At 43.7% G+C, this 57,671-nt stretch carries 48 protein-coding genes, 1 tRNA gene and 2 pseudogenes (1 of these 51 running past the window's edge); 42 read left to right on the top strand and 9 right to left on the bottom strand.

The genetic code is table 11. From position 1 onward, the window contains the following. The 3 genes in view from I4V84_RS04245 to I4V84_RS04235 are tightly spaced (at most 14 nt apart) and all read left to right on the top strand, a layout consistent with a single transcriptional unit that may run on beyond the window. Window positions 1–286, top strand: partial view of a phage replisome organizer N-terminal domain-containing protein gene (locus I4V84_RS04245; protein WP_195991318.1) — the end only. It extends 473 nt beyond the left edge of the window; the window shows 286 of its 759 coding nt (coding positions 474–759); its start codon lies off the left edge, out of view; its stop codon occupies window positions 284–286. Next, window positions 283–1,125 carry an ATP-binding protein gene (locus I4V84_RS04240; RefSeq protein WP_195991317.1) on the top strand — a complete coding sequence of 281 codons (843 nt, stop codon included), beginning with the start codon at window positions 283–285 and terminating at the stop codon, window positions 1,123–1,125. Before I4V84_RS04245 ends, I4V84_RS04240 begins: the two co-directional genes overlap by 4 nt. 14 nt (window positions 1,126–1,139) lie before the next feature. Continuing rightward, a complete protein-coding gene (locus I4V84_RS04235) occupies window positions 1,140–1,334 on the top strand; it encodes a transposon-encoded TnpW family protein (protein ID WP_087182583.1) in 195 nt (64 codons plus the stop codon). A gap of 60 nt (window positions 1,335–1,394) precedes the next feature. Here the strand turns inward: I4V84_RS04235 and I4V84_RS04230 are convergent, their stop codons facing one another. Then, the gene (locus I4V84_RS04230; RefSeq protein WP_087182582.1) at window positions 1,395–2,159 is read right to left on the bottom strand and encodes an MBL fold metallo-hydrolase; all 765 of its coding nucleotides are present in this window, start codon (window positions 2,157–2,159) and stop codon (window positions 1,395–1,397) included. Window positions 2,160–2,383: 224 nt separating this feature from the next. Here I4V84_RS04230 and I4V84_RS04225 point away from each other — a divergent pair, with 224 nt between their 5' ends. From I4V84_RS04225 to I4V84_RS04210, 4 genes are all read left to right on the top strand, one after another. After that, window positions 2,384–4,003, top strand: a complete 1,620-nt coding sequence (locus tag I4V84_RS04225; RefSeq protein WP_195991316.1) for a recombinase family protein — start codon at window positions 2,384–2,386, stop codon at window positions 4,001–4,003. 20 nt (window positions 4,004–4,023) lie between these two features. Further along, on the top strand, window positions 4,024–4,182 hold the full coding sequence (locus I4V84_RS04220) for a Maff2 family mobile element protein (protein WP_195991348.1): 159 nt from the start codon (window positions 4,024–4,026) through the stop codon (window positions 4,180–4,182). 148 nt (window positions 4,183–4,330) lie between these two features. Then, window positions 4,331–5,542: an ATP-binding protein gene (locus tag I4V84_RS04215; protein ID WP_195991315.1), complete on the top strand. Its 1,212-nt coding sequence runs from the start codon at window positions 4,331–4,333 to the stop codon at window positions 5,540–5,542. Window positions 5,543–5,710: 168 nt separating this feature from the next. Then, window positions 5,711–6,127: a hypothetical protein gene (locus I4V84_RS04210; protein WP_207748620.1), complete on the top strand. Its 417-nt coding sequence runs from the start codon at window positions 5,711–5,713 to the stop codon at window positions 6,125–6,127. Window positions 6,128–6,348: 221 nt separating this feature from the next. Here the strand turns inward: I4V84_RS04210 and I4V84_RS04205 are convergent, their stop codons facing one another. Both I4V84_RS04205 and I4V84_RS04200 read right to left on the bottom strand, forming a co-directional pair. Further along, window positions 6,349–7,728 (bottom strand): aldehyde dehydrogenase, encoded by a 1,380-nt coding sequence (locus tag I4V84_RS04205; RefSeq protein WP_195991313.1) that lies wholly within the window; start codon window positions 7,726–7,728, stop codon window positions 6,349–6,351. A gap of 171 nt (window positions 7,729–7,899) precedes the next feature. Further along, on the bottom strand, window positions 7,900–9,120 hold the full coding sequence (locus I4V84_RS04200) for an iron-containing alcohol dehydrogenase (protein WP_195991312.1): 1,221 nt from the start codon (window positions 9,118–9,120) through the stop codon (window positions 7,900–7,902). A gap of 500 nt (window positions 9,121–9,620) precedes the next feature. Between I4V84_RS04200 and I4V84_RS04195 the strand changes: the two genes are divergently transcribed. From I4V84_RS04195 to I4V84_RS04175, 5 genes are all read left to right on the top strand, one after another. Next, the gene (locus tag I4V84_RS04195; protein WP_195991347.1) at window positions 9,621–12,500 is read left to right on the top strand and encodes a TetM/TetW/TetO/TetS family tetracycline resistance ribosomal protection protein; all 2,880 of its coding nucleotides are present in this window, start codon (window positions 9,621–9,623) and stop codon (window positions 12,498–12,500) included. Window positions 12,501–12,552: 52 nt separating this feature from the next. Beyond that, window positions 12,553–13,053, top strand: a complete 501-nt coding sequence (gene greA, locus I4V84_RS04190; protein ID WP_173718207.1) for a transcription elongation factor GreA — start codon at window positions 12,553–12,555, stop codon at window positions 13,051–13,053. 408 nt (window positions 13,054–13,461) lie between these two features. Next, on the top strand, window positions 13,462–15,231 hold the full coding sequence (locus I4V84_RS04185) for a Na/Pi cotransporter family protein (RefSeq protein ID WP_195991311.1): 1,770 nt from the start codon (window positions 13,462–13,464) through the stop codon (window positions 15,229–15,231). Window positions 15,232–15,527: 296 nt separating this feature from the next. Next, window positions 15,528–16,214, top strand: a complete 687-nt coding sequence (locus I4V84_RS04180; protein WP_195991310.1) for a response regulator transcription factor — start codon at window positions 15,528–15,530, stop codon at window positions 16,212–16,214. After that, on the top strand, window positions 16,211–17,548 hold the full coding sequence (locus I4V84_RS04175) for an ATP-binding protein (protein WP_173735102.1): 1,338 nt from the start codon (window positions 16,211–16,213) through the stop codon (window positions 17,546–17,548). The genes I4V84_RS04180 and I4V84_RS04175 overlap by 4 nt, the downstream gene beginning before the upstream one ends. 59 nt (window positions 17,549–17,607) lie before the next feature. Here the strand turns inward: I4V84_RS04175 and nagB are convergent, their stop codons facing one another. Beyond that, on the bottom strand, window positions 17,608–18,333 hold the full coding sequence (gene nagB / locus I4V84_RS04170; RefSeq protein ID WP_173735101.1) for a glucosamine-6-phosphate deaminase: 726 nt from the start codon (window positions 18,331–18,333) through the stop codon (window positions 17,608–17,610). A gap of 258 nt (window positions 18,334–18,591) precedes the next feature. On the opposite strand from nagB, the gene I4V84_RS04165 reads away from it, so the two are divergent. From I4V84_RS04165 to I4V84_RS04105, 13 genes are all read left to right on the top strand, one after another. After that, window positions 18,592–20,331, top strand: coding sequence for a histidine kinase (locus I4V84_RS04165; protein WP_195991309.1), 1,740 nt, complete (start codon window positions 18,592–18,594; stop codon window positions 20,329–20,331). Beyond that, window positions 20,309–21,064, top strand: a complete 756-nt coding sequence (locus tag I4V84_RS04160) for a response regulator (protein ID WP_173716899.1) — start codon at window positions 20,309–20,311, stop codon at window positions 21,062–21,064. The genes I4V84_RS04165 and I4V84_RS04160 overlap by 23 nt, the downstream gene beginning before the upstream one ends. Next, window positions 21,048–22,307, top strand: a complete 1,260-nt coding sequence (locus I4V84_RS04155; protein ID WP_173773689.1) for an ABC transporter substrate-binding protein — start codon at window positions 21,048–21,050, stop codon at window positions 22,305–22,307. Before I4V84_RS04160 ends, I4V84_RS04155 begins: the two co-directional genes overlap by 17 nt. 178 nt (window positions 22,308–22,485) lie before the next feature. Further along, complete coding sequence (locus I4V84_RS04150; protein WP_195991308.1) at window positions 22,486–23,763, top strand: ABC transporter substrate-binding protein; 1,278 nt, start codon at window positions 22,486–22,488, stop codon at window positions 23,761–23,763. 83 nt (window positions 23,764–23,846) lie between these two features. Continuing rightward, the gene (locus tag I4V84_RS04145; protein ID WP_226815371.1) at window positions 23,847–24,782 is read left to right on the top strand and encodes a sugar ABC transporter permease; all 936 of its coding nucleotides are present in this window, start codon (window positions 23,847–23,849) and stop codon (window positions 24,780–24,782) included. Window positions 24,783–24,801: 19 nt separating this feature from the next. Then, window positions 24,802–25,656: a carbohydrate ABC transporter permease gene (locus I4V84_RS04140; protein WP_148461675.1), complete on the top strand. Its 855-nt coding sequence runs from the start codon at window positions 24,802–24,804 to the stop codon at window positions 25,654–25,656. Window positions 25,657–25,738: 82 nt separating this feature from the next. Continuing rightward, window positions 25,739–27,049 (top strand): alpha-L-fucosidase, encoded by a 1,311-nt coding sequence (locus I4V84_RS04135; protein WP_118582300.1) that lies wholly within the window; start codon window positions 25,739–25,741, stop codon window positions 27,047–27,049. 6 nt (window positions 27,050–27,055) lie between these two features. Then, window positions 27,056–28,306, top strand: a complete 1,251-nt coding sequence (locus I4V84_RS04130; RefSeq protein WP_195991307.1) for a Gfo/Idh/MocA family oxidoreductase — start codon at window positions 27,056–27,058, stop codon at window positions 28,304–28,306. Continuing rightward, window positions 28,293–29,120: an acyltransferase domain-containing protein gene (locus I4V84_RS04125; protein ID WP_195991306.1), complete on the top strand. Its 828-nt coding sequence runs from the start codon at window positions 28,293–28,295 to the stop codon at window positions 29,118–29,120. Before I4V84_RS04130 ends, I4V84_RS04125 begins: the two co-directional genes overlap by 14 nt. A 147-nt stretch (window positions 29,121–29,267) precedes the next feature. Beyond that, window positions 29,268–30,197, top strand: a complete 930-nt coding sequence (locus I4V84_RS04120) for a sugar phosphate nucleotidyltransferase (protein ID WP_195409690.1) — start codon at window positions 29,268–29,270, stop codon at window positions 30,195–30,197. A gap of 36 nt (window positions 30,198–30,233) precedes the next feature. Further along, a complete protein-coding gene (locus I4V84_RS04115) occupies window positions 30,234–31,316 on the top strand; it encodes an aminoglycoside phosphotransferase family protein (RefSeq protein WP_148461808.1) in 1,083 nt (360 codons plus the stop codon). 202 nt (window positions 31,317–31,518) lie between these two features. After that, entirely contained in the window at window positions 31,519–32,535 is a 1,017-nt protein-coding gene (galE, locus tag I4V84_RS04110; protein ID WP_118582312.1) for a UDP-glucose 4-epimerase GalE, read from the top strand. Then, a complete protein-coding gene (locus I4V84_RS04105; protein ID WP_195991305.1) occupies window positions 32,535–33,143 on the top strand; it encodes an HAD family phosphatase in 609 nt (202 codons plus the stop codon). Before galE ends, I4V84_RS04105 begins: the two co-directional genes overlap by 1 nt. A gap of 57 nt (window positions 33,144–33,200) precedes the next feature. Here the strand turns inward: I4V84_RS04105 and I4V84_RS04100 are convergent. After that, window positions 33,201–33,273, bottom strand: a tRNA-Phe gene (locus I4V84_RS04100). 175 nt (window positions 33,274–33,448) lie between these two features. Between I4V84_RS04100 and I4V84_RS04095 the strand changes: the two genes are divergently transcribed. The 6 genes from I4V84_RS04095 (at window position 33,449) to I4V84_RS04070 (ending at window position 39,917) form a co-directional block, all read left to right on the top strand. Beyond that, window positions 33,449–35,305 carry a DUF6020 family protein gene (locus tag I4V84_RS04095; protein WP_195991304.1) on the top strand — a complete coding sequence of 619 codons (1,857 nt, stop codon included), beginning with the start codon at window positions 33,449–33,451 and terminating at the stop codon, window positions 35,303–35,305. Between the two features lie 166 nt (window positions 35,306–35,471). Continuing rightward, window positions 35,472–36,470, top strand: coding sequence for an FAD-dependent oxidoreductase (locus I4V84_RS04090; RefSeq protein WP_118582345.1), 999 nt, complete (start codon window positions 35,472–35,474; stop codon window positions 36,468–36,470). A 55-nt stretch (window positions 36,471–36,525) separates the two neighbouring features. Further along, the gene (gene trxA, locus I4V84_RS04085; RefSeq protein WP_118582321.1) at window positions 36,526–36,828 is read left to right on the top strand and encodes a thioredoxin; all 303 of its coding nucleotides are present in this window, start codon (window positions 36,526–36,528) and stop codon (window positions 36,826–36,828) included. A gap of 5 nt (window positions 36,829–36,833) precedes the next feature. Beyond that, complete coding sequence (locus tag I4V84_RS04080) at window positions 36,834–38,573, top strand: B12-binding domain-containing radical SAM protein (RefSeq protein ID WP_195991303.1); 1,740 nt, start codon at window positions 36,834–36,836, stop codon at window positions 38,571–38,573. A 211-nt stretch (window positions 38,574–38,784) separates the two neighbouring features. Beyond that, entirely contained in the window at window positions 38,785–39,372 is a 588-nt protein-coding gene (locus I4V84_RS04075; protein WP_195991302.1) for an AIR synthase-related protein, read from the top strand. A 44-nt stretch (window positions 39,373–39,416) separates the two neighbouring features. After that, window positions 39,417–39,917, top strand: coding sequence for a tRNA (cytidine(34)-2'-O)-methyltransferase (locus I4V84_RS04070; RefSeq protein WP_173718216.1), 501 nt, complete (start codon window positions 39,417–39,419; stop codon window positions 39,915–39,917). Between the two features lie 67 nt (window positions 39,918–39,984). On the opposite strand, the gene I4V84_RS04065 is transcribed toward I4V84_RS04070, so the two are convergent. The 3 genes from I4V84_RS04065 to I4V84_RS04055 are packed head-to-tail and all read right to left on the bottom strand — an operon-like array spanning window position 39,985 to window position 44,592. Beyond that, window positions 39,985–41,490 (bottom strand): HAMP domain-containing sensor histidine kinase, encoded by a 1,506-nt coding sequence (locus tag I4V84_RS04065; protein ID WP_173771763.1) that lies wholly within the window; start codon window positions 41,488–41,490, stop codon window positions 39,985–39,987. Then, a complete protein-coding gene (locus tag I4V84_RS04060) occupies window positions 41,487–42,188 on the bottom strand; it encodes a response regulator transcription factor (protein ID WP_118582333.1) in 702 nt (233 codons plus the stop codon). Before I4V84_RS04060 ends, I4V84_RS04065 begins: the two co-directional genes overlap by 4 nt. Window positions 42,189–42,210: 22 nt before the next feature. After that, window positions 42,211–44,592 carry an endonuclease MutS2 gene (locus I4V84_RS04055; RefSeq protein ID WP_195991301.1) on the bottom strand — a complete coding sequence of 794 codons (2,382 nt, stop codon included), beginning with the start codon at window positions 44,590–44,592 and terminating at the stop codon, window positions 42,211–42,213. Window positions 44,593–45,392: 800 nt separating this feature from the next. Here I4V84_RS04055 and I4V84_RS04050 point away from each other — a divergent pair. The 9 genes from I4V84_RS04050 to I4V84_RS04010 all read left to right on the top strand — a co-directional run bounded on the left by I4V84_RS04050 (window position 45,393) and on the right by I4V84_RS04010 (window position 54,744). Next, the gene (locus I4V84_RS04050) at window positions 45,393–46,340 is read left to right on the top strand and encodes an HD domain-containing protein (protein ID WP_195699064.1); all 948 of its coding nucleotides are present in this window, start codon (window positions 45,393–45,395) and stop codon (window positions 46,338–46,340) included. Continuing rightward, window positions 46,334–47,725, top strand: a complete 1,392-nt coding sequence (gene rlmD, locus I4V84_RS04045) for a 23S rRNA (uracil(1939)-C(5))-methyltransferase RlmD (RefSeq protein WP_334286010.1) — start codon at window positions 46,334–46,336, stop codon at window positions 47,723–47,725. The genes I4V84_RS04050 and rlmD overlap by 7 nt, the downstream gene beginning before the upstream one ends. 80 nt (window positions 47,726–47,805) lie before the next feature. Further along, window positions 47,806–47,994 carry a tRNA (uracil-5-)-methyltransferase gene (locus I4V84_RS04040; protein WP_202030777.1) on the top strand — a complete coding sequence of 63 codons (189 nt, stop codon included), beginning with the start codon at window positions 47,806–47,808 and terminating at the stop codon, window positions 47,992–47,994. A gap of 20 nt (window positions 47,995–48,014) precedes the next feature. Continuing rightward, window positions 48,015–48,704, top strand: a complete 690-nt coding sequence (locus tag I4V84_RS04035) for a response regulator transcription factor (protein WP_147604802.1) — start codon at window positions 48,015–48,017, stop codon at window positions 48,702–48,704. After that, window positions 48,680–49,945 (top strand): HAMP domain-containing sensor histidine kinase, encoded by a 1,266-nt coding sequence (locus tag I4V84_RS04030; RefSeq protein WP_195991299.1) that lies wholly within the window; start codon window positions 48,680–48,682, stop codon window positions 49,943–49,945. Before I4V84_RS04035 ends, I4V84_RS04030 begins: the two co-directional genes overlap by 25 nt. A gap of 113 nt (window positions 49,946–50,058) precedes the next feature. Next, window positions 50,059–50,733, top strand: coding sequence for an ABC transporter ATP-binding protein (locus I4V84_RS04025; protein WP_006426335.1), 675 nt, complete (start codon window positions 50,059–50,061; stop codon window positions 50,731–50,733). After that, on the top strand, window positions 50,730–53,159 hold the full coding sequence (locus tag I4V84_RS04020) for an ABC transporter permease (protein ID WP_195991298.1): 2,430 nt from the start codon (window positions 50,730–50,732) through the stop codon (window positions 53,157–53,159). The genes I4V84_RS04025 and I4V84_RS04020 overlap by 4 nt, the downstream gene beginning before the upstream one ends. A 133-nt stretch (window positions 53,160–53,292) precedes the next feature. After that, window positions 53,293–53,664, top strand: a complete 372-nt coding sequence (locus I4V84_RS04015) for a TnpV protein (protein WP_195991297.1) — start codon at window positions 53,293–53,295, stop codon at window positions 53,662–53,664. Window positions 53,665–53,982: 318 nt separating this feature from the next. After that, entirely contained in the window at window positions 53,983–54,744 is a 762-nt protein-coding gene (locus tag I4V84_RS04010; protein WP_118581329.1) for a helix-turn-helix transcriptional regulator, read from the top strand. A 71-nt stretch (window positions 54,745–54,815) separates the two neighbouring features. Here I4V84_RS04010 and I4V84_RS19815 read toward each other — a convergent pair. Further along, window positions 54,816–55,097 (bottom strand): annotated as a pseudogene (locus I4V84_RS19815) (plasmid segregation actin-type ATPase ParM); the annotation flags it as partial. A gap of 11 nt (window positions 55,098–55,108) precedes the next feature. Here I4V84_RS19815 and I4V84_RS04000 point away from each other — a divergent pair. Then, window positions 55,109–56,242, top strand: a complete 1,134-nt coding sequence (locus I4V84_RS04000; protein ID WP_334286017.1) for an ROK family transcriptional regulator — start codon at window positions 55,109–55,111, stop codon at window positions 56,240–56,242. 636 nt (window positions 56,243–56,878) lie between these two features. After that, window positions 56,879–57,574 (top strand): annotated as a pseudogene (locus I4V84_RS03995) (reverse transcriptase domain-containing protein); the annotation flags it as partial. Window positions 57,575–57,671: the final 97 nt, after the last annotated feature.

The following is a 57,671-nucleotide window of genomic DNA, read 5'->3' as shown; positions in this document are numbered from 1 at the left end:
AAAAGAGAGAGAGCGAGAGTTAGATACGGGACAGCCCGCCCGCGCTGCCTATGGCCGGTATGAAAATGTCTTTCTTTCGCAATCAGAACTGGACGGGCTGAAAGCAGACCTGCCCGACAAATGGAACTACTACATTGACCGGCTATCCTGCCATATCGCGTCCAGCGGCAAGCGATACCGCAGCCATGCCGCCACAATCTACAAATGGGCGCAGGAGGACGCAGCCAAGAAAGCCCCGAAAAAGGGCATACCAGACTACTCATGCAAGGAGGGCGAGAGTTTATGAAGAACGAAATCAACGCTGTTTTGGAGAATATGACGACCACCACCCCGGAGCCGGAGGACTACACCGGCGAGGACGGTTTACTGTACTGCGGCAAGTGCCGCAAGCCGAAAGAAGCCTATTTTGCGCCGGATAAGGCCGCTATCTTTGGCCGCGACCGCCACCCGGCAGAGTGTGACTGCCAGAGAGCCGCCCGCGAGGAACGGGAGGCCGCCGAGAAGCGGCGCAGGCACCTTGACACCGTGGAGGAACTGAAACGCCGGGGCTTTACCGACCCCACCATGCGGGACTGGACTTTTGAGAACGACAACGGCAGGAACCCGCAGGCCGGGATTGCCCGCCGGTATGTGGAACACTGGGAGGATATGCGAGCCGACAATATCGGCTGCCTGTTCTGGGGCGGCGTAGGAACCGGGAAAAGCTACCTTGCGGGCTGTATCGCAAACGCCCTCATGGAGAAAGAAATCCCCGTCCTCATGACGAACTTTGCCCTTATCCTCAACGACCTTGCCGCCAGCTTTGAGAACCGCAACGAGTACATTTCCCGCCTTTGCCGCTATCCGCTGCTTATCATTGACGACTTCGGCATGGAGCGCGGCACCGAGTACGGATTGGAACAGGTTTTCAATGTGATTGACAGCCGTTACCGCAGCGGCAAACCGCTGATCGTCACGACCAACCTCACGCTGGACAACCTGCGGAACCCGGAGGACACCGCCCATTCCCGGATTTATGACCGCCTGCTTTCCATGTGCGTCCCGGTACGCTTTACCGGCGACAATTTCCGGCAGGAAGCCGCGCAGCGGAAAATGGAGAGCATGAAGAAACTGATTACCGACTGAAAGGAGTATTGCCTATGGCAGATAACAAGCAGCACGACACCCGCACAGCCCGCCGCCCCGACTGCGTGACGGAAATCCGCATGGGCAATTCCGTCCTTGTCGTGTCCGGCTATTTCAAGAAAGACACTACCACCACCGCCGCCGACAAAATGGCGCGGGTACTGGAAGCGGAAGCCGCTGCTACACAGGAGCCGACTTGTCCGGCGTGAACCGGGGCATGAGGAAAGCGGCCATGCCGGGGAGCATGGCCGCTGGAATGTGAGTAAAGGTCATACATGGATTTGAAAATCACCAAAATCAAATACACCGCAGCCTTGCTTTAAATTACCCTCTTTTGCTAATTGGCAAAAGGCTTTTTCAATCCGGCTAATTATATCGGCGGGAATAGCAAGTTGATGATGTGCAGGTAAAATTCGCTGTACTTCTAAAGACTGCAATTTTCTTATGGACTGAAAGAAAAGTTGTGGGTCTGTTGTTGGATAAAAAGCGTCAAGACACCCTTTGTATATTAAATCACCGGAATACAAGTATTTTCTTTCCGGTTCATAGAAGCAGCAATGCCCCGGAGAATGCCCGGGCGTATGAAGAACTATCAATTTCCTATTCCCCAAATCAATGCAATCGTTATCATGTAAAATTATTTGCGGGACTCCTTGAAAAATCTGATATTCCTCTATTTTGAAGTCAGAGGGAAAATCGCATGGTTTTCTCATAAGATTGCTTTTTACCACTTGCAAAGGTATAGGAAATTTACCAGATAACCAATCTTTTTCTGCTTCGTGGACTGCGATAATATCAAAATATTTGTGCCCGCCGATATGATCCCAGTGTATATGTGTTGTTATGGCTGTAACTGGAAGTGATGTCAAACTATCAACTACTTTTTTGATATTTGCCACCCCTAACCCCGTATCAATCAATATGGCTTTCTTAGTGCCACAAAGTAAATAGCAATGCGTTTCTTCCCAATGCCGATACTCACTGATTGCAAAAGTATCTTTGTCGATTATTTCCGTTGTAAACCAACTACTCATGTTTTATCACCCGCTCTATCGAAATCGCTTTTGAAAATAAGTATAGCACACAGATATAAACTTTTCTACTGAAAGCAACTCTACAAAACGCTACACAAAAATCAGCAATTTGACAAATCATAAAGAAGCAGATTTTACACTTTTGCAGCTATACAGCCCGCCCTATTCCGTGGTACAATGAAACCACGGAATAGTGGGGCTGGCTGTCGGAAACGGAGGATTTTATGTTAAGACAAGCCACCCAAAACCTCATTACCGCCCTTTATCCGAGATTGTCCCATGAGGACGAGTTGCAAGGCGAGAGCAATTCCATTTCCAACCAAAAGCGGATTTTGGAAACCTACGCCAAGCAGAACGGCTTTACCAATCTGCGCTGGTACACCGACGACGGCTTTTCCGGCGCGAACTTTCAAAGACCCGGTTTTCAAGCCATGCTTGCAGACATTGAAGCCGGGAAAGTGGGTACGGTCATCGTCAAGGACATGAGCCGGTTAGGGCGAAACTACTTGCAGGTAGGGTTTTACACGGAAATGCTGTTCCCTCAAAAGGGAGTGCGTTTTATCGCTGTCAACGACAATGTAGACAGCGCAAACGGCGGCATGGACAACGATTTTACCCCTCTGCGAAATCTGTTCAACGAATGGCTGGTGAGAGATACGAGCAAGAAAATCAAAGCAGTAAAACGAGCAAAAGGCATGAGTGGAAAGCCTGTTACCAGCAAGCCGGTATATGGCTACCTCATGGACGAGGACGAGAACTATCTCGTTGACGAGGAAACCGCGCCGGTTGTCCGGCAGATATACCAGCTTTGCCTTGCCGGAAATGGCCCGACCAAGATTGCCCGTATGCTTACGGAGCAGCAAATCCCCACGCCGGGGACGCTGGAATACCGCAGGACGGGCAGCACACGCCGCTACCACCCCGGCTATGAGTGCAAATGGGCGACGAACACCGTCGTTCATATCCTCGAAAACCGGGAGTACACCGGCTGTCTGGTAAACTTCAAGACGGAGAAGCCCTCTTACAAGGTCAAGCACAGTGTAGAGAACCCCGTGGAGAAGCAGGCTGTTTTTGAGAACCACCATGAGCCTATCATAGACCGGGAAACATGGGAGCGCGTGCAGGAGTTACGCAAGCAGCGCAAACGCCCGAACCGCTATGATGAAGTGGGACTGTTCTCCGGTATGCTGTTCTGCGCCGACTGCGGCCATGTGATGTACCAGCAGCGGTATCAGAACAAGAACCGCAAGCAGGACTGTTACATCTGCGGCAGCTACAAGAAGCGAACCCGCGACTGTACGGCGCACTTTATCCGCACCGACCTGTTGACCGCCGGTGTCCTCTCCAATCTCCGGCAAGTGACCGAGTATGCCGCCAAGCATGAGAGCCGCTTTGTGAAGCTGCTTATCCAGCAGAACGAGATCGGCGGCAAGAGAAAGACCGCCGCAGCCACCAAGCAGCTTGAACAGGCACAGGAGCGCATTGCCGAAGTGAGCCGCATTATCAAGCGGCTGTATGAGGACAATGTGAACGGCAAAATCAGCGACGAGCGTTTCATGGAACTGTCGGCAGACTATGAGCAGGAGCAGCGGGAACTGAAAGACCGCGCCGCCGCTTTGCAGGAGGAACTTTCCAAGTCGCAGGCCGCCACCGTCAACGCGGAAAAGTTTATGGGTATCGTCCGAAAGCACCTTGCCTTTGAGGAATTGACCCCCACCCTTTTGCGGGAAATGATTGAGAAAATCGTCGTGCATGAGTGCAGTTATGACGAGAACGGCACCCGCAGGCAGGACATTGAGATTTATTACAGCTTTGTCGGCAAGATTGACTTGCCCGAAGCCTAATGCCCGACCTATCCGACACAATGGCCAAGTGCCGGATAGGAACGGCAAAATTTTTTACACTTCTATTACTTCTTTATCGCACATCAGTAAAGTCTCAGGGCATGAAACTGCTGATGGCTGGCGGCGTGGCACTGATCGGCACGACTCTGGTGCCGCTGCTTTCTGGACTTTTTGGTTAAACTACGATATTCTGAAACTGCAAAGAAACAGAATTCGACACAATCCGAAAAGGTCAATGAAAAACAATATGAGCTGCGGTTTATAATCGCAAAACCTATTGATTTTTTTATGTGCTTGCGGTATTATGGAACCATGGAGGTGGTTCCTATGATAGACAGACCGCTTTACGTCGATAAGATTATGGCATACACCGACACACCTTTTGTAAAAGTGTTGACGGGGGTTCGCCGCTGCGGAAAATCCACAGTTCTAAAAATGATCATGGAGAAGCTGCAACAGGAGCATGGCATTCCGTCTGAGCGGATTGTCAGTATGCGTTTCGATTCCATGGATTATGAGGATATGACAGCGAAGGATATGTTCAAAGCTGTCAAAGAAAAACTCGATCCAACTGGGAGAACGTATCTCTTTCTGGATGAGGTTCAGGAAATTGAAGGCTGGGAGAAAGTGGTAAACTCCCTGGCAACGGATTATGATGTTGACCTTTATGTGACAGGCTCCAATTCCAGAATGATGTCTTCGGAAATAGCGACTTACCTGACCGGACGATATGTTTCCTTCCGTATCTATACGCTTTCTTTTCAGGAATATCTGGAATTCAAAAAGCAGTATACACAGGTAAAGGATATCCATGCTGAACTGGCAGACTATATCCGCTTGGGAGGCTTCCCTGCAACGCACCTGCGAGAGTATTCACAGGATGAGGTTTATACGATTGTCCGGGATATCTATAATTCCACGATTTTCTCGGATATCGTAAAGAGAAACCAGATTCGCAAGATCGACCAGCTGGAACGGGTGGTTCGGTACACATTTGCGAATGTGGGAAATTCATTCTCAGCAAAATCAATTTCTGATTATCTGAAATCAGAGCATCATTCTATCGACAATGAAACGGTGTACAGCTATCTGGAAAAGCTGGAGAAAACATATCTCCTTCATCGCTGTTCTCGATACGACCTGCGCGGGAAGGAGATTCTGAAAACGCAAGAGAAGTTTTATCTTGCCGATACCGCTTTACGTTACAGCGTGCTGGGCTATACACCAGACAGCGTTGCTTCCAGTCTGGAAAATGTGGTGTATCTGGAACTTTGCAGACGAGGATATACCGTGACGATTGGAAAAACGCCGGATGGTGAGGTCGATTTTGTGGCGCAGAAGCAGAATGACCGGTTGTATGTGCAGGTCACACAGGAGATTAAATCCGAAAAAACAGAAAAGCGCGAATATGAACGGCTGCTGGAAATCCGGGATAACTATCCGAAGTATGTTTTAAGAGCCGATGAATTTGCCGGAGGCAATTACCAGGGCATTAAGAGTATGCACATTGCAGATTTTCTATTGAGCACAGAATATTAACGATGAGGGCGGCGGTGAGCCGCCCTTTTACATACTGAAAATAAGGTATGTAGAGAGGAAAAAATAGGCCAGAAGAAACTGCGATTATAAAATTTAACTGAAATTTTTGCAAAAATTCTACAAAAAAAGAAGCAAATATTGGCCGAGACATTTTTAACTGTTATAATAGTGACTGAAAATACGAATACTGAGAATGGAGAGGTTTGTTTTCACCCGATGGTACTGGTGGTAACCATTTTGCTGGTTGGAATTACCATCTTTCTTGCCAGCCGGAAACCTGCAAAAATGGCAGCTGCTGTTTCGCCTATCGAGGCATTTGGCTATCGTCCTTCTCATAACGCATCAAAAACAAGAAAAGCAGGAGAGGGAAATTTGCTCACAAGACTTTCCAGGGAACAGTTCACAAAAGATAAGAAGAGGACTTTTATGGTACTGTTGTCTCTGGCTGCCAGTTTGTCTGTGTACCTTTGTGTTGTGACCATGCTGGACAGCCAGGCTGCAAGAACCATTGTATCCAATTTTATGGACAGTGATCTCACAGGTTGGAATGGAAGTATTGTGGAAAGGATTAAGGGAGTAGAATAATTGTTATTGAGCCGCATTTTTACGAAAGGGACATTTCAACTTTGGACTTGGAACTTTCATAGTAAAAATGCGGCTCTTTTGTCATATTAATTAACAACCAATGTTAAACATTTTGCAAATCGCATTAAATAATTCGGTGCAGCTATTGAAATTATAACACATAGTTTCGACTTCTTTATTTTTTATTTACGCGAGCAACGAGCCAAAGTAATAGTAACACTTTATTTCAAGAAAATATGGATCAGCTTATCATAAATCCGTCTATAAGGCTGATACCTCATCGGCAGGTCAATCCAGGTTTTTTTGTCTACAATGCTCTTATAATGGGAAAAGGTTTCGAAGCCTTTCTGGCCGTGATAGCTTCCCATACCGCTTTCTCCGAAGCCACCGAATGGCATTTCGCTGGTGGCGAGGTGAATGATCACATCATTGATACAGCCACCGCCGAAGCCACATTCAGAGGTAACTTTTTCACAGATGGCTTTGTCCTGGGCGAAAATGTAAAGGGCAAGAGGATGTGCCATGGAATTTACCTTTCGGATTACTTCTTCTATAGAATCAAAAGTAAGGACAGGCATTACCGGTCCGAAGATTTCTTCCTGCATTACGGCATCTTCGAAGGTTACCGGATTCATGACTGTAGGTTCAATCTGTAAAGTTTCGGGACAGGCATTTCCGCCGCAGATGACTTTCGCAGGATCAATCAGGTTCTGAATGCGGTTGAAATGCTTTTCGTTGATGATCTTTCCGTAATTTTTGTTATCCAGAGGGGATTTGCCAAACTGCTTACGGATCTGTTTCTGGATCTGTTTCAGAAGCGTATCCTTCACTTCTCGGTGACAGTAAATGTAGTCAGGTGCTACGCAAGTCTGTCCGCAGTTCAGATATTTGCCGAATACAATACGTTTGGCGGCAAGCTTGATATTTGCAGATTTATCTACAATGCATGGGCTTTTTCCCCCAAGCTCCAGGGTGACTGGAGTGAGGTGCTCGCTGGCATGGCGCATGACCTCTTTTCCAACAGCCTGGCTGCCGGTGAAAAAGATGTAGTCAAAGTGCTCTTGGAGAAGGCAGGAGTTTTCCTGGCGTCCACCCATAACAACGGCCACATACTCTTCCGGAAAACATTCACGGACGATCTCGCAGATGATATTGCTGGTGGCAGGAGAGTAGGCGCTGGGTTTTAATACTGCAGTGTTTCCGGCGGCGATGGCGTCTACCAGCGGATCGAAGGTAAGCAGGAAGGGATAGTTCCACGGGCTCATGATCAGGGTGACACCGTATGGGGACGGCTTCCTGTAACTTCTGGAATGGAACTGGGCAAGTGGGGTGTGCACGTTTTTTTCTCTGGAAAGGGAGCGGATGTGCTTCAGCATATAGGTAATCTCGCTGAGAACGAGACCGGATTCGCACATGTAGCTCTCGAAGCTGCTTTTTCCCAGGTCTGACTTCAAGGCAGCATTGATCTGCTCCTGGTGGGACTGGATGGAGGTTTGCAGCTTTTTTAAGGCAGTGATGCGAAAGTCAATGTTTAAGGTAGCGCCTGTATAAAAATAGTTCCGCTGCTTGCGGATGATTTCCTGGATTGCTTCCTGGGTCATGGGAAAGTCCTTTCTGATTATTTATAATGTATTTGATGTTTTGAAATATAGTTTACATAATGTAAAAGGCTATAAAGGGGGTAATTCAAAACTATCTTATTTAAATTGAGATTACCGAATGTAATGTTATAAAGGTGACAATATGGTATTTTTCAAACACGCTTTAGCTTTTTATTGCACTGTGTTTTCTTTAGCCGGCATCAGCATATAATAAAATTTCTCCAGCTCCTGTGCATCCATCAGTATCGGTACCGGATACAGCGGATTCGCCTCTTTGTCCGCATAGTGTGACAGCTTCGGAATGTCTTCTTCCTGGATTTCCGGGATGGTATCGCCGATTCCGAAGCGGGCCTTCATGTCTTTGACCGCCTGGATAAAGTTTAATGCGGCCTCTTCTTCCGGTGTTTCTTTGGAGGCAACCCCGGCAGCAACAGCAAGGGCTGCCAGCTTCTTATAAATTGTTTTTCCGTAAGCTTCCAGAACATAAGGGAGAAGTACAGCGTTGGCAAGTCCATGTGGAACATTGTATTGTCCTCCCAGAGAATGGGCAACTGCATGTACATAGCCTACATAGGATTTTGTAAAAGCGCAGCCAGCGAAATAAGAGGCGCGGAGCATATTCCGGCGCGCTTCTTTATTGCTTCCGTCGGTGTAAGCAGTGTCCAGATTTTCGAAAATCAGCTGCACTGCATCCCGGGCATTTTTACGAGTGCCTGGTGTAGTGGAATTACCAATATAAGCTTCCACTGCGTGGGTGAGTGCGTCCATACCTGTAGTAGCGGTGATGAATGGTGGAAGGCTTAATGTGACCTTGGGGTCAAGCACAGCGTATCGGGGAATCAGCGGGAAGTCATTGATGGCATATTTATGCCGGGTTTCGGCGTCCACAATTACCGCTGCCAGTGTAGTTTCGCTTCCGGTTCCTGCAGTGGTTGGAACAGCGATAAGAAGTGGAAGCTTTTTGTGCACTTTCAGGATTCCTTTCATCTTTGCAAGAGACTGATGAGGTTTGGCGACTCTGGCACCTACTGCCTTGGCGCAGTCCATACTGGAGCCTCCGCCGAAGCCTATAATGGCCTGACAGTTATTTTCATGATAAAGTTCAAGTGCCTCAGCCACATTCACAGTGGTAGGATTTGCTACTGTTTTGTCATAAAGGATATAGGGAATGCTGCTGTCTGTCAACACTTTTTCAAGGCGGTCTGTAAGACCAAGCTTATGGATTCCTGCATCTGTAATAATCAGCACATTTTTACATTTTTTCTTTTTCAGCACATCGGGAACGGCTTTCAGACTGCTGATGATCTCAGGATTTCGGTATGGAAGGAATGGAAGGGCAAATTTGAATACATTCTGAAAAATCCGACAGTATATTTTTTTTAAGGGATTCATATGGAAGTTCTCACTTTCTGTTGATACACGCTCTAAAATATAACGTTGCATCAATCGGTTCTATTGTGTAATTGTTCAGTACCTTCACAGCTACATGCTTTGTGGAATAATTACTTTATTATTGTACTTTTTTTATCACGTATGAATTATACCATGTTATCAAATATTGTAAAGATAAAACAATTTTATTATAAAACAAATTGCAACATATATCTTGCAGAAAGTCTTTTTCAAACATGCTCTGGCCCGAACCCCTATCCATGAATTCAATCAAGCAGGCATGGTTTATTCATTGCTGCTGTCCGGGACTTGCATAGTAAAAACACCTGGCGGAATATTGCCAGTGGACAGTAACCATAAGGTGATTTATTGAAAATAATGAAATAAACACCTGTGTCTCGACTGGCGCCTTCTGTTGTGATATACTGAAACAAGAGATTTTTACAGCAGGAGGCGTTTTCGTGGGTGAACAGTCAGAGAAAATAAAGAAAAATATTTGTATGGGGCTGCTGGCTCATGTAGATGCAGGAAAAACTACATTGTCAGAAGCACTTTTATATTTAAGCGGCAAGATACGAAAGCTTGGAAGAGTGGATCACAAGGATGCATATCTGGATACCTCTCCCCTTGAGCGCGAGCGGGGAATCACGATTTTTTCCAAGCAGGCAGTGCTGGAATTCCCGGAAACAAGAGTTACCATTCTGGATACGCCTGGGCATGTGGATTTTTCTGCAGAGATGGAACGTACCTTGCAGGTCCTGGACTATGCAGTGCTTTTGATTAACGGTGCAGATGGTGTGCAGGGACATACGGTGACTTTATGGAAATTGCTTGAGCGGTACCAGATCCCCACATTTATTTTTGTGAACAAAATGGATCAGGATGGAACGGACCACGATGCTCTTTTGACTGAATTGAAAAAAAGGCTGAATGAGAACTGCATGGATTTTTCAGAAAATGAAAATGCTGATGGAGATTTGGAACCGGAATTACCGGCAGGTGAAAAAGAACAGCAGAATTTGATGGAAAATAAATTTTCTGAAGAATTTCTGGAGAGCCTTGCCATGTGTGACGAGGAACTGCTGGAAAAATATCTGGAAACAGGAGAAGTATCCAGGAGAGAGATTACCGGTCTGATCGCAGATCGAAAGGTTTTTCCATGCTATTTTGGCTCTGCCTTGAAAATGGAAGGAGTAGAGAAGCTGATCCACGGACTGGACAGGTACACCAGATGTCCGGTATATCCTGAGGCTTTTGGTGCGAAGGTTTATAAGATCGCCAGAGACGATCAGGGAAACCGTCTTTCCTATATGAAGATTACAGGCGGGACACTGAAAGTAAAAGAACTTCTTATTACCAGCAAGGGAAATGTGGCTGCAGGAGAGGAAGTATGGGAGGAAAAGGCAGACCAGATCCGGATTTACTCCGGCGCCAGATTTGAATTGGTGAAAGAAGTGCCCGCGGGAACCGTGTGCGCAGTGACAGGTCTTTCCCATACTTTTCCAGGACAGGGACTTGGCGTGACGGAGAATTCCAATATGCCAGTACTGGAGCCGGTACTGAACTATCAGATTATTTTGTCGGAAGGCTGCGATGTGCACCAGATGCTGAAGAAGCTGAGAGAACTGGAAGAGGAAGATCCTCAGCTTCATATTGTATGGGACGAGCAGCTGGGAGAAATCCACGCCATGCTCATGGGAGACGTGCAGATCGAGATCCTGAAAAGGCTGATCTGGGAGCGGTTCCATGTGGCTGTGGATTTTGGAACGGGAAATATTGTATATAAAGAGACCATTGCGGCACCTGTGGAAGGTGTGGGACATTTTGAGCCTTTGCGCCATTATGCGGAAGTTCACCTTCTTCTGGAACCAGGGGAGCAAGGAAGCGGAATGCAGTTTTTTACCGCCTGCAGTGAGGATGTGCTGGACCGGAACTGGCAGAGACTGATCCTCACCCATCTGGAAGAAAAGGAACACAGAGGAGTGCTGACTGGTGCACCGATCACAGATATGCAGATTACTCTGCTTACCGGACGGGCCCACCAGAAACACACGGAAGGCGGAGATTTCCGTCAGGCTACTTATCGGGCTATCCGTCAGGGGCTTAAGAAAGCACAGAATGTTCTGCTGGAGCCTTACTATGAATTTCGGCTGGAAGTGCCGGTGGAGGTTGTTGGCCGTGCAATGAATGATATCCAGAAAATGCAGGGAACTCTTCTTCCTATGGAGACAGAGGAAAATACCGCTATTTTGAAGGGAAAAGCGCCTGTTTCGACTATGCGCGATTACCAGAAAGAAGTAGTTTCTTATACAAGGGGAATGGGAAGACTGTTCTGCAGTTTAAAAGGATATGAGCCTTGTAAAAATCAAGATGAGATCGTGGAACAGATCGGCTACGATTCTGAGCGGGATCTAGATAATCCTACCGGGTCTGTATTTTGTGCCCATGGAGCCGGATTTGTGGTGCCATGGTATGAAGTGGAAGAGTATATGCACCTGGATACTGGGATTATGGCAGAGTTTGAGGATGATCTCAGCGAGGAAGACTGGGAGGATGCTGCGTCAGGTTCTGGAAATCCTGCAAGTGGAGACGATACTGCTCAAAGTGCCAGAAATTCAGCATGCAGTGGAGCTGGCAGTACAGGAACTGCCAGAAATACATCTGGAAGTGGAAGCCGTGCGGGAAGTGGTTACCAGCCGCCGGAATCTGCCTACCGTGGAAGCTATGAGGATGACAAAGAACTTCAGGCCATTTTTGAGCGTACCTTTGGTCCGGTGAAAAGAGACCGCGTGTCTTCTTATAAAAAAGTGGTAAGTGCCCTATCTTATTCTGGCAGCAGTTCTTCTGCAAAAAAAGACCAGGAAGAATACCTTCTTGTGGATGGTTATAACATTATTTTTGCCTGGCCGGAGCTGAAAGAACTGGCAGATGCGGATGTCCGTGCAGCACAGACGAAGCTGATGGATATTTTAAGTAATTATCAGGGATATAAGAAATGTACTTTGATTCTTGTATTTGATGCCTACAAGGTGGAGGGACACCAGGAGGAAGTGCTTACTTATCACAATATTCATGTGGTTTATACAAAAGAAGCGGAGACTGCCGATCAATATATTGAAAAAACAGTTCACAAAATCGGCAGACAGCATCAGGTAACGGTTGCTACTTCAGACGGACTGGAACAGATTATCATTATGGGGCAGGGCGCCAGTCGTATTTCCGCAAGAGGTCTGAAAGAAGAAATCGAAGAGACCAGAAAGCAGCTCCGCCAGGAATGGCATCAGCACCGCCAGTCCAGTCATACCTATCTTTTTGATCATGCAGATGCTGAGACTGCGAAGCTGATGGAAGAAGTCCGACTGGGAAAGAAGAAATTGTAAAATATTGAGATGAGCTGCTGAATGCAGCGATGATGATAAAGGAGATATAAAAATGAGAGAGAAGCTCACCAAAAAAGACGTAGAGAAAATTGAACAGGAGATTGAGCACCGTAAGCTGGTTGTCCGCAAAGAGGCAATTGAGGCAGTAAAGGAAGCACGTGCCCAGGGCGATTTAAGTGAGAATTTTGAATACTACGCTGCCAAGCGTCATAAGAACCAGAATGAGAGTCGTATCCGCTATCTGGAGAATATGTTAAAAACAGCAACTATCGTTTCTGATAAATCCAGCAGTGACGAGGTTGGAATGGATGACATTGTAGAAGTTTATTTTGAGGAAGATGACGAGATTGAGAAATATAAGCTTGTTACTTCCATCCGGGGAAATTCCATGGAGAACAGAATCAGTATTGACTCTCCGATTGGCATGGCACTGAAAGGTCATAAGATTGGCGACAGAGTGGAAGTAAAGGTAAATGACAATTACAGTTATTTTCTGGAAATCCGCTCCATCGATAAAACCCATTCAGAGGAAGAGGAAATCCGAGGATTTTAAAGGTATCAGAGCCTTGTTCAAACATGCTCTAGAACGAGTCTGATGATGTTATTCCGCGAAGTGTGTAACAGTGAAGATACTGAATCATTACACGTATTATATAAAAATCCCTCATGAGATATGCAGCGATAATTGTAAAATTATTCTTCATGTTTCCTGGGGGATTTTTTTGAATGTAAAATTTGGAAAATACAGCAAAATCAACTATCAAACAAAGATTTTACATTTTCAACAGCCTGGCTTTACATTTTTCCTGTATAAGAAAATCCAAGATTGTAAAGTATTTTACATATATTTAACATTCTTCTCACCCGAAACTTTACATAGCCCACTTATATTGGTTTTGTAAACAAAAGAAATTAAGAACCCAATAAACTTTTAAAAGGATAAAAAAGGAGAGGAAACGTAATGGATTTTTTTAGCATTCTGACATTGGTCGGCGGACTGGCGATGTTCCTTTATGGAATGCAGGTAATGGGAGACGGTCTGGAAAAGCTTTCCGGCGGTAAACTGGAAAAGATTCTGGAAAACCTTTCATCTAACCGTGTGAAAGCAGTTTTGGTTGGTGCAGCAGTTACTGCAATCATTCAGTCTTCATCGGCAACCACAGTTATGGTAGTCGGCTTCGTAAACTCGGGAATCATGCATCTGTCTCAGGCTGTTGGCTTTATTATGGGCGCAAATATCGGTACTACTGTTACCGCATGGATCCTCAGCCTGGCAGGAATTGAAAGCTCCAATTTCTTTGTAAGACTTTTGAACCCAAACTCATTTTCACCGATTCTGGCATTGATCGGAGTTGTTTTTATTGTCTTCCTTCATGATGAAAAGAAGAAAGATATTGGAAACATTCTGGTTGGTTTCGCAGTGCTGATGTTCGGTATGAATACCATGAGCGGTGCCGTAAAACCTCTGGCAGAGGTACCGGAATTTACGAACATCCTTCTGAAATTCTCCAACCCTGTTTTAGGCGTGTTGGCCGGTGCACTTCTGACTGCTGTTATTCAGTCTTCATCTGCTTCCGTTGGTATTCTCCAGGCGCTTTGTGTAACTGGTGCAGTCCGTTACGGAGCAGCGCTTCCGATTATCATGGGACAGAATATTGGAACCTGTATTACAGCAATGCTTTCTTCAATCGGTGCTACTAAGAATGCAAAACGTGCAGCAATCGTTCATCTGTACTTCAATATTGTAGGAACTGTTACATTTATGGTTGTATTCTATGTGCTGAATGGATTTTTACATTTCTCTTTCATTGAAGAAGTGGCAGGTCCTGCCGGCATCGCAGTGATCCACAGTGCCTTTAACATCATTGCAACACTTGTACTTCTTCCATTTGGAGATATGCTTGTAAAAATGGCATGTGCAACTGTCCGTGATACAAAAGAGGAGAAAGTTATTTCCGCAGAAGATCAGGAGTTTATGATCCTGGAGTCCCGTTTTCTCAGCAATCCTGGTATTGCTATTGAGCAGAGCAAAACAGCTGCCAGGAAAATGGCAGAGCAGTCAAAAACTGCTTTGAACCTTTCCTTTGGCTTGTTAGATAATTTCCAGGAGGAGACAGCTTTACGTGTGGAAAAAATTGAAGCAAAGGTCGACCGCTATGAGGACGAACTGGGAACCTATCTGATCAAGTTAAATCAGAAGGATCTTTCTCTGGAAGACAGCCACAGCTTGTCCATTATGCTTCACTGTATCGGAGATTTTGAGCGCATCTCCGACCACGCCCTTAGTATTATGAAATCTGCAAAGGAAATTTCAGAGAAAAATGTCCGCTTTTCAGACAAGGCAGTGCAGGAACTTCACATTATGGAAAAAGCCGTGTCTGATATTGTGGAAAAAGCGTATAGCGTTTTTGCAAACCAGGACATGAGAGCAGCCGAAGAAATTGAGCCTCTGGAAGAAGTGATTGATGAGCTTAGCCGTGAGCTGAAAAGACGCCATGTAAATCGTCTTCGCGCCGGAGAATGTACAATCGAGATGGGCTTTGTGCTTTCTGATATTACAACCAGCCTGGAGAGAATTGCAGATCATTGTTCCAATATCGGCGTCTGTGTGACTCAGGTGCATGAGGATCTCTATGATACCCACAGTCATCTTGACACTGTAAAAAATGCACCGGGAGAACATTTCCATCACGAACTGGAGGTTGTCCGTGTGAATTATATGCTTCCGTAACCGGGAGAGCAGATGTTGCCAGTTGCTGCTCTGGAAAAATTCCTGTGAGAATCATTTCCGGAGGCAGCGACTGGTAATATAATTTTTGCGGCGCAAAATCATGCAAACGCATGATTTCTGTGCATCGCGAAGCGTGTTACTGGTCAGGTCGTGAACGGTAACCTGTTTTCCTGCTTTTTACCGTGACTTTACAGTTGTGCACTTGTATAAGGGGAAAAAAGTACGTATACTAAGAAATAATGATAATTTACGGGTAATGTAAAAAATAGGTAAGACATGGGAGGAGAATACTAAAAATGATTTTTTGTGTTGAAGATGATAACAACATCCGTGATCTTTTAGTATATACATTAGAGACGACCGGATTTCATGCAAGGGGGTTAGAAGACTCCCAGGAATTGTGGAAAGCCCTCGCAGAAGAGGAACCAGAGCTGATTCTTCTTGATATTATGCTTCCTGGAGAGGACGGATATTTCATTCTGGAAAAATTGAAGAAATCCTCTGGAACAAGAGATATTCCGATCATTATGGTAACTGCCAAGGAAGCAGAATTTGATAAGGTCCGTGCCCTGGAAGCCGGAGCAGACGATTACATCACCAAGCCATTTGGCATGATGGAATTTATTGCAAGGGTAAAGGCGGTGCTTCGCCGCAGCAGCCGCCACGGAGATGACAGGGAGCTTCGATGTGAGGAACTGAGCATTTTTCCGGGACGTCATCAGGTTTACTGTGGCAATCAGCAGGTAGAGCTGACAAGGAAGGAATTTGAGCTTCTTCTTTATCTGATGGAAAATAGAGGAATCGTTATGACACGTGACCAGATACTGTGTCATATATGGGGCTATGATTTTGACGGAGAGACCAGAACTGTGGATGTGCATGTGCGGACACTTAGGCAGAAGCTGGGAGAAACCGGCAGACTGGTGGAAACTGTCCGTGGCGTAGGATACCGAATGGCAGATAAGGGAGGCAGTCAGGGATGAAAAAGAAAATCCTCAGCCACACCGGTTTTATGATTGTTCTTACAGCAATTCTTACCTTCATAGCAGCCAGCTTTTTAATGTACGAAAAGTTTGATGATGTTATGAAGAGGACTGTCAGAGATGAAACGGAATACGTAAAAGCAGGAATGGAGAAAGCAGGAGAAGACTATTTAAGCAAGCGTGTGGGAGATAATACAGGAACGCGAATTACTTTGACGGATGAGAATGGAAAGGTTCTCTATGACAGTGAGGCAGATGCTTCCAAACTTCCCAATCACAGCAATCGTCCTGAATTTGTCCAGGCCATGGAAGAAGGCCATGGGGAAGTAGTACGCTATTCGGAAACCCTTGCACAGCAGACCTTTTATTATGCAGTGAAGCTGGATGATGGGAAAATTCTTCGTCTGGCAAAAACCACAGACAGTGTTTTTCATACATTAATGGGCAGTCTTATCTGGCTTGGACTTTTGATGATCGTAATCATCCTGATAGAAATCATTTTGGTACAGAGGCAGACAAAAAAGCTGATCAAACCCATAAACAGCCTGGATCTGGAGCATCCTCTTGATAATGTGTGTTATGAGGAACTTAAGCCCCTTCTTACCCGTGTAGACCAGCAGAACCTGCAGATTGCATGTCAGCTTGAAGAACTGAAAAAAACGGAGGCTGTGCGAAGAGAGTTTTCTGCAAATGTTTCCCATGAGCTGAAAACCCCGCTGATGTCGATTTCCGGTTATGCAGAGCTGATGATGAATGGAATGGTGCGTCCGGAAAATATTGCGGATTTTTCAGGGAGAATTTACAAAGAAGCCAATCGTCTTGGTAATCTGGTGGCAGATATTATCCAGCTGTCCCGGCTGGATGAACAGCAGGATGAAGTGGTTTCCATGGAAAGTGTGGAACTGAATGAGCTTGCAGAAGATGTAGTAAACAATCTCCAGGATCAGGCCCAGAAGAAGAATATTTCCCTGAGATATTACGGTCATCCGGTTACAATTCAGGGAGTGCGTCATGTGCTTTATGAAATGCTGTACAATATAGCGGACAATGCGGTTCGTTATACGAATCCAGGTGGACATATTTATATTTACGTAGGAAAAAACAGAGAGGGAAAAGCTTATTACCGTGTGGAGGATGACGGAATCGGAATACCGAAATCTGAACAAAAAAGAATATTCGAAAGATTTTACCGTGTTGACAAAAGTCATTCACGTCAGACCGGAGGCACCGGTCTTGGACTGTCCATTGTAAAACATGGGGCGACCTTGCATCATGCCCAGATTCACGTGGACAGTGATCTTGGAAAAGGTACAAAAATGGAGCTGCGTTTCTAAGCAGCTCCATTTTTGTATAAACATAAATTTAACCGAATCAAGTAAGTCCTCTTGACAAATTACAGCTCACTCAGTGCATCCTCATCTGCTACAATAATTGCATTGGGATGGAACTGAAGGATGGAAGCCGGGCACTGTGGGGTAACAGGTCCTTTGATCGCAGCGGCGAGAGCCGTGGCTTTGTTTTTGCCGTTAGCTACAAGAAGAATGGTCTTTGCGCTCATAATATTGCCGGTTCCCATAGAAATTGCCTTGCGCGGTACATCCTCCTCGCTTGCAAAAAAGCGCTTATTCGCCTGGATGGTAGCCTCTGTAAGATCTACACAGTGTGTGCCAGCCTGGAAATGGTCGTCTGGTTCATTAAATCCGATGTGACCATTAGGTCCTATTCCAAGAAGCTGAAGGTCTGCAGCTCCCATATTCTTAAGCAGTGTATTGTAAGCTTCGCAGCAGGCCTCTGTATCCGGATTGGTTCCGTCCGGAACATAGGTATTCTTAATATCTATATTGACTCTGCTGAACAGGTTCTTGTTCATGAAGTAACGGTAGCTTTGGTCATTGGATCCGTCCAGTCCTACATATTCGTCCAGGTTCACAGATTTTACATGGGAAAAATCCAGTATTCCCTCTTCATACATAGCAGCCAGCTGATCGTAGGTACCTACCGGGGAAGAACCGGTAGCAAGTCCAAGGATACAATCCGGTTTGGACAAAATAACACCGGCGATAATGGTAGCTGCAGTACGGCTCAGCTCTTCATAATTCTTAACTTTAATTACTTTCATTTTACCTCTCCTTCTTTGTCCATAAGTGAGTATGATCACTTTAACAAGGTGCAAAAAAATAACGGCATTATCAGAATGCTGTCATATAAAAACCCTGCCCTTGTTCTTTCAGACAATAACAGTATACCCTATATTTAGGTGAAATGCTATAAATATTTCTGCTTTTTATTTTTTTTTTGGTGAAAACTGATTGCAAGTTTCGAAAGCTTTTCCTATAATGAATTTATAATATAGAAATTTACCCTGGGGATAAATAAAATGAAAAAAAACTACACTCTGAAAAGGGAACTTACATTTCTGATGATACTGACCTCTGTATGTACTTTACTGTCTGTATGTGCAGCTGTTTTCTATGTCTTTTTCTCTTTCTTCTTTCAGAAAACACAGGAAGATATTGAATATGTACTTCGATATACCAGTCAGCAGTATGAGGCTCATATGCAGTTTATTGAGGATAGTGTGATCGCCATACGTCATAATACGGTACTGGATGACTTTTTTCAGAAAGAAGAATACGACCTGGAGGAAATAGAACCACAGCTTTCTTACAGCATGGAGCTTTTTTCAGAGCGGAATATGGTGGAACGTCAGCTTCCTTTTGTTACTGGAATTTATCTGTTTAATAATGGGAATGAATGTATTTATGAGCACTATTATGCCACCACACTGGCTGCCGGGAGAGAACAGAAGCGAAAATACGAAAACATGCAGCAGGAATTTAAAAGTACCAGTGACCAGTACGCCTGTTTGTCTGATAAAGATGAATTAAATATTTTTTTTAGAATTTATGATGAAAATATGAGGGAAAAAGGAATCGGAGTCGTGCAGATCAGTCAGAGTGCGGTAGCGAAAGTTCTGGAAACGGTACAGCTGTATCATAATGGAGGATGGGCTGTCCTGGATAAAAACGATCAGCTGCTTGCCTCGGAAGGAGCTCAGGAGCTGGTGAAAAAGCTGCAGACCTCTGAGAATTCATGGAATGGAACAAAAGACCTGGCGGGTACGAAGGTGATTGGTTATGGAAATTCCTGTGGATTTGGAGTACGTACAGTGATCTCAGTAGGGTATGGGAATATTTTTTCTATTTTGAAGCCCACTCTTTTTATCGTTCTTGTGGGCCTTATTGTGGTACTGGGAATTGCATTTCTGGTTGCATATGCTATCAGTTACCGTTTCACCAAACCGGTTACCAGGATGATCCAAAGTATACAGGCTTTTGGAAAACCGGATCTGAATGCCAGAATGGAAGATTCCTCTATTCAGGAATTTCATGACATGGGAATCGTGTTTAATGAGATGGCAGACAGGATTGAATATCTGATCACTCAGGTTTACGAAAAAGAAATTGTGGCAGCCAGGTCTCAGGTAAAATATCTGCAGTCCCAGATAAATCCGCATTTCCAGTTTAATATTCTGGCCATGCTGAGTCTGAAAGCGAAAATGGCTGGAAACGAAGAAGTTTACGATGGACTGAATGCTTTTTCCAGACTGATGCAGGGTAAGATATTCCGGGAAAAAGAGATTAAGATAAAGGTAAAAGAGGAACTGGAAATAGTTCAGTTTTATTTATATCTGCAGAAAAGCCGTTACCAGGATAAACTGTCTTATGAGGTGAAGCTTGAAGATGAAAAAATCGGCGAAGATCTGATTCCCCGTCTTCTTATTGAGCCACTGGTGGAAAATGCAGTTTCGCATGGTTTGGAACCAAAGCGTGGAAAAGGAAATCTGCAGGTCCTTTTATATGAAAGGGAAATGCTCTACATCTGGGTAAAAGATGATGGAGTAGGCGTTTGTCGGAATCAGACGAAGGCAGAGGAAAATAAAGAAAAAACTCCTCATACCCATGTAGGCTGGGAAAATACAAAGAAAATGCTCCGGATCCTGTATGGAGATCATTACAAGTTTCAGGTCTGGAGCGAACCGGGAAAGGGAACGGAAATAGAAATTGCAGTTCCAATTGAAAGAGGTGGAAATTATGTGGAAAGTGATAGCAGCTGATGATGAAGGATACATCAGAGAGGCTTTGCAGAAACTGATAAATTGGGAAAAAATGGACTGTTCTCTGGAGAGCGTAGTCAGTGATGGACAGGAACTATTGGAGAAAATCAGGGGAGAAATGCCGGACATTGTGATCACAGATATACAGATGCCTGGAGTTGACGGATTAGAAGTATGTAAATATATATACGAAACCTGCCCGGAAACCCAGGTGATCATCCTTACCGCATATTCAGATTTTGAGTATGCCAAACGAGCCATTAAATACAGTGTATGTGAGTATGTGCTTAAGATTTCCATTATAGACGAACTTCCACTGGCAGTGGAAAAAGCAATTGGAAAGCTATCCAGACTGAAAAAGGAGATCGAAATCCAGGAGCATACGAAGGCAGAAGAACCGGAATCACTGCTTGATCAGATTGAACAGTATCTGGAAGAAAATTTTCGCAAAAAGATCACGCTGGATGATATTGCAGATACCCTGCATGTGAACCGCAGCTATCTCAGCCGTTATTATAAGAATAAAACAGGTGTGAATCTGTTTGATGAGATTTTAATGAAAAGGGTGGAAAAGGCAAAAGAATATCTGCAGAATACAGAGATGAAGACTTATGAGATTTCAGAAGCGGTAGGAGTGGAAGATGCTGGTTATTTCTCAAAAATGTTTAAAAAGATAACCGGGGTATCACCAAAAGAATTCAGGAAAAGAGAACAACATGAAGAGAAAAATTAGAGGCCTTTTCTTTAGTATCGGAATAGCAGGGAGTCTGATCCTTGGAGGATGCGGGAAAGAAGAAAAAGAGCCTGTAACTATCACAATGATTCATGCATGGGGTGGAACAGGTGAAGATCATGTAGCTATGAGGGATATTTACGATGGATTTCAGAAGGAGAATCCGGACATTGAGGTGCAGCTGATCTCCATGCCAGGAAGAAAGGAAATGCTGCGTAAGGTGGAGGACATGATCATGGTGGGAGATATGCCGGATGTGATTACCTTCAGCGGTATGGGACAGAATACAACCTATGATTTTATTGTAGAAAATGATATGGCGCTGGATATTATGCCCTATGTGAAAAAAGATGAAGAGTTTGCCTCCAATATTTCCCAGACCAATCTGAACTATTGGACCACAGAAGAAGGGGAGCTGTTTACAGTGTCAGATGTTTTGTCCTTAAGTGGTGGTTATTGGTATAATGAAGATATTCTGCACGCAGCTGGCGTAAAGGAAATTCCCAGGACCTGGGATGCTTTTCGCGGTATGTGCTACAAGATCTGGAAATGGTCGGAGCGTGAGAATAATGAAATTGCTTCGCTTCAGACATCTCCGGAGGGCTATCTTTATTTTATGGATCATATGCTTCTGGAAGAAGGTACAGAAAAGGACAGAAACGATATCGGTACAATTTCAGAGGTGTTGAAACGGCTGCAGGAAATTTATGTATATTCCACCTCCGAAAATGCAGAATACAGTTATTTGGATGAGACCAGATTGTTCAATGAAGGAAAGCTTGCCATATATGTGAATGGCGTATGGGGCGCTTCCCTGATTTCCGAAAACATTAATGCCAAGTATGCACTGCTTCCAACTACATCCGGGAAGAATCTGTCTTGCGAATCTGCCTGTTTTGGTTATGTGCTTGGAAAAAGTGGAAACGAACAGAAAGAGGAGGCTTCCATCCGGTTCCTGAAATATATGCTAAGCAAGAAGGTGCAGACGCGGATTTTGGAGGAAACAGAGCAGATTCCGGCGAATAAGCAGGTAGTTCTGGATTCTTACGAGAAGGAAATGCCGCGGCTGTTTCAGGCTGCTTCCCTGGTGTTAAGTGCAGAGGATAAAATTGAAGTTCCGGATAATCTGTGGACTTATGAACAGAAAGCCTATTTTACAGAAAACATTTTCAGAGAGCTTACCGGTAAAATTTCACCGGAAGCTTTTACCCGGCAGCTGGGTGAAATGAAAATAGATAAATAGGGAAAATAAAGATAAGGAAAATATTGCCGTCAGGTAAATATTTTCCTTATTTTTATTGTGAAAATGTCAATAAATACCTGTAAATTGCAAATGGGATTCATTCAAAAATACCAAAAACAAGGGTAAAATAAGGACAGTTAAAGCAAAGACGTATAATTTATGAAGGAGGATTTTTGTAATGAAGAAAAAAATGGTAAGTGTTTTACTGGCAGCAGCAATGGGGACTACTGCACTGGTTGGATTTGGAACGACTGCTTATGCAGATGATGATGTTCTGGAATTTTACCATGGATATTACCAGGATGAGAGCGAGTGGGCTGCAGCTCAGGTTATGAGGGATATCTATGATGAGTTCGCAAAGGAACATGCTGATGGATCAGTTACATTCAAACCAATCGCTGTAGAAAACAGAGATGACATTGTAAGTGCACAGGTTGCTGGCGGTTCCTTCCCGGATCTGGTAGATGTAGGCGGTGGCGGAGTTCCGCAGGCAGCACTTTCCCAGGATCTGGTATACGATCTGAAACCGTATATCGATGAAAATGGTCTGCAGGATGCAGTTGGTCTTAACTATACACAGCATGATATGGATGGTCATATTTATGCAGTGCATGATCAGATTGAGAGCCGTGGCTTATGGTATAATTCCGATATTTTTGAAAAAGCCGGAATTACAGAGGAGGCGTTTGCAGACTGGGATTCTTTTGGAGAAGCAATGGAAAAAATCCGTGCTCTGGACGAGGATGTGTACGGATACATTGCAGGACAGGGCTCCAGCTATATTGTAAATACAGTTATGGCTTCTACAGATGAAGGAAAGAAAATGCTGGAATCTGAGCTGACAGAGGACACCATCAATTCAGAGGAATTTGCAGCTGCATTTAAGACTGCTGCAAATCTGGATCAGGCAAATGGTTCTGAGCATACTACAGATGATAACGGTAATCTTATGGCAGAATTTAATACAAATGGTAAGGCTGGTGTTCTTTTCAATGGTGTATGGAATGCAAGTGGAATTGATGCCTCTTTAACAGATGCCATTGAGCCTGCTTTATTCCCTGGAAATATTGCAATCGCTTCTGCAGGCGGCGGACTTGCTGTGGCAAATAACATGAGTGATGAGAAAACAGAGCTAGCACTTGAATTTATCAAATATATGACAAGTGCTGAGGTTCAAGAAAAAATTTTCACTGGCGTACAGGCAAATCCATGTAACACAACAGTTGATTTGAACGCACTTGCAGAAGAGAGTGATGACGCAGCTACAAGAAAGCTTGCACAGGCTTGCTCTCAGGTAAATGAAGCTGATACTGTAGTGATTGACATGAACTATACCTGGGGATCTGACGTGGACAAAGCTATCATCAATGCATTGATGGAGTGTGCGGTATCAGGAACAGATATTGATGCAAGATTTGCAGCACTTCAGATAGAGCTGATCGCGTTGGTGGCTTAAAGCACACAGCTGTGATGAACAGAAACTATGAATGAAATAGAAGAGGGAGGGGAGAAATCTCTTCCCTTTTTGGAGGTATGAATTTGGAAAATCAGAATGCTGCGAAAAAAAGAAAGAATAAGCTGGGTACGCGGAGAAAAGGATTTATTATAGCGTTTCTTGCGCCTACCCTGATCGCATTTTGCGTATTTTATCTGTATCCCATTATTACGGTGTTTATCACTTCTTTCTGCAAATGGGATTATACCAATATTACTAGTCCGGAGTTTTTCGGCTGGAGCAATTTGTGGGATAATTATGATTATATTTTTAACAAGTATCCATTTTTCTGGGAAGCACTGAAAAATTCAACTACCTGGGCCATTCTTGGAGCAGTGGTACAGATTCCCATTGCTGCTTTGATCGCGCTGGCCCTGTCCAGAAAGGTAAAAGGTATTAAATTTGTACGAAATGTTTATATTATTCCGAATATGATCTCAACTGCCGCTATGGGCATTGTATTTTTACAGTTGTACAACCCTTCTTATGGAATTATCAACCCGATCATTCGTCTTTTCAACAAAGAGTTCAGGGATAATATCCTACTTCTGAAAGGACCGGCTTTTGTGGCCATGACCTGTGCCTATATTTTCTTTACAGGAACTACAACTTTAATGATTTTGGGGAATATTATGGCAGTGCCGGAAGAGGTAAGAGAAGCAGCTATGCTGGATGGGGCAAGCGGTCTGAGACAGGACTGGTATATTACAATCCCTATGATCAAAGGAACTTTAAAAACAGTATCCGTTCTTGCTGCAACCTCCGGCTTCCTTCTTTATAACGAGGTTTATTTCCTGACAAAAGGAGCTGCAGGAACCTACAGTATCAGTTACATTATCCGCGAGCTTGCCATTACCAGTCCGAGAACCCAGTTTGGACGTGCCAATGCAGTGGCAATGATCCAGATCCTGGCTGGGATGGTGATCATTCTGGTGATTAATTTTGTATACAGCATTTCTTTCAGGAAAGAGAAAGAATAAGAAGGAAAAGAGGATGAATATGAAAAAAACAAATACCCTGAAAGGTGTAAATAGTATGCCGGCGGGAACCAGGATCGTGACTTACATTTGTCTTGCGTGGGCGCTGATCGTGTCGTTGCTTCCCATTGGCTGGCTGGTTTTATCCAGCCTGAAAAAAGATCCTATGGCGAGACCTGGCTTTCAGCTTCCGGAATCCATTTGTCTGGATGGTTATATTTCCACATTTAAAGATTTACATGTGATGAGATATTTTGGAAACAGTCTTTTTGTCGCAGGTGTTTCCGTGGTGATCAGTGTGGTGATGATTTCCATGTCTGCATATGTGGTAGCGCGAATGGAATTCAAAGGAAAAGCACTGGTAAATGTACTTTTGTATTCCACCATGTTTATCCCAGCCACAGCCCTTACTTATCCGGTATATAATCTGGTAAACCGCCTGCATTTATATGATACAAGATCTGCGCTGATCCTGATTTATTCCTGCAGTGGAATTGCAGTGAGTTTTTTTGTGATCAAAAACTATTACGACAATATCCCAAGAGAGCTGGAAGAGGCGGCGAGAATTGATGGATGTGGGTATGTACAGACCTGGATGAAAGTAATTTTTCCAATTGCACGTCCGGGAATTATGACAGCAGCTGTGCTTGCGTTTTTGAATAATTGGAATGAGTATTACTGGGCCTCTCTTGTGCTGATCACAAGGGAAAAGCTGACAGTACCGGCGCTTTTGTCTACTTTCACAACAGCCTTTAACACCAATTATAACGGACTTTTTTCCGCTATGGTGATTATCATTCTTCCGCCTGTGCTTCTGTACTGTATTTTCAGCAGATTCTTTATTGAGGCACTGTCTGGCGGAGCCGTGAAAGGTTGACAGGTGAAATGAAAGTTTTTTGATAAAAATGCTGAATATACAAAATTTTCTGATATAATGAAGAAGACAGGAGAATAGAAACATGAATGAGGAAATAAGACAGCGCACCAAATGGTTTATGGAAGACAGATTCGGTATGTTTATTCATTGGGGATTATACTCCATTCCGGCATGCGGTGAATGGATGATGTCACAGAAAGAAATGACAATTGAGGAATACAGTAAGTATTTTGATCAGTTTGATCCTGTGGATTATGATCCGAAGAAATGGGTTCGTCTGGCAAAAAAAGCAGGCATGAAGTACGTGGTACTTACAGCAAAGCACCATGACGGATTTTGTCTGTTTGACTCTAAACTGACAGACTACAAGTCAACAAACACAAAAGCAGGCAGAGACCTGGTAAGAGAATTTGTAGATGCATGCCGAGAGGAAGGATTAAAGGTTGGTCTTTATTTTTCCATTATCGACTGGCATCATCCGGATTTTCCTAAATATGGAGACAGGCAGCATCCTATGCGAAACAATCCAGCATATAAAGATGAAAAAATTGATTTTGACAGATATCTTGCGTATATGCATGGCCAGATAAAGGAACTTGTAACAGGGTATGGCAAGCTGGATCTTCTATGGTTCGATTTTTCCTATGACGATATGACCGGAGAAAAATGGAAAGCCACAGAGCTGATCAAAATGGTTCGAAAGTATCAGCCGGATGTGATCATTGACAACCGTCTGGAAGGTGCGGGGGATAACCATGGCAGCATTACAACAGAGGAACCACTGATTTACAGCGGTGATTTTGCAAGTCCGGAGCAGATTATTCCTCCAAAAGGAGTATGTGATGACAAGGGAGAACCCATTCCATGGGAACTTTGTGCCACTATGAATAATCATTGGGGATATTGCAATTTCGACCATCAGTATAAGACCCCTCAGATGCTTGTAAGAAAGCTGGTGGAATGTGCCAGCAAGGGTGGAAATATGATCCTGAACGTGGGACCAGATGCCCGTGGAAATATTCCGGAGGAGAGTGTTCAGATTCTCACAGAAGTTGGAAAATGGATGAAAAAAAATGGGGAGAGCATTTACGGATGCGGAATTTCCAAATTGGAAAAGCCGGATTGGGGAAGATATACCCAGAAAGGTGACATCATTTATGCTCATGTTTATGAGACACCGCTTGGAGCACTTCCGCTGTATGGAATCGGCCCGGATAAGCTGGAATCTGTTACATATCTTGCTGACGGCAGTGAGGTGAACAGAGGGGAAGCATGGAATACGGTGCTGTATCCGGATGTGGCCTTTGTTTCCTTCGGAGATGATCCTGTATTTACCTATCCATTGCCAGATGAAAAAGATACGGTTTTAAAAATACGTTTGCGACAGGAGTAAAAGAGTATGAAAAAGGTAACGAGTATTGTAATTGGAGCAGGCCTTAGAGGAGGTCATGTTTATTCTCAGTATGCACTGGACCATCCGGATGAATTTCAGGTGGTGGCAGTTGCAGAGCCGGATAAAGAGCGCAGAGAGAGCTTTGCAAAAAGACACAATATTCCGGAAGAGCTTCGCTTCGAAAGCTATGAAGAGCTTCTTGGAAAAGAAAAGCTGGCAGATTGTGCCATGATCTGCACCATGGACAGGATGCATTATGAGCCTACGATCATGGCTCTGAAAAAGGGATATCATGTACTTTGTGAAAAGCCCATGTCTCCCGACAAGAAAGAAATCATTGAAATGGGAGAGATGGCGAAGAAATACGACCGTATTCTGTCCGTGTGCCACGTACTTCGGTATTCTCCGTTCTTTTCCAAATTAAAAGAACTTCTGGAAGAAGGCAAAATAGGAAGACTTATGACTATCCAGCATATGGAAGAGGTAGGTTACTGGCATCAGGCACATAGCTTTGTAAGAGGAAACTGGAGAAATGCAGAGGAATCCAGTCCTATGATCCTGCAGAAATGCTGTCATGATATGGATATCATGTTGTGGCTGGCAGACAGTAAATGCGAAAGCCTCAGTTCCTTTGGTGAACTGTCTTATTTTACAGAGGAAAATGCACCGGAAGGAGCTCCTGCTTATTGTCTGGATGGATGCCCACATAGAGATGAATGTGCTTTCTATGCACCACGCTTTTATCTGGAGAATTTAGATGGATATCTGGTACGTGCAGTGACCGATCAGACAGATCCGGAGCATGTATTGGAGGCTTTGAAAAAAGGACCTTACGGAAGATGTGTATTCCACTGTGATAATACAGTAGTAGATCACCAGTCCGTTGACATAAAGTTTGAAAATCAGGTAACAGCGTCCTTCCTTATGACAGCCTTTACAGACCAGTGTGCTAGACGGATCCGTCTTATGGGAACAAAAGGTGAGATCAAAGGCGATATGGATGCAGGTACTATTGAGATCAGAGATTTTGTCAGTGGGAATCTGGAGACAATAGAGCTTCACACACCTGCAAACGGACATAACGGAAGTGATATGAGTATGATGCATGATTTTGTCCGTATGGTAGGAGAAGGAAGAAAGGGTAAAACAGACGCTGCTGTTTCCGTGGAGAGTCATCTGATGGCACTGGCAGCAGAGGAAGCAAGAATAACGGGACAGGTTGTAAATCTCAGAGGATTTGCCAATGAAAATAAATGAATTTTTAGCTGAAATCAACATGCTGCCGGAGGCTGTGCATCTGCTTAATGAGCTTCAGGAATCCGGACGCATTGGGGAGGAAGAATATCAGGAAAATAAGCTTTTGTATGAGAAAGACAGAGCTTTGTTTTATAAAAAAATTCTTTTGGAAAAGGATTATCGGCTTGTGTTTCTGTATTATTTATGCCGCATGGGCGCCGAAACCTATGATGCTTATGAAAAGCGGGGAATCAGCCGGGAAATTTTCAGGGACACTTTTTACGATCTGACCTTTTGGTGTGAAAACTGTTTTCTGGAATATGGAGAGTATGGAATTGATGAATACGACTGGTTTTTCCGCCATATGAAGCTTACCATCTTCAGGCTTGGAAGAATGCAATTTGAAATCATGGATTCCCGCTGGAATTTTACAGCAGGAGAAAGAATGGTAAAAAAAGGAGATCCAATCATCAGTATTCATATTCCACAGGGCGAAAAGCTCACACTGGAGAGTGTGAGGGAATCCATTATTCAGGGAATGGCTTTCTGGGGGAAAGAGATGCCGTATCTGTGTCATTCCTGGCTGCTCTATCCGGGGCTTAAAGACATTTTGCCGGAGAAAAGCAATATCATTATGTTTCAGAATCAATTTCAGATCGTAGAAACAGATTGGGATGAGCGTGAGGCTGAATGGCGTATTTGGGGGAAAGTACAGCGGAACCTGAATGTATATTCCGAGAACACATCTCTTCAGAGAGCTGCAAAGAAATATCTGAAGTCAGGAAAAGTGCTGGGGAGCGGTCTGGGAATATTAAAACCGGAGTATTTCCTGTGAAATAATTGATAGAAATTGACAAGAAGAGATTTGTCTGTTACCATCGAACCAGGGGCAATTGTTTGTCCCTGGTATCGTTATGAATAAGCAACAAAGCGGATCAGGAATCTCCGCTTTGACAAATAAAAAATGGGAGGCAGCAATAACATGAAAAAGCCGGTATTGGTAGTAATGGCAGCAGGTATGGGAAGCAGATATGGTGGCCTGAAGCAGATCGATCCTATTGATAAGGACGGGGACATTATCATTGATTTTTCTATCTATGATGCTATTCAGGCAGGGTTTGAAAAAATTGTATTTATTATAAAGAAGGAGAATGAGGCTGATTTCCGTGCCGCTATCGGAGATCGTATGAGTAAGCATATCCAGGTGGAATTTGTATTCCAGGATCTGCATAATCTGCCGGAAGGCTTTACAGTTCCGGAAGGACGTGTGAAGCCATGGGGAACCGGACATGCGATCATGAGCTGTATTGATGTGATTGATGGACCTTTTGCCGTTATTAATGCGGATGATTATTATGGACGTCATGCATTTAAGATGGCATATGATTTCCTTACAGAGAATCAGGATAAAGACGGCATTTATCAGTACATGATGGTAGGCTACAAGCTTGAGAACACATTGACAGATAATGGACATGTGGCTCGTGGTGTTTGTGTGACAGACGAAGAGGGATTTCTGAAGGATATTAATGAGCGCACCCATATTGAGAAGAGAGATGGCGGTGCTGCTTATACCGAGGATGATGGTGCTACATGGACAGAGCTTCCTATGGATGCTACGGTGTCTATGAATATGTGGGGATTTTCTGCAAGCATTCTGAGAGAACTGAAGGACAGATTCCCATTATTCCTGAAAGAAAATGTGGAAAAGAATCCTCTGAAATGCGAATATTTCCTTCCATTTGTTGTAGATGAGCTTCTTGGCGAGAAGAAAGCAACTGTCAAAGTTCTGAAATCTATGGACAAATGGTACGGAGTTACCTATAAAGAAGATAAGCCGGTAGTAGTTGCTGCAATTCAGAAGCTGAAAGATGACGGTCTTTATCCTCAGAAGCTTTGGGAGGAAAAATAAGTGGGAAAAACAAAAGATGTAAGCCATCAGGAACTGATGGAAGTAATCAACAGCTTTGATTTTGGCGGTAAACTTGAAGAGGTTGGCATATTCGGAAATGGCCACATTAATGAGACTTACTGTGCTGTATTTTCCACAGAAGCCGGACAGAAGCGCTATATTCTCCAGAAAATGAACAAGCAGATTTTCAAAGATCCTGTTGGTCTTATGGAGAATATCAGTGGTGTCACCTCCTGGCTGAAGAAGAAAATCCTGGAAAATGGCGGGGATGCAGAGCGCGAAACCCTGAATATCGTAAATGACCGTGCTGGAGCTCCTTATTTTGTAGATAAAGAGGGAGAATACTGGAGAGCGTATCTGTTTATAGAAGATGCAACCTGCTTTGATCAGGTGGAAAATGACGAGGATTTTTACCAGAGTGCTCTTGCATTTGGTAATTTCCAGCGCCTTCTTGCTGATTATCCGGCAGATACTCTTCATGAGACAATCCCGGATTTTCATAATACAGTGAAGCGATTTGCCAATTTTAAAAAGGCTGTGGAAGAGGATGCATGCGGACGTGCTGCTGATGTTCAGAAGGAGATACAGTTTGTCCTGGAAAGAGAGCAGCTGGCCCATACACTTGTGGATTTACAGGATGCAGGTAAGCTGCCTCTTCGTGTAACGCACAATGACACAAAGCTGAATAATATCATGATCGACAATGCTACCCATAAGGGAATCTGTGTGATCGACCTGGATACGGTAATGCCGGGACTTTCTCTGAATGATTTTGGTGATTCCATCCGTTTTGGCGCAAGCACGGCAGCAGAGGATGAGCAGGATATTTCCAAAGTGTCCTGTGACCTTCATCTGTTTGAGGTGTATGTAAAAGGATTTCTGGAAGGCTGCGGCGGTGCCCTCACAGATCTGGAGGTGGAAATGCTTCCGATGGGTGCAATCCTGATGACCTTTGAGTGTGGAATGCGTTTCCTGGCAGACCATCTGGAGGGAGATCATTACTTCCGCATTCATCGAGAGAATCAGAATCTGGATCGTGCAAGAACCCAGTTCAAGTTGGTGTGGGATATGGAACAGAAATTATCTGAGATGAAAGCTATTGTAGAAAAATATAAATAGTGGTATTCTAAACTTGGCAGGCATAAAAAATGCCTTCCAGGTTACTAATAAGGATTGCAAAGAATGGACATAAACCATCACAGTTGCTGTTTGCGGATAACATTCCGTGGAGTGCTGTGAAAAGAGAAAACAGCAGAAGGTTATTTGTTTATTGATTGTGATGAGTGGTGGGAACTTTGCAGTAAACGAGGAGGAAAATATCATGGCAATTTTAGTAACAGGCGGTGCAGGATACATTGGAAGCCATACAGTTGTAGAACTTCAGAATTCCGGTTATGACGTAGTAGTTCTGGATAATCTGTCCAATTCCAGCGAGAAGGCACTTGACAGAGTTTCCAAGATCACAGGCAAGCCGGTTAAATTTTATAAAGCAGATATCCTGGACAGGGAAGCCCTTGACCAGATTTTTGACAAAGAAGACATTGACTCCTGTATTCATTTTGCTGGACTGAAGGCTGTTGGAGAGTCCGTTGTAAAGCCTTGGGAATATTATGAGAATAATATTGCAGGAACCCTGACTCTTGTAGATGTAATGAGAAAACATGGTGTTAAGAATATTATTTTCTCTTCCTCTGCAACTGTATATGGAGATCCGGCACAGATCCCGATCACAGAAGAATGCCCGAAAGGACAGTGTACCAACCCATATGGCTGGACCAAATCCATGCTGGAGCAGGTTCTTACAGACATCCAGAAAGCAGATCCGGAGTGGAACGTAATGCTGCTTCGTTATTTTAATCCGATCGGTGCCCACAAGAGCGGAACCATCGGCGAGAACCCAAATGGTATTCCGAACAACCTTATGCCATACATCACACAGGTTGCTGTTGGCAAGCTGAAAGAGCTTGGAGTATTCGGTAATGACTATGACACTCCGGATGGAACCGGCGTGAGAGATTATATCCATGTAGTAGATCTTGCCAAAGGTCATGTAAAAGCGCTTAAAAAGATCGAGGAGAATCCTGGACTTGCAATCTATAACCTTGGCACAGGAAAAGGCTACAGTGTTCTTGATATTGTGAAGAATTTCGAAGCTGCAACAGGCGTTAAGATCCCATATGCGATCAAACCACGTCGTGCAGGCGATATTGCTACCTGCTACTGCGATGCTTCCAAGGCAGCGAAAGAGCTTGGCTGGACAGCTGAGAATGGCATCCGTGAGATGTGCGAGGATTCCTGGAGATGGCAGAGCAATAACCCGAATGGTTATGAAGACTAATGATTCGGAATTTAATTTTTGATGTTGGAGATGTACTGGTGGAGTATCGCTGGTTTGAGATGCTGACCAGGGACTACGGCCTTTCTGAAGCTGAGGCGAAGAGAATTGGCGAGGAAATGTTTGACAATGAGATCTGGGTACAGGGACTTGACGGAGGAAGGCTGAGCCTTGAGGAAGCCATTCATCAGTATGAACTGAAGTACCCGGACGATGTGGATGTGATGGGCTGGTTCCTTCGAAACGGAGAGCAGATGGCTGTAAAGCGTCCGGAGGTCTGGGACAAGGTTGCAGCGCTGAAGGAAAAGGGTTATAAGATTTACCTGCTTTCCAATTACTCAGAAGAGCTGCTCCATGTGCACACCAAGGGAGCGAAATTCCTGGATGTGCTTGATGGGGGAGTTGTTTCCTATCAGGTTCACGCCCTGAAGCCAGACAGGGAGATTTATGAAATTCTTCTGGAGAAATATAGCCTGAAAGCAGAAGAATGTCTGTTTTTCGATGACCGCATGGATAATGTGGAAGGTGCGAAGAAGGTAGGAATTCAGGCGATACAGGTGACATCCAGAGAGATGCTGAACGAAACATTAGATAAAATGCTTACAAAATAAATGAGGCCGCCCCTTCGGGGGCGGCTTTTTCCAGAGCGTGTCTGAAAAATAAAAAAATGCCCAGAGCCGGAATCGAACCAGCGACACGAGGATTTTCAGTCCTCTGCTCTACCAACTGAGCTATCTGGGCATTTATAAGTTCTCTGAACTTACAGCGCATATAATAGCACAGAAACTGCTCTGGCGCAACAAAAATTTCAAAAAATCTGTAAATTCCAAAAATTTACCTTGTAAAAACCACGCCTTGCTTTTCATATATAGTAATGTTAGAATGGCAGTGTGATAAAAATCGGGAGGATTTATTAGTGGAAAAAAAATTAAAAAAATATACTTTGCCGGTTATTGCCGCCATTTTAACAGTGTTTGCTCTTTCCATGACGGGCTTGTATGCTGGTTCGGCAGATAATCCGGGAGAAACATTTCTTTCTTTATGCAAGAAAGAGATGACAGGAATCGGAATCGACAAACTGGTGGTTCTCATTGCGATCATTGCATTGTACATGAAATGCTGGAGGAATTTTTGCAGAAGCTGTAAATGGATCACGCATCTGATCGCCGCCATGTTTTCTGTTTTTATGCTAATCGGAATGTCCTTTTCCGTGCAGGGAAACTGGTCCTTCTTTACAGCTGGGAGAAATCAGATTCTGATCGCATTGCTTACATGGGCAGGATTCTTTTTTCTGTTTGATATAGTGATCAGTCTTTTATATGCATATGGAGAGAAGCATCCTTTTCTGCACAGCAGGAATATAAAGAAATTTCCGGAATGTATGGAAAAACACTACCTTCTGGTAGCATTTTTGCTGATTTTGGCAGGATGGCTTCCCTATATCCTGATCTTCTGGCCAGGAAGTGTTCCCTATGATGGCTTCCGGCAGCTGAATATGTTTGCCGGAAATCAGAGATTTACAAACAAGCATCCATGGGAATTAAGCCTTATAATGGGAGCCTTGATGACAATTGGAAATGTGATCAGTGATAACTGGGGCATTTTCATGGTGGTTGGCGTGCTGGCACTGATTTATGCGGTATGTTATGCCACTGTTTGTTATAAACTGAAATCATGGGGAGCACCAAGATGGTTCAATATCTGCTGCATTGCATTTTTCAGTCTTGTGCCTGTATTTGGAGCTTATTCCCAGACGATCATTAAGGATGGAAGTTTCAGCGCTCTGTTTTCCCTTTTCATGGTAATCTATGTGGAATGCTGCATTCCCACCCTTCGGAAAAAAAGCGGTCAGTCTTTAAGACAGCAGCTGACAGTGCTGTTTCTGGTTGGCTTTGGCATGTGCATTACCAGAAATAATGGACTTTACATGGTGCTTCCTGCATTTATCCTGTTATTCTTTTTCCTTGGAAAAAAACGCAGACTGTATGCAGTTGGAATGGTGATCCTTGTGACAGTGGGCTACATGGGGCTTCAGAAAGAAGTGGCACCGAGACTATACATTGGTAATTTCCCATCCAGAGTATTTTTCTCAATTCCAATGCAGCAGACAGCCAGATATCTGAAGGAATATCCGGATGATGTGACAAAGGAAGAAGCTAAAGCAATTGACGGGGTGCTGAAGTATGATGAGATTGCGGATTTGTATAATCCGGAACTGTCTGATCCGGTAAAGGCAACTTATCGCGGCGGACATATTACCATGGCGAAGCTGAAACGCTACTTTAATGCCTGGTTCAGCATGTTTCTGAGGCATCCGGGGGTGTATATAGAAGCCACACTTCATAACAGCTATGGATATTATTACCCATTTCATAATTGCACCGCGCAGAGCTCCTACCGCTTCTATACAGTAAATGAGCCGCTGATTGAAGAGTCAGATTATCATCAGATCTTTTCCGCAGAGACAAGGAATCAGTTGAAACGTTATGCCGATCTGTGGAGTCAGATTCCAGGTCTTGCGCAGATCTGCAATGCGGGAACCTACACATGGATCGTGATTCTGCTCCTTGGATATCTGATCTACAGGAAGCGATGGAAAGGAATCCTGGTATTGGCTGCCCCGGCGCTGAATGTGGCAATCTGTATAGCTTCTCCGGTAAACGGTCTTCTGCGTTATGCGTTTCCGTTGATGGCGTGTATGCCAGCTGTGATATTCTGGGGACTGGCTTATGCAGAGAAGGCTATAGACGAAAAAAGAACCGACGAAAAATGAAAAGTCTGAATTTCTTTTATGGAAAGTATATTGTCAGGTAACTATTTAACAGGTACTATTCCGGGAAGGGTATAACTGTGAAGATACTGAACCGTGAAATTGTAAGAAAAATAACAATATATGGGAAAGATTGGAATCATGAGAAAGGCAGGTGATTCTGAAGTATATGGAAAAAATAATCATTATCGGTGCCGGACCGGCAGGAATTTCCGCAGCTTTGTATGCTGCCCGGGCAAATATGGATCCACTGGTGATCAATAACGGCATTGGTGCTTTGGAAAAAGCAGAAAAAATAGAGAATTATTATGGTATGGAACATCCTGTTTCCGGGAAAGAATTATTTGAGACAGGACTTGCACAGGCAAAAGCATTAGGCGTGCGGATCCTGGAGGCACAGGTGCTGGGGATTGGCGGGTTTGATACTTTTACAGTAAAGACAACAGCAGGTGATTTTGACACCATCAGCGTGATCCTTGCCACAGGAAGCAAACGAAAGGCTCCTGCAATTCCGGGGATTAAGGAACTTGAGGGAAGAGGTGTCAGCTACTGTGCTGTGTGCGACGCATTTTTCTACAGGGGAAAGGATGTTGCAGTGCTTGGAAACAGCGACTTCGCTCTTCATGAGGCAGAAGAACTGGCACCTATGGCTGGTTCTGTTACCATTTACACAGATGGGAAAGAACCGGAGTTTTCCAGGAAATCTTCTTTTGCGGTGAATACAATGAAAATTCAGTCTGTAGAGGGAGACGAGAAGGTGTCCGGACTGCGTCTGATCTCTGAGTCTGAGACGGATGCAAAATCAGATACTGACGGAGAGAAGAACTTTCAGCTTTTGCCAGAAGGAAAGGAAGCTGAAATGGAAGCTTCAGAGCTCCATAACCCGGAGAGTCCGGTAAGGGATTCCACGGAGACATTTGTCCCGGCAGACGGCGTTTTTGTAGCGCTTGGAACTGCAGGAAGTGCAGAGATGGCAAGACAGATGGGCGCGGCACTTACTGAGAAAGGTAACATCAAGGTAAACGAAAAGATGGAGAGCACCATTCCGGGGCTTTTTGCAGCAGGTGACTGTACCGGCGGTCTTTTGCAGGTGGCAAAGGCAGTTTACGATGGTGCTCAGGCAGGACTCAGTGCAAACCAGTATGTGAGAAACAGACAAAAAAAGTAGAATTTCGGCATGAAATCAGAGAGAAGAATAGACCGATAGAAAGGATGGATCAATTATGGCAAAAGTAATCACAACACAGAATTTTGAAGAGGAAGTATTAAAATCCGAGAAACCGTTTCTTCTTGATTTCTGGGCAACCTGGTGCGGACCATGCATGCGTCAGGGGCCAATCGTGGAGGAACTGGGAGAGGAAGGTTATGCAGTAGGAAAGCTTGATGTGGATCAGAACATGGAGCTTGCACAGCAGTTCCGGGTTATGAGCATTCCTACCCTGATCATTTTCAAGAACGGAGCAGAAGCACACCGTCTGGTTGGTCTTACGGATAAAGAAGAGTTAAAGAAACTTCTGGACGAGTAAGAACGATGAAGATATTACTTGCAGCATGTAATGCAAAATATATACATTCCAATCTGGCTGTCTTTAACCTGAAAGCCTGCGCAAAAGAATATGACAGCAATATTGTACTTCGGGAATACACCATCAATCAGCAGAAGGATGACATTCTGAAGGATATTTACAGATGTCATCCGGATGTGATCTGCATATCCTGCTATATCTGGAATATTACTTTTGTGCGGGAACTGATGCAGGATCTGAGAAAGATCCTGCCGGATGTTCCTTTCTGGGCGGGAGGCCCGGAGGTATCGTATGATGCAGAGGAATTTCTGAAAAAGAACCCGGCATTTGATGGTGTAATGGTTGGAGAAGGAGAGGAGACCTTCCTGGAACTGGTGAAGCACTATATGAATGGAAGTCCTTCTCTGGAGAAAACCACCGGACTTGTGTACTGTAAACCGGACGGTACAATTCAGAATAACGGATGGCGGCAGATCATGGATTTAAGCAGGGTACCCTTTGCTTATGAAGATCTGAAGGATTTTGAAAACCGTATTATCTATTATGAGAGCAGCCGGGGCTGTCCTTTTTCATGTAGCTATTGTCTGTCATCTGTGGACAAGAAACTGCGTTTTCGCGACCTGGAACTGGTAAAGAAAGAACTTCAGTTTTTCCTGGATCATAAAGTGCCACAGGTGAAATTTGTGGACAGAACCTTTAATTGTAAGCACGATCATGCAATGACCATCTGGCAGTACATAAAAGATCATGATAATGGAATTACCAATTTCCACTTTGAGATTTCCGCAGATCTGTTGAGGGAAAATGAACTGGAATTGATGAGCACCATGCGTCCGGGGCTGATCCAGCTGGAAATCGGTGTACAGTCCACAAATCCGGACACTATTCGTGCTATCCACAGGACTATGGATTTTCCGAAGCTGGCAGGGATTGTAAACCGCATCCATAGTTTTAAGAATATTCACCAGCATCTGGATCTGATCGCTGGTCTTCCTTATGAGGATTATGACAGCTTTCACCGGTCCTTCAATGATGTTTATGCACTTCGTCCCCAGCAGCTTCAGCTTGGATTTCTGAAGGTTCTGAAGGGCTCTCATATGAAAGAGATGACAGAAGAATATGGTATTGTGCATAAAGAACTGGAGCCATATGAAGTACTGGGAACCAGGTGGCTGCCATATGAAGACATTTTGAAGCTGAAAATGGTGGAAAGTATGGTGGAACTGTACTATAATAGTGGACAGTTTCAGAATACCATCGCCTGTGTGGAGCCTTTGTTTGAGGATGCTTTCACATTGTATGAGAAGCTGGGACAGTTTTATGAGAAAAAAGGTTATTCAGAGATTTCCCATTCCAGAATGCGCAGATATGAGATCCTGCTGGAGTTTGTGAAGGAAGAACTGGAAGAAAAATCCTCAGGAAAATCTGGAAATCAGGATCCTGAAGTGGAGAATCCTGCGGGAAAAGCTGCGGAAGATTGCAGAGGAATGGAAACTGCAACCTGGGAAAAGGTGGCAGACAGCATGATCTACGACCTGTATCTTCGCGAAAACCTGAAAAGCCATCCATCCTTTGAGTATGACCAGAAGCCCTATGAGAAAGCTGTCTGGGAGTACAGGCGCCAGGAAAAGGTGCCAAAGACAGCGCATATTGAGGTGTTCCGGGATGGAAAAATATTGCTGTTTGACTATGAAAACCGGGATCCACTGCTTCATAATGCGGCAGTGAAGGAAATTCAGATATAATAAAGAAAGGGTGTAACTATTCGGCTGGCCGTATTGACATGGCGTATATTTGTAGTCTGTAAAGTGCCGGATGGTTATGAGAGGTTAAAAAATTATGGGAATGTTTGATCCAAAGAAAAGAAAACTTGTAACTGCGATCATTGCTGTTATTCTTGTTCTGGCAATGGTAGTTCCTGCTGTCCTCTCTCTTCTTCTGTAGGGAAAAGAGAAAATGAGGCTTGGAAAAGCGGCTATGGAAGCACTGCAGGCTGAAATCAGCGGGCTTCTTACGCCTGGAAACGAACTGGTGGTGGCTGGAGCCATTGCTCTTTACGGCACAGCGCAGATTGCAAGGGAAAAGCGTGAGATTTTAAGAGAGCATTTTTCAGAAGGTTTTTTACGGGAGGCAGAGAATCTGAGAACCCTTTACGGGACAGCGGATGAGATAAATGTAAAAGAAGCTGGCGCTACCGCTTTTTATGCAATGGGGGAGGGCGGTTTTCTGAGTGCTCTGTGGAAGATGGCGGAGGCTTCCCAGGTGGGACTGGAAATGGATTTTTCCAAGGTACCCATACGCCAGGAGACAATTGAAATTTGTGAAATCTTTGACATTAATCCTTATAAGCTGAATTCGGAAGGGGCTGTTCTGATCGGTATTCCGGCAGGAGAAGCATTGGTGCAGGAGCTTCGCAGAATGGGCATGATGGCTGCTGTGATTGGACAGACGAATGCTGGAAATGACAGAATGCTTTACTACAATGGGAATGGCAGGTATCTGGAGCGGCCGGCTAAAGACGAGATATATAAGATATTGCCTTAAAATCGAAATAAAACTGCTGTAATTACAGGAGAGTATAAAAAACTATGGGAACATTAAACATTGTACTTCATGAGCCGGAGATTCCGGCGAACACAGGAAATATAGGACGTACCTGCGTGGCTACAGGAACCAGGCTCCATCTGATCGAGCCGTTGGGATTTTCATTAAGTGAGAAAGCACTGAAACGTGCCGGAATGGACTACTGGAAAGATCTGGATGTAACTACTTATCTGGATTATGAAGATTTTCTGGAGAGAAATCCTGGAGCGAAGATTTATTATGCGACTACGAAAGCACCTCAGACTTATGCGGATGTGAAGTATGAGGACGACTGCTTTATCATGTTTGGCAAGGAGAGCGCTGGAATCCCGGAAGAGATTCTCCGTGACAATCAGGAGACTTGCGTAAGGATTCCCATGCTGGGAGAAACAAGATCCCTGAATCTGAGTAATTCGGTTGCCATTATTCTTTATGAAGCCTTTCGTCAGCATGACTTTGCCCATTTGAAACTGGATGGGCATCTGCGCAAATATGACTGGAAATAGTAAAAGACCTGGAGCTTTTTTCAAACACGCTCCAGGTCTTCGTTTATAAAAAGAATTGCTGAATAATTTATTTTGCTTTCTTTAAAGTAAAAATGAATTCTGTTCCAACACCTTCCGTGCTGATCACATTAATATTCTGATTATGAGCTTTGATGATCTCTTTCACAATAGAAAGCCCAAGTCCTGTACCTTTCCGGTCTTTTCCGCGGGAGGTATCTGTCTTGTAAAATCTGTCCCACACCTTGGACAGGCTGTCCTTTGGGATTCCTACTCCGTGATCCTTCACAGAAACGAAAACCTTATCATTTTTTACGGATGTTTCAATGTTGATCGAGGAATTGTCATTACTGAATTTGATTGCATTGTCCAATAAATTGTACAGTACCTGCTGGATCTGTTCCATATCTGCCTCTACGAACAGCTCTCTTCCGGAAAGCAGCAGTTCCAGGTCAATATTCTTTTTGGAACAGATTACCTCAAACGTATTGGCAGTATTTTTGATCACATCATTAATATCAAATTTGCGGATATTCATCATCCGTTTCCGTTCATCCAGATCATTCAGCACCAGAAGGCTCCGCGTCAGTTTTTCCAGACGGTCAGCTTCATGGGAAATGATATTTAAATATTTGTCCTGCAATTCCGGGGGGATGGTGCCATCCAGAATTGCCTCCACATATCCTTTGATGGAAGTCAGAGGAGAGCGGAAATCGTGGGAAACATTGGCAATAAAGGTGCGCTGGTATTCTCCGTTCTGGTTGATCCTGTCTGCCATGTAGTTCAGGGTTTTGGCAAGATAGCCCATTTCGTCCTCGGATTTCACTGGAATGCGATAACTCAGATCTCCGTTGGCATATTCGGAAGCCCCCTTGATGATCTGTTGCATTGGAGTATGGATCCATTTCTGATAGCAGAGAAGGAGCAGTCCGCACAAGGCATACACGGCAAAAAAAACCATCTGAAGAATTCCAAGAAGACCGCTTCGTTTCTGATAAAGCTGCTGCATGTCATAATGGTAGGTAACATAGCCTTCTGTTACACCGGAATTTTCCACCGATATCATCACATTAAGATGGGGACTGGAAAAATAGCCATAAAAATTACTGATCTGATATTGGGTATTAAGCCAGAAGTCCAGATCAGAATAGGGGATGGAAATTGTGTTTGCAGCAGAGAATTTTTCAGAGGATGTTCCATTCTCTGGGATTTTATCTGTTTCTGAAGTCTGAACTTCAGAATCGGCAGTGGATTTCGCAGAACTGACGTTATATTCCAGATTTGAGGACTGCACGATCACATGGAAATTTTTATCCAGGATCAGTATCCCGGCTTCCTCTCCGGAAGCCAGAATATCCATAATCTTTTCCAGTCCTTTGCTATCATTGTCTGCAACCTGCTGTACAGTGACAGCATCAGAAGCAAATCGTACAGCACTGTCATACAGCCTTGCGCCAACTTCTTCTTCCAGATAGGTTTCCACGAAATGAGAGCCACCTGCTGTAGCGAAAAGGAAGCCTACAATTCCAATGAAAATGTAACTGCAGATCAGTTTGCTGTGAACCGTTTTTCTCATTCGCTTTTTACCTCAAACTTGTATCCGATTCCCCAGACTGTAGAAATAGACCAGTTCGGATGATCTTTGATTTTTTCGCGCAGACGTTTAATGTGAACGTCTACAGTTCTGGTATCGCCAATATATTCGTAGCCCCAGATGTGGTCCAGAAGCTGCTCTCTGGTGAATACCTGATTGGGTGAGGAAGCAAGGAAATAGAGAAGTTCCAGCTCCTTAGGCGGCATGTCTACCTGTTTTCCCATATAAGTAACGGAATAGTTGGTAAGGTTGACAATAAGATCCGGATAAGTGGCACATTTCTCATCGCTTACAACTGCAGCCTGTTTGGGCTGGAAACGGCGTAGAACTGCACGGACACGGGCAACCAGTTCTTTTGAATCAAAAGGCTTGATAATGTAGTCGTCGGCGCCAAGCTCCAGGCCAAGTACCTTGTCAAAGGTTTCTCCTTTTGCGGAAAGCATAATGATCGGCACGTCTGAGGTGTGGCGGATCTCACGGCAGACCTGATAGCCGTCAATACCTGGAAGCATCAGATCCAGAAGAATCAGGTTCGGGCGAAAAGTCTGAAATTCTTTTAAAGCCAGCTCGCCATCGTTTACAATTTTTGTTTCGAAACATTCTTTGGTAAGATACAGAGAAATCAGCTCTGCAATATTGTTGTCATCATCGACAATGAGGATTTTCTGTTTAGCAACCATAGTTTCTCCTTATAAAATATAGTTATTTCTTAAATTCTACAATGGTAACACCAGCATCTCCTTCGCCAAATTCAGCCAGGTGGAAATCTGCCACATGCTTCTGGCGGCGGAGATAATTGTGTACTCCTTTTCGAAGGGCACCGGTACCTTTACCATGTACGATACGCACGCTCTTTAAGTGTGCCAGATAAGCGTCATCCAGATATTTATCCAGTTCTGCCACAGCCTCATCTACAGTTTTTCCAAGAAGATTAATTTCAGTGGAAACACTGGTAGACTTGGACATGCGGATCTTGCCTGCTCCTGTTCTGGAAAGTCCAGGAGTGTTGATAACTGGTTCGTCAACAAGCTCCAGGTCAGAAATATGAACCTTGGAACGGATGATACCCATCTGTACAAAAAGAAAGCCTTTGGAATCGGGATGACTGCTGACAGTTCCTTTCAGATTCATGCTCAGTACCTGAACGGTGTCTCCAAGGGAAAGATCCTTAGGCTTCAGCTCTTTTTTCGGTTTCTTTACGGTGGTGTTCATGGACATGCCCTTTTCGGCTTTGTTCATGCGGATTCTAAGGTTCTGGCGTTCTTTTTCAATGGCAGCAGTGTCCACGTGATCTTTCTGGAATTTGTGGAACATTTTCATGGTCTGATCTGCGTATTCCTTAGCATCTGCAAGAATCTTACGGGCTTCTTCGTTGGCTTCGCGCAAGATCCGCTCTTTACGTTCGTCCAGCTTCTCCTGCTTGGACTCTAACTCCTGTTTTAGGGAAGCAATCTGGGTTTTATAACGCTCTGCTTCCTGACGCTCGTTTTCGATGATCACGCGGCTGTTTTCCAGGGAGGTAAGTACATCCTCGAAGGACTCGTCCTTCTGGCTGATCTGATCTTTGGCGCGCTCAATGATAAAGTCCGGAAGTCCAAGTTTGGAAGAAATCGCAAAGGCATTACTCTTTCCAGGAACACCGATGAGTAGGCGGTAAGTAGGACGCAGGGTTTCCACATTAAACTCACAGCAGGCATTTTCAACGCCGTCAGTGGACAGGGCGTAAACTTTCAGTTCACTGTAATGGGTGGTTGCCATAGTGCGGATGCCTTGTTCATGCAGGAAGGACAAAATGGAGATGGCAAGTGCCGCTCCTTCTGTCGGGTCGGTACCAGCGCCAAGCTCATCAAAAAGCACCAGAGAGTCCTGATCTGCTTTTTTCAGGAAAGACACTACGTTGGTCATATGTGAGGAAAAGGTACTGAGAGACTGCTCGATGCTCTGCTCGTCCCCGATATCTGCGTAAACCTCACGGAAAACAGAAAGCTCGGAGCGGTCCAGGGCTGGAATGTGAAGTCCCGCCTGTCCCATCAGGGTCAGAAGCCCAACTGTTTTAAGGGAAACGGTTTTACCACCAGTATTTGGTCCGGTTACAACAAGGAGGTCGAAGTCTTCTCCAAGACGGATGTCAATGGGAACGGCTTTTTTTCTGGGAATGAGCGGGTGGCGTGCCTGTTTCAGGTGAATGCGTTTCTCTGTATTGAAAATGGGTTCTGTGGCATTCATATCCAGTGCAAGTCCTGCTCTGGCAAAAATGAAATCCAGCTGGATCATAATGTCAAGGTCTGCGCGAATGGCGTCCACATTCTGGGCGGTCTGTTCACTTAAGGTAGCGAGAACTGCCTCAATCTCTTTCTGTTCTTGAAGCTCCAGCTCGCGGATGTCGTTGTTTAGTTTGACAATCGCCAGAGGCTCAATGAATAAAGTGGAGCCAGTGGAAGACTGGTCGTGGATCATACCTGGAACCTGACCTTTGTATTCGGCTTTTACCGGGATACAGTAGCGGCCGTTTCGCATGGTGATAACGGAGTCCTGAAGGTAATTGCGGGCGCTGCCGTTTACCAGAGAGGCCAGCTGGGTGTGGATGCGGTCATTGGCAACTTTCATGCTGCGGCGTACATGCATCAGACCGGCACTGGCGTCGTCACTGATTTCGTCCTGGGAAATGATGCAGCGGCGGATTTCGGCTGAGAGGGGAGTCAATGGCTCCAAACTCTCAAACATGCCGTCCAGAGAGTCTTCTCTTGCATCTCCGCGCTCATTTCGGGAGTAGGCTTTGACACGGTTGGTATTTTCCAGAAGTCCGGCAATGGCAAGGAGTTCGGAAATTCCAAGGGAACTTCCGATTTCCAGACGTTTCAGTGAGCCGCGCACGTCTTTTACGCTTCCAAAGGAGATGTTTCCTTTCTGGAAAAGGCGTGTGAGGGCGTCTCTGGTCTGGGTCTGCATATGACGGATTTCGTAAACATCTTCAGAGGGCAGGAGGTGCCTGCACAGGTCTTTCCCCATCTGGGAAGAAGCCTTCTCTGTCAGTTGGTCGATAATCTTGTAGTATTCAAGTGATTTTAAAGCTTTTGGATTCATAATATCTCCTATAAATCAATTGCTATTTAATGTGTTGGTCGTTATTCCGGACGCGATTTCACAATGTATATTCACCGCCGCGCGTCGCAACGTTCCGGCAAGCTAATGACTAACTACGACTAAGACGCTCAGGAGAGCCTTCGCGCCTAAGTCTCCGTAAGTCATGGATCTCGCCTCCACTAAAACCGCTCCTGAAATGCGCGGCTTGCGAATATACATTGCAAAATCGCTGGTTACTGGAAAGGGAAGAAAGAAACAGTAACGACAACAACGGGGGATGGGGGGAAGTAGTTGGTATCCCGCAACTTTATTGTTTTTTGCAAATCTATCGTTGCCAAGAAAGTGTAGGGAAGCCAGTCACTCACCCTCACCCCTGTTGAAAGTTCCTATGTACAAATAAGTCCCAGCCAGTACACAGCATTCGGGCAATGGTTATTGCTCTAGCGAGCCATTTCAGGCGCGGTTTTAGCGTAGGCGAAATCCACTGCTTACGGAGACTTAATCGTGAAGGCTCTCCTGAACGATTTAGTCGCAGTTAGCAGTTAGTTCGCTGGAGCGTTGCGCCGGCGAGTGAGCAATAACCATTGTCCGAGTGCGTCCGCCTTGAACAACTTTCAACACACTAAATAGCAAATTTGTAAACAATAATTACTGCACACCTTATTGTACATGATTTTCAAGGACTTGAAAAGGAAAAAGTGGGGAGAAATTCATAAAATGTTCATAAATATTTGTTATGATACAAAAGATTGTAATGTCTGGGAAAACGGACGTGTCTTTTTTAGAAAGGGAAGGAAATTATGCGTTTTTTAAATGAGTTGCATGAAGGCGACCGGATCAGTGGCATTTATCTGTGTAAGCAGAAGCAGCCGGCTGTGACCAAGAACGGAAAGCCTTATGAGAATATTATACTCCAGGATAAGACTGGAATGATGGATGGAAAGATCTGGGATCCGAATTCTCTTGGAATTGATGATTTTGACGCACTGGATTACATTGAAGTCATGGGAGACGTAACCAGCTTTGCAGGAGCTATGCAGCTGAATATCAAGCGTGTGCGCAAAGCAGGCGAGGGTGAGTACAATCCGGCAGATTATCTTCCGGTAAGTGAGAACAGCACGGATGATATGTATACCCAGCTGGTTGCCATGATCGGCACTGTGAAGAATACCTATCTGAATACACTTTTGAAGAAACTGTTTATAGAGGATAAAGAATTTTTGAAATCTTTCGAGGAGCATTCCGCAGCCAAAACCGTACATCATGGCTTTATAGGCGGGCTGATGGAGCATACTTTAAGTGTTGCCAGGCTTTGTGATTATATGGCATCTGCTTATCCGGTGATCAGGCGAGATATGCTGATCACAGCAGCACTTCTTCATGATGTAGGAAAGACAAGAGAACTTTCTTCTTTTCCACTGAATGATTATACAGATGAGGGACAGCTTCTGGGACATATTATAATCGGAGCACAGATGATTCATGATCTGATTAAGGAGATACCGGACTTTCCACTGGATCTGGAGAACCAGCTGGTACATTGTATCCTGGCACATCATGGCGAACTTGAGTACGGTTCCCCTAAGAAACCTGCCATGGTAGAGGCAGTTGCCTTGAATCTTGCAGATAATACAGATGCCCGCATGGAGACTCTTACCGAGATTTTTGCAGCAGATAAGAGCAAGAAAGAATGGCTTGGATTTAACAGAATATTTGAATCTAACTTAAGAAAGACAGGAGAATGGTAATCTTTATGGAGTATCGTAAGAATGATATTGTTACGTTAAAGATTGAAGATTGCGGAATTGACGGTGAAGGTATCGGAAAGGCTGATGGCTTCACCGTTTTTGTCAAAGATGCAGTAATCGGAGACACAGTCCGCGCAAAGATCATGAAAGCGAAGAAAAATTACGGTTACGGAAGATTGGAGGAGATTATCACCCCATCTCCTGACCGTGTGGAGCCGAAGTGTCAGTTCGCAAGACAATGCGGAGGCTGCCAGCTGCAGGCCCTTTCTTATGAGAAGCAGCTGGAATTTAAGACTTCCAAAGTCAGGGGACATTTGGAGCGGATTGGCGGCTTTACAGATATTCCTATGGAGAAAATCCTGGGAATGGACCAGCCTTTCCACTATAGAAATAAAGCACAGTTTCCAGTTGGAAAGTCAAAAGACGGCAGAATTATTACCGGATTTTATGCCGGCCGTACACACAGTATTATTGAGAATCGGGACTGTGCTCTTGGGGTAACACGGAATAAGGAGGTTTTGGATCGTGTGATCGCTCATATGGAGAAGTTCCACATCCAGCCGTATGATGAGAATACTGGCAAGGGGGTTGTGCGCCATGTGCTGATTCGATATGGCTTTTTTACGGACGAGATGATGGTCTGTCTGATCATTAACGGGGAGAAGCTTCCTGGCGAAGAGGCTCTGGTGAAATCCCTTCGTCAGATTCCGGAGACTGTCAGTGTGATGGTAAATGTGAATAAGAAGAGAAATAATGTGATCCTTGGGGAAAAGGTGCGGCTGCTCTGGGGACAGCCATACATTACAGACAAGATCGGAGAGATTTCCTATCAGATTTCGCCGCTGTCCTTTTTTCAGGTAAATCCTTATCAGACAGGGCGTCTTTATGGAAAAGCACTGGAATATGCACAGCTTTCCGGAAATGAGACTGTGTGGGATCTTTACTGTGGAATTGGAACTATTTCCCTGTTTCTTGCGCAGAAAGCAAAGATGGTAAGGGGCGTGGAGATCATTCCTGCAGCCATTGAGAATGCTAAAGAGAATGCATGTCTGAACGGATTTGATAATACGGAATTTTTTGTGGGAAAAGCAGAGGAAGTGCTTCCAGAGCAGTTTGCACGCACTGGTGAACGTGCTGACGTGATTGTAGTAGACCCGCCGAGAAAAGGCTGCGACGAGACCTTGCTTTCTACCATTATCAAAATGCAGCCCGACCGGGTAGTTTACGTAAGCTGCGACAGCGCAACTCTGGCACGGGATTTGAAGTATCTTTGTGAAAGAGGTTACGAATTGAAGAAAGTCTGCCCGGTTGATATGTTCCCGAATACGGTGTCGGTGGAGACGGTTGTTCTTTTGTCCCAACTGAAACAAAAGCCGGATGATTAGATTAATGTCACGATTGAACTTGATGATATGATATAACATCTGCAGAGACTAAGGCTACATATGATGAGATAAAGAAATATGTGGCTGAACATAATGCCGGCATGAAGGTTTCCAATCTGTATATCTCACAGGTAAAGAGAAAATGCGGAATTGAGGTTGGAAAGAATTATAATTTACCTAAAAATGAAGATAGCAGGCAACCGCAGTGTCCAGAAGATAAAGAGAGTGCAATTGTGGAGGCATTGAAGCATTTTAAGATGAATAGTTAATAAAGAGAGGTGCAGATGCTATGCCAGGTATACTCGTGGTTGAAGATGATGAAAATTTAAATCGTGGAATTACATTCTCACTGAAAAAATCCGGATATGAGGTTTTTTCAGCAGAATCAGTGAAAAAAGCGAAAAGAATTGCAAGTGATAATAATGTGGATGTTACCATTTGTGATGTGAATCTTCCAGATGGGAATGGACTGGAATTTGTAAGGTGGATGAGATGCAATTATAATACATACATTATTTGTCTTACAGCACTGGATCAGGAGATGGATCAGGTCATGGGATATGAAGCAGGGGCAGATGATTATATTACAAAGCCGTTTAGTCTTTCGGTACTTCTTTTGAAAATAGAAGCACATTTTCGCCGCAGACAGGAGAAAGCGGAAGCCGGAAAGATGATTTCGGGAGATATCGTATTTATCGCAGGAGAAATGAAAGTCCTGATAAAGAGCCGTGAAATCAGTCTGACAAAAACGGAGTTGAAAATGCTGACTTTTTTTCTTCAGAATCCGAAACAGATTCTTTCAAAAACACAAATATTGGAAAATGTGTTTGACCTGGAAGGGGATTTTGTGGATGAAAATACAATTGCTGTCAATATCAGAAGACTCCGTGAGAAAATCGAAGACAATCCGGCTGCACCGGTCTATATAAAGAATATCAGAGGTCTTGGGTATATATGGAATCAGGAGGTAAGGCAGTGACAAAGAGATATTGCAAGAAGATTACAGTAGTGCTCTCCTTGGTATTACCTGTCATATTATTGTTTGCAATATTAAATTGCTTTACCACGTATGTGTTTTATGAAGATTATAAATATAAAATGAATCTTATGACAGAGATTGCTGCAAAGGAAGAATTTTCCGGGCTGGATGCTGTTTCGGAATTGCTTAAGGATAAGGATATTGAAACTAACGAACAGGGAAGGCGATTATTGGAGCAATATGGATACTGGGGGAATAAAGGGAATGCATTTTATTCGCAATTCCGACATCAGGTTATGGTGACCGGTGCTGTAAGCACTGTGATATGCGTGCTTCTTTTGACTTTTTTATTTTATTGGAAGAAAAAAGAAGATGCGTGTCATCAGAAAATTTTAGACCAGTTAGAAGAAATTCTGATCAGATTCCGTGAAAATAAATTTGATGATTTACTGAAAACGGAAAATCACGCTGAACTGGAAAAATTGAATGACCAGCTTGAAGCAATCGGACATCATATTCAGTTGCTAAAGGAAGAAGCACGGGAAGAAAAAGAGAGCACGAAAGAAATGGTTTCTGATATCTCTCACCAGTTAAAGACACCGGTTGCAGCTTTGGATACATGTTTTAGTGTGCTGATGCAGAATGACTTAAGTGCCACAGAACAGGAGGAGTTTCGTATTCGTTGTCGGAGTGCTCTGGATGGACTGGAGACATTATTGCAGTCGCTTCTTGAAATATCCAAGATGGAAACCGGACTGATTCAGATTAATAAGAAAAAACTTCCGCTTATGGATACTGTCATATCTGCTGTGAACCGTATTTATCCCAAAGCGGATGAGAAAGAAATTGAATTTGTTTTTGAATATGAAAAAGAGATGGAAACATGCACGATTATGCAGGATAAAAGGTGGCTTGGTGAAGCGGTGATCAACGTTCTGGATAATGCGGTCAAGTACAGTCCGGGTGGTTCAAAAATATTTATTCGGTTACAAAAAAGAAACGATTTTGTAAGAATGGAAATTGAGGATCAGGGAATTGGTATTCCGCAGAATGAGTATCACAAAATTTTTCAACGATTTTACAGAGGAAGTTCCCGGGAGGTCATGGAAAAGAGTGGTACAGGAATCGGACTTTTTCTATCGAGAGAAATTATCGAAAAACACGGAGGTACGATCACGGTAACCTCCGGCAAAAAGAAAAAAGGAAGCACGTTTGTGATTCAATTACCATATGTTGGTTAAATTTTAAGTGAGCAGAAATCTTACAATTCTGTAAGACTTCTGCTCGTTTTTTGAAAGTGAAATGAAAGATTGCCCTGATACAATTTGGATGTAGGATGAAAAGGAGGCAAAACATGAGTGTGATATTAGAAACCAAGCAGCTTTGTAAGTTTTATGGCGCAGGTGAGAATCAGGTCAAAGCGGTCAATCAGGTGGACATTCAGATTGAGCAGGGAGAATTTGTCGCAATTGTTGGAAAGTCAGGTTCCGGTAAAAGTACATTACTTCATATGCTTGGAGGGCTAGACACCCCGACAAAAGGCAGTGTTACTTTAGCAGGGAAAGATTTATACAGGATGAAGGAAGATGCCCTTGCTGTTTTCCGCAGAAGAAAAATCGGATTTGTTTTTCAGGCATTTAATCTGGTTTCATCTGTTAATGTCTGGGAAAATATTGTACTGCCACTGGGGCTGGATGGAAGAAAAGTGGATGAAGCGTATGTAAATGATATTATTGCAACTCTGGGGATTGAAAACCGGATTTATAATCTGCCAAATCAGTTATCCGGAGGACAGCAGCAGAGAGTAGCAATTGCAAGAGCACTGGTGAATCGTCCGGAAATTATATTTGCAGATGAGCCGACAGGAAATCTTGATTCTAAGACCAGTGATGAGGTAATCGCTCTGCTTAAGATGACAGCAAAAAAATATGGACAGACAATTGTAATGATTACCCATGATGACGAAATTGCACAGGTCGCTGACCGTATTCTGGTGATTGAGGACGGACAGGTGGTGGATTTCAGATGAAGACAATAAGCAGGATTGCATATAGCAATGACAAAAAGAACAAGACAAGAAGTATACTGATTATGATGTCCATATGTCTGACTACGATGCTGCTTGTGATTATCAGTACTGTGGGAAATGGAATGATCCGTTTGCAGAAAAGTCAGGCGGCAAGCTCATATGGAAGCAATTATGGCCTGTTTATCGCCGCAGATGGTACGCAATTAAAAGAAGTGGAACGCAGAGCTGAGATATCTGATATCGGCATCATGTGTACGGAGGGCATCCTGAAAGGAAATGAAAATGGCGGCTTTGTCAGTGCGGATGAAACGGTCAGGAAAATGCTTCCCTATAATCAGGAATATGTGTTGAAGGAAGGTACCTATCCGGAAAAGGCGCAGGAAATTGCCGCAGGACGCGCTTTCTTTGATGCAGTGGGATACCATGATGTAAAGGTCGGAGACATCGTAACATTGGAGTACCGTTCCGGCATGCAGTCGGAATACGCACCGGTGGAATTTACTGTCAGCGGGATTTTATATGACCGGGATGAATATACCATCGAGGCTTCCTATGTTGTATTCGGTTCGCAGGATTTTTATAATGAGCGTGTTGCGGAGGGTGACAGGCAATATAATATCTATTTTACCTTGAGCGATTCTGCAAATGTATCTATGAATAATGTTGCGCCTGTTATAAAAGAAATCGCGGATTTCTGCGGCATTGACCAGAAAAACGTGATCATCAATGACCTCTACCTGCAGTGGGTATTGCAGCCGAGCTATGAAATGATTGTGGTTTGTGGAACCCTGATCCTCGGAATCGTGCTGTTTTCCGTTGTGGTCATTTATAATATCTTCCAGGTCGGGATCGCCCAGAAGGTTCAGGAGTACGGAAAAATCAAGGCGCTGGGTGCAACCAGAAAGCAGATGAAGCAGTTGATCTTTCGTGAGGGCATTCTTCTGGCGGTTCTTTCGATACCGCTGGGGCTGCTGTTTGGTTTCCTGATTGCAAAAGTCAGTTTCAACTGGCTGGTGGAGCAGGGAAATCTGGTATCGTCCGGAATCAAGAACCATCAGGTGCCTCTGTTTTCACTAACAATTATGCTCATCTGCATTTTTGTATCGTTTCTTACGGTCGTTTTGGCTCTGCGCAAACCCATGAAAATTGTTTCCCGGATTTCACCAATCGAAGCGACACGGTATCTTGACGGCTCCAAAACGCAAAAACAGGGCAGACGAAAAGGCAGAAAAGATGTCACCGTTTTCTCCATGGCAATGGCAAATGTGACAGGCAATCCGAAAAGAACCATTGCTACGATTCTTACCATGGGGCTTTCCTGTGTATTGTTTGTAATTATCTCTAATTATGTTGGGAATATTGACCCGGAGTACGAGGCGCGGATTGCAATCAACCATGGACAATTTGAGTTGCAGCTGGATTATTCCCAGAATTATGATGAAGCCTATTCGGAGAATAATCTGGACACAATCCTACAGAACAACCCACTGAATGATTCATTGATTAAAGAAATCAAATCCATCCCCGGTGTAACGGATGTACTGACGAGAGAAATCGTCTCTGCAGATCTGAACGGAACAAAATTTCCGGTTGCAATCGTAAATCAAGAGGATTTTGAAATGATGCGCGGGCATGGCGATATCGGTTCCATGGACTATGCACAGGCTGTCAAAAACGGGGATGTTTTCTTTGGCTGGTCCATGTGGATGGAAGCTGACGGGTATTCTGCGGGTGCACCGATTACATTCAACTTTGATAACGGAAGCGGAACCTATACCTATCATGGAAAAATCGCAGGCTCCTTTGTAAGCGCGGACACTTATCTGGTCATTCCGGAAGAAGTATACCGCTCTGTAGATCCGAAAGGGACATCTTATGGATACCTGTGGGTGGATTGTGCTAAAAAAGATGTGGCATCTGTAGAGCAAAGCCTGAATGACCTGCTCTCCGATACTTCTCATATCAAGCTGAACACCTATCACGCAGAATTGCAAACTGCAGAATACGCAAGCCGTATGATGAAGCTTGGCTGCTATCTGTTCATGGCAATTGTCGGTCTCATTGGGTTTATGAATCTGGCAAACACCATGATCATCAATATCACCACGAAGAAGCAGGAATATGGTGTATTACAGGCTGTGGGTATGACAAATAAACAATTAAATTTATGCCTGCAGTTACAGGGACTGATTTTTACGGTTGGCACCATATGTGTAGCACTTATCGTTGGTCTGCCACTTGGCTATGCGCTCTTTGCCTATGCAAAGCATAATGGAATATTTGGAATGAATGTCTATCATGTTCCAATTACATCAATTCTTGCTATGATTTTGCTGGTCAGTCTTTTGCAGATTGTGCTTTCCCTCGTTTTAAGCAGTAATCTGAAAAAGGAAACGCTGGTAGAAAGAATAAGGTATCAGGGATAGCAAGTAATATGTAATGAACTAGGTCTTAACGAAGAGGAGAAATAGATAACTTCCATTTTGTATGCTATCAAGGCTGTCCTGAAATATTTTGCGATGATCTAAGAATATCGCTGATTTCAAGGAGGAATAACACATGAAAAGCACATTTGAAAAAATAGGTGGAACCTACACACTGGGAGCAGACGGAATTTACTATCCGAATCTTGTCAGTACAGATGAAGAACCGCATTATGGGAAATATGGAATGATTCGGAAAACGTATCTGAAAGAGCATCGTCCGGCAATGTATTCTCTGTATATGTTGGAAGACAGATTAACAGAACATCTGAATGCTGTGAACGATGAAGCACAGGAGAGGATGGATATTCTGGTGCGTCAGATGATGGAGAAGCAAGGCGTTACGGAAGAATTGAAAGCTCGTGATCAGATGGTGTGGGTTGGAGCTGTAAATAATATCCGGAATGCAGCAGAAGAGATTGTGTTAAAAGAACTGATTTACAGGTAAACAAAGAGCTGAACAAGTAGGACGAAAAATCCTGTTTGTTCAGCTTTTGTGTTTATAAGGGGCCAAAGAAGCAAATTACAATTCTATAGAAAGTGATCTTTTCTAAGTTTCGGAAGGCTGGTTTTTTCCGTCATAGTTATAAGTTGCCGATTTAATTATTCCATAGTATGGCTTAAAAAATATTCGAATATAACTTTATAGAAATAATCATAATGGGGAGATTATTTGATGAATTATGTGCTAATATTCTGCAATTCTACTGCTGGTCGATTGATTTATGCACACTCTCATTATAATATGTGTGCAGGAGGTGGATATATGTATCAGATTAGTAATGAAAAATTCGGTTTATTTGTAACCGAATTAAGAAAGGAAAAGAATTTAACTCAAAAGGATTTGGCTGAAAAATTATATGTATCAGATAAAACAGTTAGCAAATGGGAACGTGGTCTTAGTATGCCCAATGTCGTATTACTCATACCAATAGCTGATATATTAGATGTTACCGTTACAGAATTGTTACGTGGAGAAAAAATAGATACACAGAAAAATATTGAAAAAAAAGAAATCGAGGAATTGGTGGTAGGCTCTCTCGATATGGCTGTTAGGGATTCTATTCACCAGCATAGAAAAAACTGGATATTAGCATATTTGTTATGTTTTTTTATATCTATTACAGAAATTATTATGTTAGTTGTATCTGAAAGTTCGTTAGCTGAGATGAAAGGGGATATATTGCTGGTTACAGGGGGAATGCTTTTATTTGGTGCATGGTTTTGTTTCTTTGCAAAAGACATATTACCAACATATTATGATGCCAATAAGATAAATTATGTTTCACAAGGAATTTTTAGAATACATCTAGTTGGTTTATCTTTTAACAATGGAAATTGGATATACATCTGCACAACTTTAAAAATATGGACACTTGCAACGGTTGTTCTATATCCTCTTGCAGGTATTATAATAATCAATTGTTTCAATATAGCTTTATGGGATATTTTGAATAAAATTTTCTTAATTATGATATTAGGTGGTATGGTAGTTTCGATTTACATTATTGGGAAAAAATACGAATAATTAAATTACCTGTTATCGTTGTGGATAGTACTAATTTACAACATTCTTCATGGGAAATATGGAATGATGCAGAAGAGTGGTTCTGTTTCATAGGCTTTGATTCCGGTTGGCGTGACGGTGTTTGCTGTTTTCATATTGCCATAGCCATGATCTACAGCGATGATTTTTGTGTTTCTGAGTTCTCGCATAAAAAATACCTCCGTTTTCGTATTGATTGATTCAGCAGGCTGTACCGGTGTGGTACTGCTTTGCTGTGAGATAAGCATACGAAAATCGGAGGGAACAGTAACTATTTCTGAATGCAGCAAATTTTTATTATAGAACATTACTTTACAAGAAGAATAAAAAAGCATATAATTCTTTTATAATATATTTAATAAAAGAGGGTAAGAAAACGGAAAATAAAGATAAAAAAAATATAACAAGAAAAAAAATAATTAATTATGTTCTAAACAATCATGTTACATCCAAGGCAGAAATCGCAAAAGAGTTAAACTTGAGTATGCCGACTGTGTTAGCAAATGTGAATGACTTGTTAGAAAAAAGGGTGTTGGAAGAAACTGGGGAATATGCTTCAACCGGTGGAAGGAAGGCAAAAAGTATAGGGATTAATAAGTCATACTGTCATGCAATGGGAATTTTGATTACAGCGAATCATATAGAAATGGTATTAGTAAATCTTGGAGATGAGATTATAAAAAAAGATCGCATCCGTTTAAAATTTACGGCTGAATTATCTTATTGTACAGAGGTGGCACAAAAGGTCAAAACTTTTCTGGAAGGCGAAGTAGCGAAGGACACGCTACTTGGGATTGGAGTGGCGATTCCAGGAATTATTGATCAGAAAGAACGGATTGTTTTAAAATCCCATGCTTTAGGTATAGAGAATTATAGTCTGCGCTTTTTAGAGCAGGCTCTGGAAATTCCAGCATATTTTGAAAACGATGCTAATGCTGCAATGCTTGCAGAAAAAAAGCAAAAGTATCCAAATGCGATATATCTGTCTTTGAACCACACATTAGGAGGTGCATTCTGCATAGATGGAAAGCTGTTTCGAGGGCAGAACCAGAAAGCAGGGGAGTTTGGTCACATGATACTCGTTCCCGGTGGAAGAAAGTGTTATTGTGGTAAATCAGGATGTGCAGATGCATATTGTGCTGCAAGTGTACTGACAAAAGATAACAGGCAGTCACTGGATGCATTTATGGAAAAAATTGAAAGTGGTAATGAAAAAATTTTGCAGAAATGGAATGAGTATCTGGATCATCTTGCTGTTTTGATATCAAATCTGCGGATGGCATATGATATGGATATCATACTAGGAGGTGATGTGGGAGGTGTATTGTCAGATTATATGATACCACTGGGAGAAAAAGTGATGGCATATAATGGCTTTGAGCACGATGTTTCATACTTGAAAAATTGTTCGTATAAGAAAGAAGCGTCAGCTGTTGGAGCCGCGAAATACTTTTTCACAAAACATATGGTAGAATTGTAGTAACTGTTCACAGGTAGGAATTTTCTGAACTGAAAATTCCGTACGGTACAGCTCCCACTGACAGGTTGCAAAGCGAATGCGGATGTCCGCTTTATATGTGTGAAAAACGAGAAGTTGTGTAAAATTAAAAAAAGAAATTATAGTAAAAAACGGAAAGAAAACAGTACCTACGGTTTCCTTTCCGTTTTTTTGCGTGGTGCGCCTGGCGGCGCACGTTTCTAACGGGTTAAAGTCCCGAATCCGCCCGGTAGTGGGAAGGATATAGCCGAAGGCAAGGGTGTCCATCGTGAAGTGGAATCTGAAGGAAGCCGGATGTGAGGAACAGACTAACTCACGGGCAAATCTCTGGTCTGACGAATAGAAATTTCATATAAGGTTATGCATGAGGGTAAGACTGCCACCCAAGTCAAAGCCCAATAACTACACGGAATCCTGCGTGATAAATGAGGCAGATGGATGGAGAGGAAGAAACGTGTGGTACCCAGGGAGGTCTGTGCGGTACGCCTTGAAAGAGGTAACCATTGCATAAAGCAATGCTGAACGCACAGAAGTCAGCAGAGGTCATAGTAGCCGAGAGGTGAAGGACCGAATCAGTAGGAGTCTTAAGTATGACCGAGAAAGGAGGAATGACCGTCTATGGCAGAAAACATTGAAAACAATGGCTGTTCGCAGAGAGATAGTGCGGAACACGAAGGGTATGCAAAAGCGTCTAGGTCATTCAATCGGATATGGAAAGAAAGAGACAGTGCACAGCCGAGACTTTTGGAAGCGATACTGTATAAAGACAACTTTAACAGAGCGTATAAGAGAGTCAAGGCAAACAAGGGAGTGCCAGGAATTGATGGCATGACCATTGAGGAGGCTCTTCCATATCTAAAGGAACATCAACAAGAGATAACCGACCGCATTTATCGTGGAAAGTATACTCCTTCTTCAGTAAGACGAGTTGAGATTCCCAAACCAGATGGTGGTGTGCGAAAGCTTGGCATACCAACAGTGGTAGACCGTACACTTCAACAGGCAATAACCCAACAGTTAGTGCCAATCTATGAACCGCTGTTTGCAGAGGGTAGCTATGGCTATCGTCCGAACAGAAGTGCAAAAGACGCAATACTTAAGGTTAAGGAGTATGCCGAACAAGGCTATACATTTGCTGTAGTCCTTGACTTGTCAAAGTACTTCGATACTCTTAATCACGAAATTCTCATCAATCTTCTCCGAAAGAATGTAAAAGATGAACGTGTAGTACAGCTGATAAAGCGCTATCTGAAGAGCGGTGTAATGGAAAACGGAGTAGTCATTGACACAGAGGAAGGCTCGCCACAAGGCGGTTTATGCCGAGCTCGGCATAATCCACCTTATGACGAGATAGATGTTATGCCGAGATACGTTCAGTATTCTTAGATTTTTCCAGTGTTTCTATTTGCGT

The organism is Ruminococcus sp. 1001713B170207_170306_F1 (genome assembly GCF_015668065.1).
GTDB lineage: Bacteria > Bacillota > Clostridia > Lachnospirales > Lachnospiraceae > Blautia_A > Blautia_A faecis.
Note: the sequence above shows the minus strand (reverse complement) of the source record. Positions and strands in the feature narration are given on the sequence as shown.

Coding starts and splice junctions, on each gene's coding strand:
- I4V84_RS04240 (WP_195991317.1), top strand. CDS start 283: ATGAAGAACGAAATCAACGCTGTTTTGGAGAATATGACGACCACCACC.
- I4V84_RS04235 (WP_087182583.1), top strand. CDS start 1,140: ATGGCAGATAACAAGCAGCACGACACCCGCACAGCCCGCCGCCCCGAC.
- I4V84_RS04230 (WP_087182582.1), bottom strand. CDS start 2,159: ATGAGTAGTTGGTTTACAACGGAAATAATCGACAAAGATACTTTTGCA.
- I4V84_RS04225 (WP_195991316.1), top strand. CDS start 2,384: ATGTTAAGACAAGCCACCCAAAACCTCATTACCGCCCTTTATCCGAGA.
- I4V84_RS04220 (WP_195991348.1), top strand. CDS start 4,024: ATGGCCAAGTGCCGGATAGGAACGGCAAAATTTTTTACACTTCTATTA.
- I4V84_RS04215 (WP_195991315.1), top strand. CDS start 4,331: ATGATAGACAGACCGCTTTACGTCGATAAGATTATGGCATACACCGAC.
- I4V84_RS04205 (WP_195991313.1), bottom strand. CDS start 7,728: ATGACCCAGGAAGCAATCCAGGAAATCATCCGCAAGCAGCGGAACTAT.
- I4V84_RS04200 (WP_195991312.1), bottom strand. CDS start 9,120: ATGAATCCCTTAAAAAAAATATACTGTCGGATTTTTCAGAATGTATTC.
- I4V84_RS04195 (WP_195991347.1), top strand. CDS start 9,621: ATGGGGCTGCTGGCTCATGTAGATGCAGGAAAAACTACATTGTCAGAA.
- greA (WP_173718207.1), top strand. CDS start 12,553: ATGAGAGAGAAGCTCACCAAAAAAGACGTAGAGAAAATTGAACAGGAG.
- I4V84_RS04185 (WP_195991311.1), top strand. CDS start 13,462: ATGGATTTTTTTAGCATTCTGACATTGGTCGGCGGACTGGCGATGTTC.
- I4V84_RS04180 (WP_195991310.1), top strand. CDS start 15,528: ATGATTTTTTGTGTTGAAGATGATAACAACATCCGTGATCTTTTAGTA.
- I4V84_RS04175 (WP_173735102.1), top strand. CDS start 16,211: ATGAAAAAGAAAATCCTCAGCCACACCGGTTTTATGATTGTTCTTACA.
- nagB (WP_173735101.1), bottom strand. CDS start 18,333: ATGAAAGTAATTAAAGTTAAGAATTATGAAGAGCTGAGCCGTACTGCA.
- I4V84_RS04165 (WP_195991309.1), top strand. CDS start 18,592: ATGAAAAAAAACTACACTCTGAAAAGGGAACTTACATTTCTGATGATA.
- I4V84_RS04160 (WP_173716899.1), top strand. CDS start 20,309: ATGTGGAAAGTGATAGCAGCTGATGATGAAGGATACATCAGAGAGGCT.
- I4V84_RS04155 (WP_173773689.1), top strand. CDS start 21,048: ATGAAGAGAAAAATTAGAGGCCTTTTCTTTAGTATCGGAATAGCAGGG.
- I4V84_RS04150 (WP_195991308.1), top strand. CDS start 22,486: ATGAAGAAAAAAATGGTAAGTGTTTTACTGGCAGCAGCAATGGGGACT.
- I4V84_RS04140 (WP_148461675.1), top strand. CDS start 24,802: ATGAAAAAAACAAATACCCTGAAAGGTGTAAATAGTATGCCGGCGGGA.
- I4V84_RS04135 (WP_118582300.1), top strand. CDS start 25,739: ATGAATGAGGAAATAAGACAGCGCACCAAATGGTTTATGGAAGACAGA.
- I4V84_RS04130 (WP_195991307.1), top strand. CDS start 27,056: ATGAAAAAGGTAACGAGTATTGTAATTGGAGCAGGCCTTAGAGGAGGT.
- I4V84_RS04125 (WP_195991306.1), top strand. CDS start 28,293: ATGAAAATAAATGAATTTTTAGCTGAAATCAACATGCTGCCGGAGGCT.
- I4V84_RS04120 (WP_195409690.1), top strand. CDS start 29,268: ATGAAAAAGCCGGTATTGGTAGTAATGGCAGCAGGTATGGGAAGCAGA.
- I4V84_RS04115 (WP_148461808.1), top strand. CDS start 30,234: ATGGAAGTAATCAACAGCTTTGATTTTGGCGGTAAACTTGAAGAGGTT.
- galE (WP_118582312.1), top strand. CDS start 31,519: ATGGCAATTTTAGTAACAGGCGGTGCAGGATACATTGGAAGCCATACA.
- I4V84_RS04105 (WP_195991305.1), top strand. CDS start 32,535: ATGATTCGGAATTTAATTTTTGATGTTGGAGATGTACTGGTGGAGTAT.
- I4V84_RS04090 (WP_118582345.1), top strand. CDS start 35,472: ATGGAAAAAATAATCATTATCGGTGCCGGACCGGCAGGAATTTCCGCA.
- trxA (WP_118582321.1), top strand. CDS start 36,526: ATGGCAAAAGTAATCACAACACAGAATTTTGAAGAGGAAGTATTAAAA.
- I4V84_RS04080 (WP_195991303.1), top strand. CDS start 36,834: ATGAAGATATTACTTGCAGCATGTAATGCAAAATATATACATTCCAAT.
- I4V84_RS04075 (WP_195991302.1), top strand. CDS start 38,785: ATGAGGCTTGGAAAAGCGGCTATGGAAGCACTGCAGGCTGAAATCAGC.
- I4V84_RS04070 (WP_173718216.1), top strand. CDS start 39,417: ATGGGAACATTAAACATTGTACTTCATGAGCCGGAGATTCCGGCGAAC.
- I4V84_RS04065 (WP_173771763.1), bottom strand. CDS start 41,490: ATGAGAAAAACGGTTCACAGCAAACTGATCTGCAGTTACATTTTCATT.
- I4V84_RS04060 (WP_118582333.1), bottom strand. CDS start 42,188: ATGGTTGCTAAACAGAAAATCCTCATTGTCGATGATGACAACAATATT.
- I4V84_RS04055 (WP_195991301.1), bottom strand. CDS start 44,592: ATGAATCCAAAAGCTTTAAAATCACTTGAATACTACAAGATTATCGAC.
- I4V84_RS04050 (WP_195699064.1), top strand. CDS start 45,393: ATGCGTTTTTTAAATGAGTTGCATGAAGGCGACCGGATCAGTGGCATT.
- rlmD (WP_334286010.1), top strand. CDS start 46,334: ATGGTAATCTTTATGGAGTATCGTAAGAATGATATTGTTACGTTAAAG.
- I4V84_RS04035 (WP_147604802.1), top strand. CDS start 48,015: ATGCCAGGTATACTCGTGGTTGAAGATGATGAAAATTTAAATCGTGGA.
- I4V84_RS04030 (WP_195991299.1), top strand. CDS start 48,680: ATGGAATCAGGAGGTAAGGCAGTGACAAAGAGATATTGCAAGAAGATT.
- I4V84_RS04025 (WP_006426335.1), top strand. CDS start 50,059: ATGAGTGTGATATTAGAAACCAAGCAGCTTTGTAAGTTTTATGGCGCA.
- I4V84_RS04020 (WP_195991298.1), top strand. CDS start 50,730: ATGAAGACAATAAGCAGGATTGCATATAGCAATGACAAAAAGAACAAG.
- I4V84_RS04015 (WP_195991297.1), top strand. CDS start 53,293: ATGAAAAGCACATTTGAAAAAATAGGTGGAACCTACACACTGGGAGCA.
- I4V84_RS04010 (WP_118581329.1), top strand. CDS start 53,983: ATGTATCAGATTAGTAATGAAAAATTCGGTTTATTTGTAACCGAATTA.